The sequence below is a fragment of the Streptomyces sp. NPDC051133 genome (assembly GCF_040682635.1).
Taxonomy (GTDB): Bacteria; Actinomycetota; Actinomycetes; order Streptomycetales; family Streptomycetaceae; genus Streptomyces.
On sequence record NZ_JBFBBK010000001.1, the window covers coordinates 35,875 to 90,849 of the forward strand.

52 protein-coding genes, 1 tRNA gene and 1 pseudogene are annotated in these 54,975 nt (G+C 73.6%); 24 read left to right on the top strand and 30 right to left on the bottom strand.

Annotated elements, in window-relative coordinates:
• Positions 1–89: 89 nt before the first annotated feature.
• The 4 genes from AB0N17_RS00200 to AB0N17_RS00215 form a co-directional block, all read right to left on the bottom strand.
• Positions 90–977: a carbohydrate ABC transporter permease gene (locus AB0N17_RS00200; protein WP_366008766.1), complete on the bottom strand. Its 888-nt coding sequence runs from the start codon at positions 975–977 to the stop codon at positions 90–92.
• On the bottom strand, positions 974–1,954 hold the full coding sequence (locus AB0N17_RS00205; RefSeq protein WP_366008767.1) for a sugar ABC transporter permease: 981 nt from the start codon (positions 1,952–1,954) through the stop codon (positions 974–976). The genes AB0N17_RS00200 and AB0N17_RS00205 overlap by 4 nt, the downstream gene beginning before the upstream one ends.
• A gap of 8 nt (positions 1,955–1,962) precedes the next feature.
• On the bottom strand, positions 1,963–3,276 hold the full coding sequence (locus AB0N17_RS00210; RefSeq protein WP_366008768.1) for an ABC transporter substrate-binding protein: 1,314 nt from the start codon (positions 3,274–3,276) through the stop codon (positions 1,963–1,965).
• A gap of 270 nt (positions 3,277–3,546) precedes the next feature.
• A complete protein-coding gene (locus AB0N17_RS00215; protein ID WP_366008769.1) occupies positions 3,547–4,212 on the bottom strand; it encodes a GntR family transcriptional regulator in 666 nt (221 codons plus the stop codon).
• A 178-nt stretch (positions 4,213–4,390) separates the two neighbouring features.
• On the opposite strand from AB0N17_RS00215, the gene AB0N17_RS00220 reads away from it, so the two are divergent.
• Genes AB0N17_RS00220 through AB0N17_RS00235 form a run of 4 tightly spaced genes read left to right on the top strand, consistent with a single transcriptional unit; the run spans position 4,391 to position 8,307 of the window.
• Positions 4,391–5,410 (top strand): sugar ABC transporter substrate-binding protein, encoded by a 1,020-nt coding sequence (locus AB0N17_RS00220; protein WP_366008771.1) that lies wholly within the window; start codon positions 4,391–4,393, stop codon positions 5,408–5,410.
• On the top strand, positions 5,410–6,486 hold the full coding sequence (locus tag AB0N17_RS00225) for an ABC transporter permease (protein ID WP_366008772.1): 1,077 nt from the start codon (positions 5,410–5,412) through the stop codon (positions 6,484–6,486). The genes AB0N17_RS00220 and AB0N17_RS00225 overlap by 1 nt, the downstream gene beginning before the upstream one ends.
• Before the next feature lie 4 nt (positions 6,487–6,490).
• Positions 6,491–7,396, top strand: a complete 906-nt coding sequence (locus AB0N17_RS00230) for an ATP-binding cassette domain-containing protein (protein ID WP_366008773.1) — start codon at positions 6,491–6,493, stop codon at positions 7,394–7,396.
• Between the two features lie 2 nt (positions 7,397–7,398).
• Entirely contained in the window at positions 7,399–8,307 is a 909-nt protein-coding gene (locus AB0N17_RS00235) for a sugar phosphate isomerase/epimerase (RefSeq protein WP_366008774.1), read from the top strand.
• A gap of 6 nt (positions 8,308–8,313) precedes the next feature.
• Here AB0N17_RS00235 and AB0N17_RS00240 read toward each other — a convergent pair whose 3' ends face one another.
• The gene (locus tag AB0N17_RS00240) at positions 8,314–8,577 is read right to left on the bottom strand and encodes a hypothetical protein (protein WP_366008775.1); all 264 of its coding nucleotides are present in this window, start codon (positions 8,575–8,577) and stop codon (positions 8,314–8,316) included.
• Between the two features lie 35 nt (positions 8,578–8,612).
• On the opposite strand from AB0N17_RS00240, the gene AB0N17_RS00245 reads away from it, so the two are divergent.
• Positions 8,613–8,807 (top strand): hypothetical protein, encoded by a 195-nt coding sequence (locus tag AB0N17_RS00245; RefSeq protein ID WP_366008776.1) that lies wholly within the window; start codon positions 8,613–8,615, stop codon positions 8,805–8,807.
• Between the two features lie 49 nt (positions 8,808–8,856).
• Here AB0N17_RS00245 and AB0N17_RS00250 read toward each other — a convergent pair whose 3' ends face one another.
• The 3 genes from AB0N17_RS00250 to AB0N17_RS00260 are packed head-to-tail and all read right to left on the bottom strand — an operon-like array spanning position 8,857 to position 11,849.
• Entirely contained in the window at positions 8,857–9,861 is a 1,005-nt protein-coding gene (locus AB0N17_RS00250) for a Gfo/Idh/MocA family oxidoreductase (protein ID WP_366008777.1), read from the bottom strand.
• Positions 9,862–9,896: 35 nt separating this feature from the next.
• On the bottom strand, positions 9,897–10,673 hold the full coding sequence (locus AB0N17_RS00255; RefSeq protein WP_366008778.1) for an SDR family oxidoreductase: 777 nt from the start codon (positions 10,671–10,673) through the stop codon (positions 9,897–9,899).
• Between the two features lie 9 nt (positions 10,674–10,682).
• Positions 10,683–11,849, bottom strand: coding sequence for a phytanoyl-CoA dioxygenase family protein (locus AB0N17_RS00260; RefSeq protein ID WP_366008779.1), 1,167 nt, complete (start codon positions 11,847–11,849; stop codon positions 10,683–10,685).
• Between the two features lie 133 nt (positions 11,850–11,982).
• On the opposite strand from AB0N17_RS00260, the gene AB0N17_RS00265 reads away from it, so the two are divergent.
• Positions 11,983–13,005, top strand: a complete 1,023-nt coding sequence (locus AB0N17_RS00265) for a LacI family DNA-binding transcriptional regulator (protein WP_366008780.1) — start codon at positions 11,983–11,985, stop codon at positions 13,003–13,005.
• Here the strand turns inward: AB0N17_RS00265 and AB0N17_RS00270 are convergent.
• Positions 12,977–14,146: a Gfo/Idh/MocA family oxidoreductase gene (locus tag AB0N17_RS00270; RefSeq protein ID WP_366008781.1), complete on the bottom strand. Its 1,170-nt coding sequence runs from the start codon at positions 14,144–14,146 to the stop codon at positions 12,977–12,979. The two genes, AB0N17_RS00265 and AB0N17_RS00270, sit on opposite strands and share 29 nt — an antisense overlap.
• A gap of 111 nt (positions 14,147–14,257) precedes the next feature.
• Here AB0N17_RS00270 and AB0N17_RS00275 point away from each other — a divergent pair, with 111 nt between their 5' ends.
• Positions 14,258–15,268 (top strand): LacI family DNA-binding transcriptional regulator, encoded by a 1,011-nt coding sequence (locus tag AB0N17_RS00275; protein ID WP_366008782.1) that lies wholly within the window; start codon positions 14,258–14,260, stop codon positions 15,266–15,268.
• Here the strand turns inward: AB0N17_RS00275 and AB0N17_RS00280 are convergent.
• Positions 15,258–15,602, bottom strand: a complete 345-nt coding sequence (locus AB0N17_RS00280; protein WP_366008783.1) for a cupin domain-containing protein — start codon at positions 15,600–15,602, stop codon at positions 15,258–15,260. The two genes, AB0N17_RS00275 and AB0N17_RS00280, sit on opposite strands and share 11 nt — an antisense overlap.
• A 132-nt stretch (positions 15,603–15,734) precedes the next feature.
• On the opposite strand from AB0N17_RS00280, the gene AB0N17_RS00285 reads away from it, so the two are divergent.
• Positions 15,735–16,250, top strand: a complete 516-nt coding sequence (locus tag AB0N17_RS00285; RefSeq protein ID WP_366008784.1) for a hypothetical protein — start codon at positions 15,735–15,737, stop codon at positions 16,248–16,250.
• 18 nt (positions 16,251–16,268) lie between these two features.
• Here AB0N17_RS00285 and AB0N17_RS00290 read toward each other — a convergent pair whose 3' ends face one another.
• A complete protein-coding gene (locus tag AB0N17_RS00290; protein ID WP_366008785.1) occupies positions 16,269–16,847 on the bottom strand; it encodes a helix-turn-helix domain-containing protein in 579 nt (192 codons plus the stop codon).
• A 232-nt stretch (positions 16,848–17,079) separates the two neighbouring features.
• Between AB0N17_RS00290 and AB0N17_RS00295 the strand changes: the two genes are divergently transcribed.
• Together AB0N17_RS00295 and AB0N17_RS00300 are read left to right on the top strand one after the other, a co-directional pair.
• Positions 17,080–18,507, top strand: a complete 1,428-nt coding sequence (locus AB0N17_RS00295) for an MFS transporter (protein WP_366008786.1) — start codon at positions 17,080–17,082, stop codon at positions 18,505–18,507.
• A gap of 45 nt (positions 18,508–18,552) precedes the next feature.
• Positions 18,553–18,626 (top strand) — tRNA-Pro (locus tag AB0N17_RS00300).
• 103 nt (positions 18,627–18,729) lie between these two features.
• Here AB0N17_RS00300 and AB0N17_RS00305 read toward each other — a convergent pair.
• From AB0N17_RS00305 to AB0N17_RS00340, 8 genes are all read right to left on the bottom strand, one after another.
• Entirely contained in the window at positions 18,730–20,124 is a 1,395-nt protein-coding gene (locus AB0N17_RS00305) for an amino acid permease (RefSeq protein WP_366008787.1), read from the bottom strand.
• Between the two features lie 208 nt (positions 20,125–20,332).
• Positions 20,333–21,316, bottom strand: coding sequence for an IS481 family transposase (locus AB0N17_RS00310; protein ID WP_366008788.1), 984 nt, complete (start codon positions 21,314–21,316; stop codon positions 20,333–20,335).
• A gap of 103 nt (positions 21,317–21,419) precedes the next feature.
• On the bottom strand, positions 21,420–22,115 hold the full coding sequence (locus AB0N17_RS00315) for a GntR family transcriptional regulator (RefSeq protein WP_366009138.1): 696 nt from the start codon (positions 22,113–22,115) through the stop codon (positions 21,420–21,422).
• A 43-nt stretch (positions 22,116–22,158) separates the two neighbouring features.
• The gene (locus AB0N17_RS00320; RefSeq protein WP_366008790.1) at positions 22,159–23,160 is read right to left on the bottom strand and encodes a proline racemase family protein; all 1,002 of its coding nucleotides are present in this window, start codon (positions 23,158–23,160) and stop codon (positions 22,159–22,161) included.
• Between the two features lie 15 nt (positions 23,161–23,175).
• Positions 23,176–24,072 carry a dihydrodipicolinate synthase family protein gene (locus tag AB0N17_RS00325; RefSeq protein WP_366008791.1) on the bottom strand — a complete coding sequence of 299 codons (897 nt, stop codon included), beginning with the start codon at positions 24,070–24,072 and terminating at the stop codon, positions 23,176–23,178.
• 73 nt (positions 24,073–24,145) lie between these two features.
• Entirely contained in the window at positions 24,146–25,537 is a 1,392-nt protein-coding gene (locus AB0N17_RS00330; RefSeq protein ID WP_366008792.1) for an NAD(P)/FAD-dependent oxidoreductase, read from the bottom strand.
• On the bottom strand, positions 25,530–25,832 hold the full coding sequence (locus AB0N17_RS00335; protein ID WP_366008793.1) for a (2Fe-2S)-binding protein: 303 nt from the start codon (positions 25,830–25,832) through the stop codon (positions 25,530–25,532). Before AB0N17_RS00335 ends, AB0N17_RS00330 begins: the two co-directional genes overlap by 8 nt.
• On the bottom strand, positions 25,829–26,995 hold the full coding sequence (locus AB0N17_RS00340; RefSeq protein WP_366008794.1) for an FAD-binding oxidoreductase: 1,167 nt from the start codon (positions 26,993–26,995) through the stop codon (positions 25,829–25,831). The genes AB0N17_RS00335 and AB0N17_RS00340 overlap by 4 nt, the downstream gene beginning before the upstream one ends.
• Before the next feature lie 174 nt (positions 26,996–27,169).
• Here AB0N17_RS00340 and AB0N17_RS00345 point away from each other — a divergent pair, with 174 nt between their 5' ends.
• The 4 genes and pseudogenes from AB0N17_RS00345 to AB0N17_RS00360 all read left to right on the top strand — a co-directional run bounded on the left by AB0N17_RS00345 (position 27,170) and on the right by AB0N17_RS00360 (position 30,776).
• The gene (locus AB0N17_RS00345; protein ID WP_366008795.1) at positions 27,170–27,313 is read left to right on the top strand and encodes a hypothetical protein; all 144 of its coding nucleotides are present in this window, start codon (positions 27,170–27,172) and stop codon (positions 27,311–27,313) included.
• 107 nt (positions 27,314–27,420) lie between these two features.
• Positions 27,421–28,308 carry a glutathione S-transferase C-terminal domain-containing protein gene (locus AB0N17_RS00350; RefSeq protein WP_366008796.1) on the top strand — a complete coding sequence of 296 codons (888 nt, stop codon included), beginning with the start codon at positions 27,421–27,423 and terminating at the stop codon, positions 28,306–28,308.
• A 15-nt stretch (positions 28,309–28,323) separates the two neighbouring features.
• Positions 28,324–28,808: pseudogene (locus AB0N17_RS00355) on the top strand (F420-dependent methylene-tetrahydromethanopterin reductase); the annotation flags it as partial.
• A 243-nt stretch (positions 28,809–29,051) separates the two neighbouring features.
• On the top strand, positions 29,052–30,776 hold the full coding sequence (locus AB0N17_RS00360) for a LuxR C-terminal-related transcriptional regulator (RefSeq protein WP_366008797.1): 1,725 nt from the start codon (positions 29,052–29,054) through the stop codon (positions 30,774–30,776).
• Between the two features lie 10 nt (positions 30,777–30,786).
• Here the strand turns inward: AB0N17_RS00360 and AB0N17_RS00365 are convergent, their stop codons facing one another.
• Positions 30,787–33,399: a CHAT domain-containing tetratricopeptide repeat protein gene (locus AB0N17_RS00365; RefSeq protein WP_366008799.1), complete on the bottom strand. Its 2,613-nt coding sequence runs from the start codon at positions 33,397–33,399 to the stop codon at positions 30,787–30,789.
• A 76-nt stretch (positions 33,400–33,475) separates the two neighbouring features.
• Here AB0N17_RS00365 and AB0N17_RS00370 point away from each other — a divergent pair, with 76 nt between their 5' ends.
• Genes AB0N17_RS00370 through AB0N17_RS00380 form a run of 3 tightly spaced genes read left to right on the top strand, consistent with a single transcriptional unit; the run spans position 33,476 to position 36,014 of the window.
• A complete protein-coding gene (locus tag AB0N17_RS00370) occupies positions 33,476–34,900 on the top strand; it encodes a S8/S53 family peptidase (protein WP_366008800.1) in 1,425 nt (474 codons plus the stop codon).
• Positions 34,897–35,535 carry a sigma-70 family RNA polymerase sigma factor gene (locus AB0N17_RS00375; RefSeq protein ID WP_366008801.1) on the top strand — a complete coding sequence of 213 codons (639 nt, stop codon included), beginning with the start codon at positions 34,897–34,899 and terminating at the stop codon, positions 35,533–35,535. The genes AB0N17_RS00370 and AB0N17_RS00375 overlap by 4 nt, the downstream gene beginning before the upstream one ends.
• Positions 35,532–36,014: a hypothetical protein gene (locus AB0N17_RS00380; RefSeq protein ID WP_366008802.1), complete on the top strand. Its 483-nt coding sequence runs from the start codon at positions 35,532–35,534 to the stop codon at positions 36,012–36,014. Before AB0N17_RS00375 ends, AB0N17_RS00380 begins: the two co-directional genes overlap by 4 nt.
• A 4-nt stretch (positions 36,015–36,018) precedes the next feature.
• Here AB0N17_RS00380 and AB0N17_RS00385 read toward each other — a convergent pair whose 3' ends face one another.
• From AB0N17_RS00385 to AB0N17_RS00410, 6 genes are all read right to left on the bottom strand, one after another.
• Positions 36,019–37,245: a cytochrome P450 gene (locus AB0N17_RS00385; RefSeq protein ID WP_366008803.1), complete on the bottom strand. Its 1,227-nt coding sequence runs from the start codon at positions 37,243–37,245 to the stop codon at positions 36,019–36,021.
• 59 nt (positions 37,246–37,304) lie between these two features.
• Positions 37,305–38,084: an N-formylglutamate amidohydrolase gene (locus tag AB0N17_RS00390; protein ID WP_366008804.1), complete on the bottom strand. Its 780-nt coding sequence runs from the start codon at positions 38,082–38,084 to the stop codon at positions 37,305–37,307.
• Positions 38,085–38,221: 137 nt separating this feature from the next.
• On the bottom strand, positions 38,222–40,441 hold the full coding sequence (locus tag AB0N17_RS00395) for an NADP-dependent isocitrate dehydrogenase (protein WP_366008805.1): 2,220 nt from the start codon (positions 40,439–40,441) through the stop codon (positions 38,222–38,224).
• 123 nt (positions 40,442–40,564) lie between these two features.
• Positions 40,565–40,960, bottom strand: coding sequence for a DUF4186 domain-containing protein (locus AB0N17_RS00400; protein ID WP_366008806.1), 396 nt, complete (start codon positions 40,958–40,960; stop codon positions 40,565–40,567).
• Between the two features lie 40 nt (positions 40,961–41,000).
• Positions 41,001–41,315, bottom strand: a complete 315-nt coding sequence (locus AB0N17_RS00405; RefSeq protein WP_366008807.1) for an SHOCT domain-containing protein — start codon at positions 41,313–41,315, stop codon at positions 41,001–41,003.
• Positions 41,316–41,361: 46 nt separating this feature from the next.
• A complete protein-coding gene (locus AB0N17_RS00410; protein ID WP_366008808.1) occupies positions 41,362–41,820 on the bottom strand; it encodes a DUF6325 family protein in 459 nt (152 codons plus the stop codon).
• A 190-nt stretch (positions 41,821–42,010) separates the two neighbouring features.
• On the opposite strand from AB0N17_RS00410, the gene AB0N17_RS00415 reads away from it, so the two are divergent.
• The 3 genes from AB0N17_RS00415 to AB0N17_RS00425 all read left to right on the top strand — a co-directional run bounded on the left by AB0N17_RS00415 (position 42,011) and on the right by AB0N17_RS00425 (position 44,601).
• Positions 42,011–43,756, top strand: coding sequence for an MFS transporter (locus AB0N17_RS00415; RefSeq protein ID WP_366008809.1), 1,746 nt, complete (start codon positions 42,011–42,013; stop codon positions 43,754–43,756).
• Positions 43,757–43,773: 17 nt separating this feature from the next.
• The gene (locus tag AB0N17_RS00420) at positions 43,774–44,292 is read left to right on the top strand and encodes a hypothetical protein (protein WP_366008810.1); all 519 of its coding nucleotides are present in this window, start codon (positions 43,774–43,776) and stop codon (positions 44,290–44,292) included.
• Between the two features lie 111 nt (positions 44,293–44,403).
• Positions 44,404–44,601: a hypothetical protein gene (locus AB0N17_RS00425; protein ID WP_366008811.1), complete on the top strand. Its 198-nt coding sequence runs from the start codon at positions 44,404–44,406 to the stop codon at positions 44,599–44,601.
• An 82-nt stretch (positions 44,602–44,683) separates the two neighbouring features.
• On the opposite strand, the gene AB0N17_RS00430 is transcribed toward AB0N17_RS00425, so the two are convergent.
• Positions 44,684–46,090 carry a DUF2252 domain-containing protein gene (locus AB0N17_RS00430; RefSeq protein ID WP_366008812.1) on the bottom strand — a complete coding sequence of 469 codons (1,407 nt, stop codon included), beginning with the start codon at positions 46,088–46,090 and terminating at the stop codon, positions 44,684–44,686.
• A gap of 283 nt (positions 46,091–46,373) precedes the next feature.
• Between AB0N17_RS00430 and AB0N17_RS00435 the strand changes: the two genes are divergently transcribed.
• Positions 46,374–46,844, top strand: a complete 471-nt coding sequence (locus AB0N17_RS00435) for an SHOCT domain-containing protein (RefSeq protein WP_366008813.1) — start codon at positions 46,374–46,376, stop codon at positions 46,842–46,844.
• Between the two features lie 33 nt (positions 46,845–46,877).
• Positions 46,878–47,360 carry a hypothetical protein gene (locus AB0N17_RS00440; protein WP_366008814.1) on the top strand — a complete coding sequence of 161 codons (483 nt, stop codon included), beginning with the start codon at positions 46,878–46,880 and terminating at the stop codon, positions 47,358–47,360.
• A gap of 623 nt (positions 47,361–47,983) precedes the next feature.
• Here AB0N17_RS00440 and AB0N17_RS00445 read toward each other — a convergent pair.
• The 3 genes from AB0N17_RS00445 to AB0N17_RS00455 form a co-directional block, all read right to left on the bottom strand.
• Positions 47,984–49,090 carry a mechanosensitive ion channel family protein gene (locus tag AB0N17_RS00445; RefSeq protein WP_366008815.1) on the bottom strand — a complete coding sequence of 369 codons (1,107 nt, stop codon included), beginning with the start codon at positions 49,088–49,090 and terminating at the stop codon, positions 47,984–47,986.
• Between the two features lie 180 nt (positions 49,091–49,270).
• Positions 49,271–50,803 carry an amino acid permease gene (locus AB0N17_RS00450; RefSeq protein ID WP_366008816.1) on the bottom strand — a complete coding sequence of 511 codons (1,533 nt, stop codon included), beginning with the start codon at positions 50,801–50,803 and terminating at the stop codon, positions 49,271–49,273.
• A 42-nt stretch (positions 50,804–50,845) separates the two neighbouring features.
• A complete protein-coding gene (locus AB0N17_RS00455; protein WP_366008817.1) occupies positions 50,846–51,832 on the bottom strand; it encodes a hypothetical protein in 987 nt (328 codons plus the stop codon).
• A gap of 252 nt (positions 51,833–52,084) precedes the next feature.
• Here AB0N17_RS00455 and AB0N17_RS00460 point away from each other — a divergent pair, with 252 nt between their 5' ends.
• Positions 52,085–53,515 (top strand): FGGY family carbohydrate kinase, encoded by a 1,431-nt coding sequence (locus tag AB0N17_RS00460; protein ID WP_366008818.1) that lies wholly within the window; start codon positions 52,085–52,087, stop codon positions 53,513–53,515.
• Positions 53,512–54,930: an FAD-dependent oxidoreductase gene (locus tag AB0N17_RS00465; protein ID WP_366008819.1), complete on the top strand. Its 1,419-nt coding sequence runs from the start codon at positions 53,512–53,514 to the stop codon at positions 54,928–54,930. The genes AB0N17_RS00460 and AB0N17_RS00465 overlap by 4 nt, the downstream gene beginning before the upstream one ends.
• The last annotated feature ends 45 nt before the right edge of the window (positions 54,931–54,975 follow it).

Sequence of the window (54,975 nt, forward strand, 5' to 3'; positions counted from 1 at the left end):
AGCACGGGCAGTCGGTCGCTGAACTGCGCACTCCCCTGCTTCTGTTGGCGGCGGTTGCCGTGGGCCGGTCGGTTGTCGGGGTGCGCGCCTCAGCCCTTGCTGGAGCCGAGTGTCAGGCCGCTGACGAACTGGCGCTGGAGCGCGAAGTAGACGACCAGGGTCGGGATCGCCGTCAGCAGGGAGCCCGCGGCGACCAGGTTGGGGTCGGTGAAGTACTGGCCGGAGAGGTTGTTCAGCGCCGAGGTGATGGGCATGTTCTCGCCGGTCGAGATCAGGACGAGGGCCCAGAAGAAGTCGTTGTAGATCCAGATGGAGAGAAGGGTGGCCAGGGCCGCCATCGCCGGCTTGCACAGGGGCAGGGTGATCTGCCAGTACAGCCGCCACACCGAGGCGCCATCGACCAGCGCGGCCTCGGTCAGCTCGTGCGGCAGCGAGCGCATGTAGTTGCTCAGCACGAACGCGCAGAACCCGGACTGGAACGCCACATGGATGAGGACCAGGCCGAGCGCGGAGTCGTACAGCTTGCCGCTCTGTGTGATCCCCGGCAGGTTCGTCAGCAGGTACAGCCGGTACAGCGGGGTGATGACGACCTGCTGCGGCAGCAGGTTGCCCGCCGTGAACACCAGCAGCAGGGCGAGGTTGAGCCGGAAGTCGAAGCGGCTGACGTAGAACGCCACGCAGGAGGACAGGAAGAGGGTCAGCAGCACGGCCGGCACCGCGATGATCAGCGTGTTGCCGAAGTAGTGCGTCATGTCGGACTGCTGGAACGCGTTCGTGAAGTTCGCGAAGGTCAGCTTGTCCGGCCACGACACGTATCCCTTGGCGCTGGTCTCGCTGTACGGCCGCAGCGCCGAGAAGACCGCCCACAGCAGCGGGGCCAGCCAGGCCAGCGCCGTGCCCGCGAGGAAGACGTGCAGCAGGACCCGGGCCGGGCGGAGGGGGGCGCGCCGCCGCAGCGGGAGAGTGGTGCCGCTCATGCGCGCCGCTCCTTCCGGAAGGTGGCGATCAGATAGGGGATGATCACCGCCAGGGAGATCACCAGAAGGACGACCGCGATGGCGGAGCCGTAACCGATCCTGCTGGACTCGCCGATGATGTTGTTGGTGACCAGGATCGACAGCAACTCCGTGCCCTGGGCGCCCTTGTTGAAGACGAAGACCAGGTCGAAGGCGCGCAGCGCCTCGATGATGGTGACGACCAGGACGACCGTGTTGGTCGGGCGCAGGGTCGGGAAGATGACGTGCCTGAACGACTGCCACTCGTTCGCGCCGTCCAGCGCGGACGCCTCCCGCAGGGAGGGGTCGACGCTCTTCAGGCCGGCCAGGTACAGGATCATCATGTAACCGGTGTGCCGCCAGGACGCGGCGATGAGGACCGCCCACAGGTTGAGGTGTGGGTCGCCGATCCAGTCGATGTAGTGGCCGGGCTTGTTGGCCCCGATGATGCTGTTGATCAGGCCGGTGTCCGGGTTGTAGACCAGCTGCCAGACGAAGCCGATGCACGCCATCGAGATGACGACCGGCAGGAACAAGGCGGTCTGGTAGACGCGGCTGAAGCGGATCCGCTTGTCCAGCTGCACGGCCAGGAACAGGCCGAACGGCGTCGGGATCAGGATCAGGACGACGAACCAGATCACGTTGTGCTGGACGGCGGGCCAGAACTGCGGGTTGTCGCTGAAGAGTTGCTTGAAGTTCTCCAGGCCCACCCACCTGATCGAGTCGAACCCGATGCCGTCCCAGGTGGTGAAGGCGAGGAAGATCGAGGCGATGGCGGTGACCCACACCAGGAGCACGTGCAGGATCGTCGGCACGCCCGCCATCAGGGCGAGCGTGATGCGGTCGCGGCGGGTCAGCAGGCGGCGCTGCCCCCGGGGCACCCGCTTCTTCGCGGGCGCGGCGCCCGGAGGCGGCACCGCGGCCGCCTCCGGTGACTTCGTCGTCGTATCGGTCGTCATCGGGCCGCTCACGAGGACGCGAAGATCTGCTTCTTCTGGCGGTCGATGGACGACAGCAGGCTGTCCACGCCCTTGGGGTTCTGCAGGAACTTCTGCAGGCCGGGCTGCATCACCGTGGAGGTGAAGTCGGGCCGGGAGTCGCGGTCCATGAACTGGGTGAGGCTCTTGGCGCCGCTGATCATCGTGTACGCCTTCTTCTGCAGCGCCGTGTACGAGGAGGTGTCGGCCTTGCTGGAGGCGGCCACCACGCTGTTGTCGGCCTTGAGGTAGATGGCCTCGGCCTCGGGGGTGCCGAGGAACTCCATGAGTTCGACGACGCCGGCGTGGTTCTTCGGGGACTTGCTCACCATGAACCCGTCGGTGGGCGCCTCGACGGTGTCCTGCCCGTACGCGGAGTTCATCTCCGGGAAGGCGAAGAAGTCGAGGTCGTCCAGGTCGGCCTTGTTCGTGAACTGCTGGCCCACGAAGGAGCCCAGGAGATACATGCCGGCCTTCTTGGACACCAGGGTCTGGGCGGCGTCCTGCCAGGTGCGGCCCATGAAACCGTCCTGGTGGTAGGGGAGGATCTCGGCCCAGTGGTCGAAGACGGCCTTCACCTTGGGGTCGGTCCAGGATTCCTTGCCCGCCATCAAGGACGTGTGGAAGTCATAGCCGTTCAGACGGAAGTTGATCTGGTCGAAGGTGCCCATCGCCGGCCAGGCGTCCTTGTCTCCGAAGGCGATCGGGACCAGGCCGTCCTTCTTCATCTGCTTGCACAGGGCGACGAGTTCGTCCCAGGTGGCGGGGACCTCGTACCTATGCTGCTCGAAGACGCTTCTGCGGTAGAACAGGGCCCAGGGGTACGTGTACAGCGGCACGAAGTAGTACTTGCCGTCCTCGCCCCGGCTGAGCTTCTTCATCGCGTCGGGGAAGTTGCCCCCGATCTTCGCCCACACGTCGTCGATCGGCGAGGCCAGGTTCTTCGCCGCGAAGAACTGCATGCGGTAGCCGGCGAACCAGGTGAACACGTCGTCAGGCGTGCCCTGGAGGTAGGAGTTGATCTGCTCCTGGAAGGTGTTGTGGTCCTTGGTGTTGACATCGACCTTGATGCCGGACTGCTTGGCGAAGGCGGCGTAGATCTCGGCGAACGCTTTCTTCGGCACGGCGTCCGAGGCGTTGGAGCCGAGCGCGACGGTCTTCGGGTCCGACGAGGAACCGCTGCCGCCGCAGGCGGACAGCAGGGGTATGCCGGCACCCGCGAGCAGGGCGGCACCGCCCGCTCCGCGCAGCAGGGAGCGGCGGCTGGGACCCGGGAGGGCAAGACCGGAGGGGGAGAGGCGCATGGCGGCTCCTGAGGAATACAGGGTTCGGCCAAGGGGTGAGTCGATCACCGAAAGGTCCTCGAAACCGCTCAGAAATCAACTCGACCGAACATCGTGGGCGTAATCACAGCCCCATGTCCGCGCATGCGTCAATAGCTCCGGTCGTACTGAGGGGTCTCTTGCCCGAAACGTAATCGTCACCGTTACCTGCGACTTCGGCGAGGTGCGGGACCGGTGGCCCGCGCCGCACTCGCGGCCGGGGCGGGCTGTGTGAACGCGGGGGATTCCGTTTCAGCCTCTGACCAGCAGATGGAAGTCGAAGGCGTACCGGGACGCCCGGTAGACATGGCTGCCGAACTCGACCGGCCGGCCCGTGTCGGCGTAGGTGGTGTGCCGCATGGTGAGCAGGGCCGCACCCTCCTTCTCGTCCAGCAGGGCCGCCTCGGCGGCGGTGGCGCTGCGCGCGCCGACGTACTGGCGGGCGCTGTGCAGGGTGATCCCGGCGGACCGCATCATCCGGTACAGACCCGTCGACTCCAGCCGCCCGGTGGCGAGTTCGAGCAGGGCGGAGGGCAAGTGGTTGCACAGGAACGCCACCGGCTGCCCGTGTGTACGGCGCAGCCGCTCCAGTACGACGACCTCGGCGCCCTCCGCGAGGCCGAGGGCCGCGGCCACGTCGGCGGTCGCCGGGATCCGTTCGCCCCGCAGCACCCGGGTGGTGGGGCCCTGCCCGGCCGACTCCAGGTCGTCGTAGAGGCTGCTCAGCTCCAGCGGCCGTTTCACCTGACTGTGCACCACCTGCGTGCCCACCCCCCGCCGGCGCACCAGCAGCCCCTTGTCGACCAGGGTCTGGATGTAGAGCGGTACCGGGCTCGTGCGGTCCAGGGCGAAGGTGAGGGGGGCGAGCACGCGATCACCTGGTGCCGTCCGCTGCGGGGTGCGGTGTACTGGGCTCATGCCTCCCGGGTGTAGGTCCGGGACGGCGAAGGTGTCCATGATTTGTTCTTACATTCGGACCACCTCGTGAAATGATGTCTTAACAAAGCATTGACAGCGGGCCCGTCAGGGACTTGGATCCCGTCCCAACGCAACAGCGTCCCTTCCCCCGTCGCACGCACAGTGAGGTGCAGGAAAGATGGACCGCTCTTCCCCCTCCCGTTTCCGGAGGCCGGCCCCCCTCGTGGCGGTGGCCGCCGCGGTAGCCCTGACCCTCGCCGGCTGCGCGAGCGCCCACGGCGGCAAGAAGGCCGAGGAGGCGGCACAGAACGCCTCGGCGGGCCGGGCGAACACGCCCCGGATGACGGTCGCGCTGGTCACGCACCAGGCTCCCGGCGACACCTTCTGGGACACCGTCCGGAAGGGGGCCGAGGCCGCGGCGGCCAAGGACAACATCAAGCTCGTCTACTCCGCCGACCCCAACGCGGGCACCCAGGCCAACCTGGTGCAGAACGCGATCGACCAGAAGGTCGACGGCATCGCGGTCACCCTGGCCAAGCCCGACGCCATGAAGAGCGTCATCGGCAAGGCGGAGCAGGCGGGCATACCGGTGGTGGGCCTGAACTCGGGCCTGAGCGACTGGAAGAGGCTCGGCCTGCTGGAGTTCTTCGGGCAGGACGAGAGCGTGGCGGGCGAGGCCTTCGGCAAGAAGCTGAACACCACGGGCGCCAAGAAGATCGCCTGCGTGATCCAGGAGCAGGGCAACGTGGGCCTCACCCAGCGCTGCGACGGCGTGAAGAAGACGTTCAAGGGCACCACTGAGACGCTGTACGTGAACGGCACCGACATGCCGTCCGTGCGCTCGACCATCACGGCCAAGCTGAAGCAGGACAACTCCATCGACACCGTCGTCACCCTCGGCGCGCCCTTCGCCCTCACCGCGGTGCAGTCCGTCGGTGACGCCGGCAGCAAGGCCAAGGTGGCCACCTTCGACCTGAACAAGGATCTGGTGAAGGCCGTCCGGGACGGGTCGATCGAGTTCGCGGTCGACCAGCAGCCCTACCTCCAGGGTTATCTGGCGGTGGACTCCCTGTGGCTCTACAAGTACAACGGCAACTTCAGCGGCGGCGGTGAGCAGCCGGTGCTGACCGGTCCGGCCTTCGTCGACAGGTCCAACGTCGACAGGGTCGCCGCGTTCGCCGCGAAGGGGACCCGGTGATGAGCATGGCCCAGCAGGCCGATCCGGCCGTCGGCAAGCCGCCGGCGTCCGGCCCCTCGGAGCGAGACGGCCGTACCGCCCGGCGCCCGCTGGTGCTGCGGCTGCTGGCCCGGCCGGAGGTGGGGGTCTTCCTCGGCGCCCTCGCCGTACTGATCTTCTTCCTGATCGCCGCGCCCTCGGTCCGCCAGGGCAGCTCGATGGCGACCGTCCTCTACCAGTCCTCGACCATCGGCATCATGGCCCTTCCGGTGGCGCTGCTGATGATCGGCGGCGAGTTCGACCTGTCGGCCGGCGTCGCGGTGATCTCCTCGGCGCTGACCGCGAGCATGCTCAGCTACCAGCTGACGCTGAACGTGTGGACCGGTGTGATCGTCGCCCTGGTCGTCTCCCTCGCCATCGGGTTCCTCAACGGCTGGATGGTGGTCAGGACGGGCCTGCCCAGCTTCCTGATCACGCTGGGGACCTTCCTGATCCTGCAGGGGGTGAACCTGGCCGTGACCAAGTGGGTCACCGGCAACGTCGCCACCGACGACATCAGCGACATGGACGGCTTCGACCAGGCGAAGAAGATCTTCGCCTCCTCCTTCGACGTCGGCGGCGTCCAGGTGAAGATCACCGTCGTGTGGTGGCTGGTCTTCGCCGCCCTCGCCACCTGGGTGCTGCTGCGCACCAAGTACGGCAACTGGATCTTCGCCGTCGGCGGCGACAAGGAGAGCGCGCGGGCCGTCGGTGTCCCGGTGCGGTTCACCAAGATCTCGCTGTTCATGCTGGTCGGCTTCGGCGCCTGGTTCATCGGCATGCACAACCTGTTCTCCTTCAACACGGTGCAGTCCGGCGAGGGCGTCGGCCAGGAGCTGATCTACATCGCCGCGGCCGTCATCGGCGGCTGTCTGCTCACCGGTGGCTACGGCTCGGCGATCGGCCCGGTCTTCGGCGCCTTCATGTTCGGCATGGTGAACCAGGGCATCGTCTACGCGGGCTGGAACCCCGACTGGTTCAAGGCCTTCCTCGGCGTGATGCTCCTCGGCGCCGTCCTGATCAATCTGTGGGTCCAGCGCACGGCGACCCGGAGGTAGAGCGATGACCGACAACACGGCCCACGGCGCCGTCCTCGCCGACACGCCGCCCTCCGGTGACGGCCCCCTGGTGGAACTGCGCGGCGCGGGCAAGTCGTACGGCAACGTCCGCGCCCTGCACGGCGTCGACCTGACGGTCCACGCGGGCCAGGTGACCTGCGTGCTCGGCGACAACGGCGCCGGCAAGTCCACCCTCATCAAGATCGTCTCGGGGCTGCACCGGCACACCGAGGGCGAGTTCCTCGTCGACGGCACCCCGGTGCGCTTCTCCACCCCGCGCGAGGCCCTCGACCGGGGCATCGCCACGGTCTACCAGGACCTGGCCACCGTCCCGCTGATGCCGGTGTGGCGGAACTTCTTCCTCGGCTCGGAGATGACCAGGGGACCCTGGCCGGTCCGCCGCCTGGACATCGCCCGGATGAAAGCCACCGCCGACCGGGAACTGCGCAACATGGGCATCGTCCTGGACGACCTGGAGCAGCCCATCGGCACCCTCTCCGGCGGCCAGCGCCAGTCCGTGGCCATCGCCCGCGCCGTCTACTTCGGCGCCCGGGTCCTCATCCTGGACGAGCCGACCGCCGCGCTCGGCGTCAAGCAGTCCGGCGTGGTGCTCAAGTACATCGCCGCCGCCCGCGAACGAGGCCTCGGCGTCATCTTCATCACCCACAACCCGCACCACGCCTACATGGTCGGCGACCACTTCAGCGTGCTGCGCCTGGGCACCCTGGAACTGTCCGCCTCCCGCAGCGAGGTCAGCCTGGAGGAGCTGACCAACCACATGGCCGGCGGCGCCGAACTGGCCGCGCTCAAGCACGAGCTGGCCCAGGTGCGCGGCGTCGATGTGGAGGAGCTGCCCGAGGAGGGCGACCTCACCGCACCCGTGGCTTCGTCCCCGGAAGGAAACGCCTGATCATGGCCCACCCCACCGCGCTGGACCGTATCCGGGTCGGCTCCGCCCCCGACTCCTGGGGCGTCTGGTTCCCCGACGACCCACGGCAGGTCCCCTGGGAACGCTTCCTCGACGAGGTCGCCGAGGCCGGCTACGACTGGATCGAACTCGGCCCCTACGGCTACCTCCCCACCGACCCGGCGCGGCTGCGGGACGAGGTGGCCCGGCGCGGGCTGCGGGTCTCGGCGGGCACGGTCTTCACCGGCATGCACCGCGGCCCGGCCGTCTGGGAGGAGACCTGGGCCCACGTCGGCCAGGTCGCCGCCCTGACCCGGGCGATGGGGGCGCGGCACCTGGTGGTCATCCCCTCGTTCTGGCGGGACGACAAGACCGCCGAGATCCTGGAGCCGCCGGAGCTGACGGCCGAACAGTGGGCGCACCTGACCAAGGGCATGGAGCGGCTGGGGCACGAGGTGAAGGAGAGCTACGGCCTGGACATCGTCGTCCACCCGCACGCCGACACCCACCTCGACACCGAGGAACACGTCGAACGCTTCCTGGACTCGACCGACTCCGAGCTGGTCAACCTCTGCCTGGACACCGGGCACTACGCCTACTGCGGCGGCGACAGCGTCAAGCTGATCGAGACCTACGGCGAGCGCATCGGCTACCTGCACCTCAAGCAGGTCGACCCGGACGTCCTCGCCGAGGTGGTCGCGGGCGGGGTGCCGTTCGGGCCGGCGGTGCAGCGCGGCGTGATGTGCGAACCGCCGTTCGGTGTGCCCGAGTTGGGGCCCGTCCTCGAGGCGGCGCAGAAACTGGGCGTGGAGCTGTTCGCGATCGTCGAGCAGGACATGTACCCCTGCGAGCCGGACAGTCCCCTGCCGATCGCGGTCCGCACCCGCCGCTTCCTGCGCTCCTGCGGCGCCTAGCGCGGGTCACCGGCCCACCGACGAGGGCGCTCCCACCGCCACGGGCGGGGGGAGCGCCCCCGCGTGCGCGTGCGCGGGGCGTCCGGCCGGCCGGGTCTGCGCGGTCACGGGCGCGTCACCCGGCCGCGGGATGCGGCCCGCCGTGCCGCCGCCCTCGCCGCCGGAGTCACCGGGGGTGATCCCGGCGCCACGGCCCGGTTCCTGCGCAACCGTGAGGGATTCGGACAGGCTGTGGCCGGGAACCAACTGCTGCACGCGGGCGTTGTCCATGATGACGGGGGACCCCGCGCAGACGGGAGGACGAGATGACGCAGCGCACCGAGCCCCGGGAGAGCACGCAGGACACCGCCGAGGCGGCCGCCGCCCGCCGCAGCCGCTTCGGCACGCTGCCCGAGCGGATACGCCCGGAGGACACGGTGGAGACCAGGCCGGCGACCACACCGGACCCGGCCCGGGACACGTACAACCCCGACGAGTGGCTCATCCGTTACTGCGGCTGAGACACAGAAGACGGCGCCGGGCCGCTCGCCCGGCGCCGCCTCGTCGGTCTCACGCCTGCCGTACCTCCGCGAGCGTCACCGGACGGTGCTCGTGCAGGGACAGGGTGCAGGCCTCGGCGATCCAGCCGGCCTCCAGGGCGTCCTCGACCGTGCACGGGGAGGGCCGGGTGCCGGCCACGACCTCCGTGAACGCGGCGAGTTCGGCGCGGTAGGCGTCGGCGAAGCGGTCCATGAAGAAGTCGTGCGGGGTGCCGGCCGGGAAGGTCACGCCGGGTTCGACCGAGCGCAGCGGAAGCCGGTCCTCCAGGCCCACCGCGATCGAGTCGGTGAAGCCGTGCAGCTCCATGCGGACGTCATGACCCCGGGCGTTGTGCCGGGAGTTGGACACCACCGCGATGGTGCCGTCGTCCAGGGTGAGGACCGCGCCGGTGGTGTCGGCGTCACCCGCCTCCCTGATGTAGTCCGCGCCCCGGTTGCCGCCCACCGCGTACACCTCGGTGACCTCACGGCCCGTCACCCAGCGGATGATGTCGAAGTCGTGGACGGAACAGTCCCGGAAGATGCCACCGGACGCGGCGACGTACGCGGCCGGCGGCGGCGCCGGGTCCAGGGTGGTGGAGCGGACCGTGTGCAGCGCCCCCAGCTCACCGGAGCGCACGGCGGCCCGCGCGGCGGCGAAGCCCGCGTCGAAGCGGCGGTTGAAGCCGATCTGGATCGGCACGTCCCGGCCCTGGACGGCCTGGAGCACCCGGACGCCCTCCGCCATCGTGCGGGCGACGGGCTTCTCGCAGAAGACCGGGACCCCGGCCTCGACCCCGGCCAGGATCAGCGCGGGATGGGCGTCCGTGGCCGCCGCGACGACCAGGCCGTCCACCCCGGCGGCCAGCAGCGCCTGGGGCGAGTCCGCGACCTCGGCCCCGAACCGCTCCGCGGCGGCCTTGGCGGCGTCCGCGAACGGGTCGGCGACGACGAGCGACTCGACGGCGTCCAGTGCGGACAGGGTCTCGGCGTGGAAGGCGCCGATGCGGCCGAGGCCGAGGATTCCGATGCGCATGGTGCTCCTAGAGTGCAGAAGGGCTGCGGGGAGGGTCAGTCGAGTCCGCCGAGTACGTTCTGGTCCCAGTCGATCACCGAGCCGGTCACCACCCCCGAGCGGTCGGACAGCAGGAAGACCACGAAGTCCGCGATCTCGTCCGGCCGGCCGAGCCTGCCCATCGGCAGCCGGGCCGCGGCCTGCTCCCGCCAGTCGTCGCCGGCGCCGTGGAAGGCGCGCTGCGTGGCGTCCTCGCCCTCCGTCGCCGTCCAGCCGATGTTCAGGCCGTTGATCCGGATCCGGTCCCAGCGGTGGGCGTGCGCCGCGTTCCGGGTGAGCCCGGCGAGCCCGGCCTTGGCCGCGACGTACGGCGCCAGGAACGGCTGCCCGCCGTGCGCCGACGAGGTGATGACGTTGACAATCGTGCCGGGCGCCTTGCGGGCCACCATGTCGGCGACCGCCGCCTGCATCGCGAAGAACGGCCCCTTGAGGTTGACCGCGATGTGCGCGTCGAACAGCTCCGGCGTGGTGTCCAGCAGGGTGCCCCGCGAGGTCAGCCCCGCCGAGTTCACCAGGCAGTCGATCCGGCCGTACGCGTCCACGACGGCGGCCACCGCCCCCTTCGCCCGCTCGGGGTCCGCGAGGTCGGCGCGGACGTAGCGCGCCTCGCCGCCGGCCGCGGTCAGCTCCGCCACCAGCGCCTCGCCCGGCCCGGGCCGCCGCCCGCTCACCGCCACGACGGCACCCTCCCGCACGGCGGCCCGCGCGACCGCGGCCCCCACGCCCTGGGTGCCGCCGCCCACGAGCACGACCTTGTCGTCCAGAAGTCCCATGACAGCCCCTCAGCTCTCCCGGCGCTCCGCGCCGGCCCGCAACTCCGCCCGGAGCCGGCCGGGCGTCCACCCCTCGTCGAGCGCCCGGCGTACGACGTCCGCCTGCGCGGGCGGGGCCAGACCGTCGACCGGTGGGTCGCTGTCGAGGTTGGTGGGGAAGGGGTAGCCCTCGGCGCTCGCCGCGATCACGTTGTCCAGCCAGGCCCCGGACGCGCCCTCGGCCCTGCGCCGCAGCAGCACCGGGAACACCGCGTTCGCCACCGCCTCCCGGTCCACCGTCTCCATCGCGCGCCCGAAGGCCGAGGACACCTGGAGCAGATTGGCGGTGCGCCGTACGTCCGCCGTGCGGTTGGTGCCGGCGGCGTGGAAGAGCGCCGGGTTGAAGAAGGCCGCGTCGCCCTTGGCCAGCGGGAGCTGCACGTGGTGCGCGTCGAAGTACGCCCGGAACTCCGGGAGCCGCCAGGCCAGATAACCCGGCTCGTACAGCTGGGAGTACGGCAGGTACAGCGTCGGACCCGACTCCACCGGCATGTCGCAGTGGGCGACCGCGCCCTGCAGCGTGAGCACGGGGGAGAGGCGGTGCACGTGCGCGGGATAGGCGGCGGCCGCCGCGTTACCCAGGAAGCCGAGGTGGTAGTCCCGGTGCGGACTCTGCCCGGCGCCGCCCGGGTTGACCACGTTGACCTGCGAGGTGACCTGGTAGCCGGGGCCCAGCCAGGCGGTGGAGACCAGCGCCAGCACCTCGCTCGCGTAGTAGTCGGCGAACGCCGCGGGGTCGTACAGGGCCGTCTTCTCCAGCGCGTTCCACACCCGGTCGTTGGCGCCGGGCGCGGCGAAGTGGTCGCCCGCGGCGGCCCCGGAGGCCCGCTGCTCGGCGATCAGCGCCTCGAACACGGCCGTGACCCGGTCCACCACCGCCAGGTCCGGGAAGGCGCCGCGGACCACGACGATCCCGGGGCCGTCGGCCAGCGCCCGCACCAGTTCGGCCCGCACCGCGTCCCGGTCGGCGGCCGTCCGCAGCCGCTCACCGTCGTACACGAGCACGCCCTCGGTCACCGAGTCGGCATGCGGGTGGCCGGCGAGGCCGGTGGTCCGCGTCACCAGGGCGCGGAACGCGTCGAGGTCGCAGTCCTGCTCGGTCAGCCAGGCGCGGCCTGGCGCGGAGGTGACGGACATCGGAGTCCTTCTCTCGGTCACGGGAGCCACGCACCGTGCGGTCACGACAGCGGCGCAGCCCTGTCATTCTTGTCAGTACAAACCCCTCGAACAACCAGCAGGCAGCCATCAAAAACCCCTCAAGGAGAGCTCCATGGGCCACCCGTTCCCGATCCGGGAGATCGCACGTCAGGCGGGTCTGAGCGAGGCCACCGTGGACCGGGTGCTGAACGGCAGGGGAGGGGTGCGGGAGAGCACCGCCCAGGAGGTGCGCCGGGCCATCGCCGACCTCGACCGGCAGCGCACCCAGGTCCGGCTGGTCGGCCGCACCTTCATGGTCGACATCGTGGTGCAGGCGCCCGAGCGGTTCACCACCGCCGTCCGCACCGCCCTGGAGGCCGAACTGCCCGGCCTGCACCCGGCCGTGGTCCGCTCCCGCTTCCACTTCCGCGAGACCGGCCCGGCGGCGTGGCAGGTCGGGACGCTGGACCGGATCGCCCGGCGCGGTTCGCAGGGCGTGATCCTCAAGGCGCCGGACGTCCCCGAGGTCACCGCGGCCGTCGGCCGGCTCACCGCCGCCGGCATCCCGGTCGTCACCCTCGTCACCGACCTGCCCGCCAGCGGCCGGCTCGGCTACGTCGGCAGCGACAACCGGGCGGCGGGCGCGACCGCCGCCTACCTGACGGGCCAGTGGCTCGGCGACCGCCCCGGCCATGTCCTCACCAGCCTCAGCAGCGGCTTCTTCCGCAACGAGGAGGAGCGCGAGATGGGGTTCAGGAGCGTGATGCGCGCCCGGCATCCCGAGCGCACCCTGGTGGAGATCGCCGAGGGGCAGGGCCTGGACGCCACCCAGTACGACCTCGTCCGCGCCGCCCTGGAACGCGACCCGCAGATCCGGGCCGTCTACTCCATCGGCGGCGGCAACGTCGCCACCCTGCGGGCCTTCGCCGACCTCGGCCGGGAGTGCGCGGTGTTCGTGGCGCACGACCTCGACCACGACAACACCCGCCTGCTGCGTGAACACCGGCTGTCCGCGGTGCTCCACCACGACCTGCGGCACGACCTGCGCGAGGCCGCTCACGCGGTGATGCGCTTCCACGGCGCGCTGCCGCCGGCCGGCCCGCTGCTGCCGTCTGCGGTCCAGGTGGTCACCCCGTACAACATGCCCGCGGGCTGACCCAGGTGCCGCGCTCGGCCGACTCCGTCATCGCGTCCAGCACCGCCGCGCTGTGCACCGCGTCCGCGAGCGTGGCGCCGTACGGCGTGCCCTCGGCGACGGAGCGGACGAACCGGCCGGCCTCGATGACCTTCAGGTCGTCGTAGCCCATGGCGTTGGCCGCGCCCGGCTGGAACGCGGCGAACTCGCCGGCGCCCGGGCCGACGTACACCGTGCTCACCGGCTGGTCCTGGTACGTCGTCCCGCGGCTCACCCCGAGCTCGTTCATCCGGCGGAAGTCCCAGAACACCGCGCCCCGGGTGCCGTGCACCTCGAAGCCGTAGTCGTTCTGCTCCCCGACCGAGACCCGGCAGGCCTCCAAAACCCCCCGGGCGCCGGAGGCGAAGCGCAGCAGGCAGCTGACGTAGTCCTCGTTCTCGACCGGACCCAGGGCGCCGCCGGAGGCCAGGGCGTGGCCGGCGGTGGCGCCGGCCGGGCGGGCCCGCTCGGGGACGAAGATCGCGGTGTCGGCGGTGAGCGAGGCGATGTCACCGAGCAGGAAGCGGGCCAGGTCGGCGCCGTGCGAGGCCAGGTCGCCGAGCACCCCGCTGCCGCCGCGCGCCCGTTCGTACCGCCAGGTCAGCGCGGAGTCGGGGTGGGCCGCGTAGTCGCTGAGGAGGCGGATGCGCACGTGCGTGACCGCGCCGATCTCCCCGGCCGCGATCAGGTCGCGGGCGGCCTCCACGGCGGGCGCGTTGCGGTAGTTGAAGCCCACCGTGCCCTGCACCCCGGCCGCGGCGACCGCGTCCGCCACCGCGCGGGCGTCGGCCGCGGTGAGCCCCACCGGCTTCTCGATCCACAGGTGCTTGCCGGCCTCGGCCATCGCCACCCCGATCCGCCGGTGCAGGAAGTTCGGCGCGGTGATGCTGACCGCCCGCACGCGCGGGTCGGCGGCCACCTCGCGCCAGTCGCGCGTCGCGGAGGCGAAACCGAACCGCTCGGCGGCCTCCTCGGCCCGGCCCGGCACCTCCTCGGCGACCGTGACCAGCCGGGGCCGCAGCGGGAGGTCCGGATAGTGGTGCGGGAGACGGGCGTACGCCTGGGTGTGCACCCGGCCCATCCAGCCGAACCCGACGACGGCCACTCCCAGTTCGTCCACCATGGCAGCCCCTTTTTGGACCGGTCCAATCTCTGTCCGGGCCACCTTTGTGCGGACATGGCCAGCATGTCAACCCTTTGACAGCGCGCCACGCTCCGTGGAACGGTCCAGCCCATGAGACCACCGACGATCCGCGACGTGGCCGAACGGGCCGGGGTGTCGAAGTCGCTGGTCTCGCTGGTGCTGCGCGACTCCGGACGGGTGCGGCCCGAGAAGCGGGACGCGGTGCTGCGGGCCGTGCGCGAGCTGGGCTACCGGCCGAACGCGGCCGCCCGCAGCCTCAGCGAACAGCGCACCCGCACGGTCGGCGTGCTCCTGGACGACCTGCGCAACCCCTGGTTCGTCGAACTGCTGGACGGCCTGAACTCGCTGCTGCACGGCGCCGGACTGCACATGCTCCTCGCCGACGCCCGGCTGAACCGGCGGCTGGGCCATGACCTGGCCGAACCCTTCGTGGACCTCGGCGTCGACGGGCTGGTGGTGGTCGGCACGGTCCCGGACGCGGGCGCGCTCGGCGCCCTCGCACGGCGGATGCCGGTGGTCGTCGCGGGCGCGCACGAGCACCGGGCGCCGGGCGTGGACGTCGTCGCCGGGGACGACGAGCGGGGCGCCCGGCTCGTCACCGGGCATCTCCTCGGCCTCGGCCACCGCCGGATCGCGCACCTCGCGGGGCACGGCGAGGTCGGAGCGCTGCGCCGGCGCGGCTTCGAGGCCGCCATGCGGGCCCGGGGCGCCGAACCGCTCGTCGAGCCCGGCGACCTGACCGAGGAGGGCGGCTACCGGGGGACCGTACGCCTGCTCGGCCGCGGCGAGCGGCCGACGGCGCTCTTCTGCGTCAACGACATGGCCGCGATCGGCGCACTCTCGGCGGCCGCGGAACTGGGCCTGCGGGTGCCGGGCGACCTGTCGGTGGCCGGCTACGACAACACCGGCGTCTCCCGGCTGCGGCACCTCTGGCTGACCACCGTCGACGCCGCCCCGCACGAGATGGGCCGGCGGGCCGCGCGCCGTCTGCTGGACCGCTTCGAGCGGCCGGACGGCGAGGGGCTGGTGCACCTCACCGTGCCGGCGCTTCGGGTGCGGGGCACGACGGGACCGCCGCCGGCCGGCGGCCTCACAGGTTGATCGCGTACGCCTTGCGCAGCGTCTCGTGCACGGTCCAGGTCGTGACGTCGCCCGCGCGGAGCACCGCCATGTCACCCGGCCCCACCGTCAGCACGGGCCCGTCCTCGACCTCGATCGTCGCCGACCCGCTGATCACCACGAACACCTCGTCCGCCTCCGTGTCCGTGACCACGCCCGGCGTGATCTGCCAGATCCCGCGGAGCTGCCGGCCGTCCGGCGACTCCCAGACCACCTTTCCGGTCACCTCCGGGTCCCCGGAGACGATCTGCTCCGGGTCGAGGGGCTCGGGTTCGAGGTCGGCGTCCGGAATGTGGAGCGCGAAGCTGTGCGTCATGGCAGCGACCCTAGCCAGCGTCCGCACCGGCCGGCTGCCGACAGTGTGTGGGGCGTCGGGCCTGGTGGGAGGACACTTCGTCGGCCCCGGACGAAGTGGCGGCGGTGCCGGGGCCGGGTGATCGTGGGGAGCATGGCTGACTCCACGGCGGCCGGCCGGCCGCCGCCCCGGCACCAGGACACGCGTGAGGCCGTCCTGTTCGGCGGGGTGTACGGCGCCGTCCTCGCCAGTTCGATGGTCGCGGCGCTCACCCAGTACGGCCACACCTCCAGGGAGGTCCGCGGCTACGACGCCGCCTGGGTGCTGGTGACCGCGGTCGCCTCCGCGCTCGCCCACGGCTACGCCCACTACATCGCCGAACGCACCCCGCACGGCCGCCGGGATGCCCTGCTCGCCGTGCGGGGCGAGTGGCCGCTCGTCGCCGCCGTGCTGCCCACGGTCCTGCTGCTCGCGGGCGCGTGGTGGGGGTGGTGGCCGGCCAACGGCGTCGAACTGGCCGCGTTCGCCCTCAACATCGCGATCCTGTTCGTGCTGGGCGTCGTCACCGCGCGCGCGTCCGCCCGGAACTGGCCGGTCTCCGCCCTCGTCGGCCTGGGGGACGCGCTGCTCGGGGTGTTCGTGGTGGTGGCGAACGCGCTCATCAAGTAGGGCGCGGCCGCGGGCGGGTCAGCGGCCGGTGCGGACCCCGTCCAGCGCGATCCCGAGGACCCGCTCGCGCTGGGCGTCGTCCTCGAACGCCGTCGCCGTGATCCCGGCGACCATCCGCAGCAGATCGGCGAAGTCCATGTCCGTGCGGGCCACGCCCGCCCGCTGCGCCCGCTCCAGCAGCGGGCCGCCGGCCGCGTACATCGAGTCGCGGCAGGCCTGGAAGATGTCCGACTCGTCGTTCAGGGCCTCGCGCACCGCGCGCTTGGTGACCATGTAGCCGGCGAACCGGTCCAGCCAGGCCGTCAGCGCCTCCCACGGCTCGCGGCCGGCGACGTCGACGGCCGCCGCGCACAGGGCGTTGACGTCGTCGGCGTAGACGCTCTCGAAGAGGTCGCGGCGGGTGGGGAAGTTGCGGTACAGGGTGCCGATGCCGACGCCCGCGCGGCGGGCGATGTCCTCCAGGGAGGCGTCGGCGCCGTGCTCCGCGAACGCCTCACGGGCGGCGGCGAGCAGGGCGTCGTAGTTGCGGGCGGCGTCCTTGCGGTGCGGCCGGCGGGCCGCCACGATCGCGCTGACGGGGAACGGTGTGGCCGTCACTGCTGCCTCCCGGAAGAGCTCGACGAACCGGAGGAAGGCCTCCGTTCGCTTGAACCGGAGGCATCCCTCCGTTACAGTGGAGGGGTACCTCCACTTTAGCAGTGCGGGGGCTGCTCCGCCCTGGCCGTACCCGGCCGGGCGCCCGCCCCCGCACCCCTGTCGCACGGGCCGCGTCGCCCGTCGCCCGACACACCCCGACCCCGCGCATCCCGGATTCCGGAGAGGCTCCGCCATGCCCCGCACGTCCACCCGCCTCACCTTCGCGGTCCTCGCGACCGGTGCGGGCGTGTTCTCGATGCTCCAGTCGCTGATCGCGCCGGCCCTGCCGACCGTCCAGCACGCCCTGCACACCTCCCAGTCGACCGCGACCTGGGTGATGACGGCCTACCTGCTGTCCGCCTCGGTCTTCACCCCGATCCTCGGCCGCCTCGGCGACCTCGCCGGCCGCAAACGCACCCTCGTCGCCGTCCTGCTGACCGTCCTCGCGGGCTGTCTCATCGCCGCGCTGGCCCCGAACATCGGCGTCCTCGTCGTCGCCCGGGTCGTCCAGGGCGTCGGCGGCGCCCTGTTCCCGCTGTCCTTCGGCATCATCCGGGACGAGTTCGCCCCGGCCGAGGTGAGCGGCAGCATCAGCAACCTCTCCGCGGTCATCGCCGCCGGCGGCGGGGTCGGCATGGTGGCCGCCGGCCCGATCGTCTCCGCGCTCGACTACCGCTGGCTGTTCTGGATCCCGGTCGCCGTCGTCGCCGTGACGGTCCTGATCGCCCTGCGCTACGTGCCCGAGTCCCCCAACCGCGCTCAGGGAAGGGTCAGTTGGACCGGTGCCGCACTGCTGTCCGCCTGGCTGGTGGCCCTGCTGCTCCCGCTGAGCCAGGCCGGGCGGTGGGGCTGGGGCTCGCCCGGGGTGCTCGGCCTGTTCGCCGCCGCCGTCGCCCTGTTCGCGCTGTGGCTCACGGCCGAGGCCCGCTCCCGCAATCCGCTGATCGACCTGCGCGTGATGCGGCTGCCCGCGGTGTGGACGACCAACACGGCCGCCCTGCTGTTCGGCGCGGGCATGTACGCGATCTGGTCCTTCCTGCCGGGCTTCGTCCAGACGCCCGCCACGGCCGGTTACGGCTTCGGCGCGAGCGTCACCGCCTCCGGCCTGCTCATGCTGCCGATGCTGCTCGCGATGTTCCTCTCCGGCGTCCTCTCCGGCCGCCTGGAGCCCCGCGTCGGAGCCAAGGCCCTGCTCGCCACGGGCGCCGCGCTCGGCGCGCTGGCCTGCGGCTTCCTCACCCTCTGGCATGACGCCGAGTGGCAGATCGCCGTCGTCGCGGGCCTGTTCGGCCTCGGGATCGGCCTGGCCTACGCCTCGATGGCCACCCTCGTCGTGGCCAGCGTGCCGCCCGAGCAGACCGGCGCCGCGACCGGCATGAACGCCAACATCCGCACCATCGGCGGCTCCATCGGCGCCGCGCTCACCAGCCTCCTGGTCACCGGCCGCCTCCAGCCCTCCGGTCTGCCCCACGCCTCCGGCTACACCCACGGCTGGGCGCTGCTCACCGTCCTGTGCCTGGCCGCGGCCGGCGCCGCCCTGCTGGTCCCGGCCCGCCGCCCCGCCCGCCCGGCCGACCCCGTCACCGCGGGGACGACACGGGCACCCGCACCGGTGCGGTAGGGTTGACCTGCGTGATCACGCGGGACACCCCGCGTGGGACCGCGGCGGGACGTGGCGCAGCTTGGTAGCGCACTTGACTGGGGGTCAAGGGGTCGCAGGTTCAAATCCTGTCGTCCCGACTTTACGAAGTCGCGGATCAGGGGCCGTTCGGGAGCAATCCGGAACGGCCCCTCGGTCATGCCGGGTTCGTGGTGCACGCCCGTCCGCCGTGCGAGCGAGGGCTCATGCCTCCCGGTGCCGCAGGCGCCGGGCCGCCATCACGGCGTAGACGAGGATCCCCACGAACAGGAACAGCACGCCCTGATACACCGCCGCATAGCCGGCGCCCGCCATCAGCCAGACGGAGAACGCCGCCGCCACCGCGGTGATCACCGAGTCCCGCACCAGCCGTCCCCGGTCCACGGCGCGGCCCGAGACGAGGTGGAACAGCTGCGCGGCGGTGGCCAGCAGGTACGGCACGGTCGCGGTGAACGTGGTCACGAGGACCAGGACGTCGAAGACCTTCGCCGAGCCCGACAGGTAGTTGTACACCGTGAGCAGGGAGGACAGGACTACCGTGACGCCGACGCCGACCGTCGGCACACCCCGGCGGCGGCGGGCGAAGGCGGCCGGGAACAGGCCGTCCCGCGCGGCGGCGTACGGGGTCTGGGCGCTGAGCAGCGTCCAGCCGTTGAGGCAGCCGGTCATCGAGACCAGCGCGGCGAGCGCGACGGCCGTACCGCCCCAGCTGCCGCCGAACATCGTGTTCACGGCGTCCGAGAACGGCGCGGTCGAGGTCACCAGCCGGTCGTGCGCGACCGTGCCGAAGACGGACACCGTGCCCAGCAGGTACACCAGCGCGGCGCCGGCCGTGCCGATGACGGTGGCCCGGCCCACGTTGCGGCGGGCGTCGCGCACCTCGCCCGCGCTGACCGCGGCGGACTCGATCCCGAGGTAGGAGAAGAGCAGCAGGGCGGCGGACGCGGACACCGCGCCGATCGCGCCGTGACCGCTGGAGTTGAACGGCCCGAGCCGGGACGGGTCGAAGAAGAACAGTCCGCCCACCGCGACGAGCAGCAGCGGCACGAACTTCAGCACCGTGGACACCAGCTGGACGGCGCCCACGTAGCGGGTGCCGGCGAAGTTGGCGAGGGCGGGCAGCCACTGCAGGGCCAGGGCCGCCAGGCAGGCGGTGCCCTTGTGGCCGGCGACCGGGACCAGCACGTCGAGGTAGCCGACGGCGGCGACCGCGAGCGCGGCGTTCGACACCCAGGTGGTGATCCAGTACGCCCAGGCGGCGAGGAAGCCGGCGAAGTCGCCGAAGGCCTCGCGGGCGTAGACGTAGGGGCCGCCGGTACGGGGGTCACGGGCGGCGAGCCGGCCGAAGACGAGGGCCAGCGCGATGGCGCCGACGGTGAGGACGCCGAAGGCGACCAGGCTGACCGTCCCGTACGGGGCGATGGACGCGGGCAGCAGGAAGATGCCGCCGCCGATGATGTTGCCCATGACCAGCGCGGTGGCGACGGGCAGGCCGAAACGGCGGGCGTGCCTGCTGCCGGCGGGGCGGGGGTCCTCGACGGCAACCGCGACGGGTTCCGGGGCCGGAGCCGGCTGCGGAGCGGTTCCGGTGACGTGCATGGGTGGTGCGCCTCTCATCGAACAGATGTCCCGGGATCGCCGGGGCCCCGCCATGGTCCGGTATGCCCCCGCCCGCCGCAAAATCGCCGTTTCTTGTGCAGCCCGGACGCCCCGATGGTGCAAAAAATGCTCCGGCGCGGCGTCCGCACCGCGAGATGTCCGGCGCCCGGGGCGGATGCCCGCCATGCCCGGAGCGTCATCGCACGGTCTAGGTGTATTGACCCGCAGCGTTGTTGACGCGGCTGATGGGCGGGTGTCCGCCCAGTGCGGTGTGGCAGCGGTGGTGGTTGTAGGTGTGGAGGAAGTCTGCCAGGGCCTGGGTTCGCTCGTCGTTCGTCCGGTAGGGCCGCTGGTAGGCCCATTCGTCGAGCAGGGTGCGGTTGAAGCGTTCGACTTTGCCGTTGGTCTGCGGTCGGTAGGGCCGGATCTTCTTGTGGGTGATGCCGGCCGTGGCCAGCGTCTGGGTGAACAGGTTTGACTTGTAGCAGGAGCCGTTGTCGGTCAGGACCCGTTCGACGGTGATGCCGTGGGCGGCGAAGAAGGCGTTCGCCCGCTGCCAGAAGCCGGCGGCGGTTTCCTTGCGCTCGTCGGTGAGGACCTCGCTGTAGGCGAGGCGGGAGTGGTCGTCGACGGCGGAGTGGATGAACGAGTAGCCGATCACCGGCTTGCAACTGCGGCGTCGGTCGGTGGTGGCGAGTTTGTTGTCCATCGCCTGGCGGCGCTCCATGACTTTGTGGCCGCCGCCGTCGGGAATGTTGCCGAGCTTTTTGATGTCGACGTGGACGAGTTCGCCCGGCCGGGCGCGTTCGTAGCGGCGGACGATCGCTCCGGTGGGCCGGTCCAGCCAGGCCAGGCGGTTGAGGCCGTGGCGGGCCAGGATGCGGTGCACGGTGGAAGCGGGCAGGCCCAGAACCGGTCCGATGCGGGCCGGGCCGAGCTTGCGGTCGGTCCGCAGACGGCAGACTTGGGCCTCGACCGCGGGTGGTGTGCGGTGGGGTGTGGTTCGGGGCTTGCTGGGCCGGTCGTGCAGCCCGGCCTCGCCCTCGGCCCGCCAGCGGCGGATCCACTTGTGGGCGGTGGGCCGCGATATGCCCATCTCAGCCGCCACGTGCGCGACGGGCCGGCCGGACAGCACGCGTTCGACCAGGATCCGTCTGCCGTGAACGGTCAGGCGGGCATTACGGTGGGACACGAAGACCTCCGTGTGCGGTGCAGCTTAGACACCTCCACCACACCGGAGGTCTTCGCCATGATCAAGACCCCGGCCCTGTTAACAACGCTCGTGATTAATACATCTAGGTCGCCGGGGTGCCGTCGGCCCACAGGCTGCGTACGTGGCCCAGGTGCCGGGTCATGATCTCGTGGACGGCCTTCCCGTCGCGCTCCAGCAGGGCGTCGAGCAGTTCCAGGTGCTCCTGCGCCGAGGCGAGCAGCCGGCCCGCCTCCACCAGGGCGGTCAGGCCGTAGAGGCGGGAGCGGCCCCGCAGGTCGGCGACCACCTCGACCAGGTGCGCGTTGCCCGCCAGGGCGAGCAGGCCGAGGTGGAATCGGGTGTCGGCCTCGACGTAGGCGATCAGGTCGCCCGCCGCCGCGGCGGTGACGATCTCCCGGGCCGCCGGGCGCAGCGCCTCCAGCGACACCCGGTCGGCCGTGCGGGCCAGCTCCACCACCGTCGGGATCTCGATGAGCGCGCGGATGTGCGTGTACTCGTCCAGCTGCCGGTCGGAGACGGCGGTGACCCGGAAGCCCTTGTTGGGCACCGTGTCGACCAGCCCCTCCTTGGCCAGGTCCAGCATCGCCTCCCGCACCGGCGTCGCCGAGACGCCGAAGCGGGACGCGAGGGAGGGCGCCGAGTACACCTCGCCCGGGCGCAGCTCGCCGGCGATCAGCGCGGCGCGCAGCGCGTCGGCGACCCGCTCGCGGTAGCTGCTGCGGCGGCCACCGAGGCGGGGGAGGGCGGGCATCTGCGCGCCCTGCGTGTTCTGTGCCATGTCACGCGTCACCGGGGGAGTCTAGAGGACGGCTTGAGTGAGGCTAGAGGACGAATCCTTCCGGGAAGGGGTCGGTGGGGTCGAGGAGGTACTGGGCGGTGCCGGTGATCCACGCCCGGCCGGTGAAGCTCGGCAGGACCGCGGTGCGGCCCGCGACCCGCGTCGTGCCCAGCAGCCGTCCGGTGAACCGGGTGCCGATGAACGACTCGTTCACGAACTCGGTGTGCAGCGGGAGTTCGCCCCGCGCGTGCAGCTGGGCCATGCGCGCGCTCGTACCCGTACCGCACGGGGAGCGGTCGAACCAGCCCGGGTGGATGGCCATCGCGTGCCGGGAGTGCCGGGCGGTGGCGCCCGGCGCGTACAGGTGGACGTGGTGGCAGCCGTGGATGGACGGGTCCTCGGGGTGCACCGGCTCCGCCTCGGCGTTGATCGCCTCCATCAGGGACAGGCCGGCCGCGAGGATGTCGTCCTTGCGGGCGCGGTCGAAGGGCAGACCGAAGGCGTCGAGGGGGAGGATCGCGTAGAAGTTGCCGCCGTAGGCGAGGTCGTAGGTGACGGTGCGGCCGCCGGGCAGGGTGATCGTACGGTCCAGGGCGACGGCGAACGACGGCACGTTCCGCAGCGTCACGCCGCGCGCGGCGCCGTTCTCCACCGCCACCTCGGCGACCACCACCCCGGCCGGGGTGTCGAGCCGGATCGTGGTCACCGGCTCCGTCACCTCCACCATGCCCGTCTCCACCAGCACGGTGGCCACCCCGATCGTGCCGTGCCCGCACATCGGGAGGTAGCCGGAGACCTCGATGTAGAGCACGCCCCAGTCGCAGTCGGGGCGGGTCGGGGGCTGCAGGACCGCCCCGCTCATCGCGGAGTGGCCGCGCGGCTCGTTCATCAGCAACTGCTTGATGTGGTCGCGGTGTTCGCGGAAGTACAGTCGCCGCTCGTTCATCGTCGCACCGGGCACGGTGCCGATCCCGCCGGTGATCACGCGGGTCGGCATGCCCTCGGTGTGCGAGTCGACGGCGTGCAGGACGAGAGTGCTGCGCATGGACCGGCCTCCTTGTCAGACGAGCCCTGCGGCGACGGCCTTCTCGGTGGCCGCCCGGACCGCGGCCTCCTGCTCGGGCGGCAGCGGGAGGCGGGGCGGGCGCACCGGGCCGCCATACCGGCCGACGACGTCCATCGACAGCTTGATCGCCTGCACGAACTCCACCCGCGAGTCCCAGCGCAGCAGCGGGTGCAGCTGCCGGTAGAGGGGGAGCGCGGTGGTCAGCTCCCCGGCCACGGCGGCACGGTACAGCTCCACGCAGGCCCGCGGGAGCGCGTTGGGGTAGCCGGCCACCCAGCCCTTGGCGCCCGCCACGGCCAGCTCCAGCAGCACATCGTCCGCACCGATCAACAGATCCAGTTCCGGGGCGAGTTCGGCGATGCGGTAGGCGCGGCGGACGTCACCGGAGAACTCCTTCACGCCGTGGATGTGGCCCTCGCCGTGCAGCCGGGCGAGGAGTTCGGGCACCAGGTCGACCTTGGTGTCGACCGGGTTGTTGTACGCCACCACCGGCAGGCCGGTCCGGGCGACCTCCGCGTAGTGGGCGAGCACGGACCGCTCGTCGGCCCGGTAGGCGTTGGGCGGCAGCAGCATCACCGACGCGCACCCGGCCTCGGCGGCCTGCTCGGCCCAGCGGCGGGCCTCGGCGGAGCCGTACGCGGCGACGCCCGGCATCACCCGGTCGCCGCCGATCGCGGCCACGGCGGTCTCCACCACCCGGGCGCGCTCCGCCGGGGTGAGTACCTGGTACTCGCCGAGCGAGCCGTTCGGTACGACGCCGTCGCAGCCGTGTCCGACCAGCCAGGCGCAGTGCTCGGCGTAGCGGTCGTGGTCGATGGAGAGGTCCTCGCGCAGGGGGAGCGCGGTGGCCACGAGGATGCCACGCCAGGGTCGGTGCGGGGTCTGCGTCATGTGTCGTCTCCCATTTCGTAGGGTGTGACATACCACCGGGGTCCGGATGCCGTTCCTCGGCGGGCCGGAGGTTTTAGTCCGGCTCGGGCAGTGCGGCCAGGACGCCGAGCGGTACCGGCCGCGCGAGGGGCCGGCGTCCCGGCGTGAGCGGGCAGCCGGTCAGGCCCGCCACCCCGGGCGCGCACATCCGGCCCTGGCACCAGCCCATCCCGGCCCGGGTGAGCAGCTTCACGGCGCGCAGGTCCGTGGCACCGAGCGGGCCCGCGGCCGTGCGGACCTCGCCGGCGGTGACCTCCTCGCAGCGGCACACCACCGTCTCGTCCGGAACCCGGTCCGCCCAGCCCGACGGCCGGGTGTACACCGTGTCGAGCGCCGTGGCGAACGCCCGCAGTCGCGCCCTGGTGCGGGCCGCCGCGGCCCAGCGGCGCGGGTCGGGGACGCTGCCGTGCAGCCGGGCGGCGATCGAGCGCCCCGCGATGTGGCCCTCGGCGAGGGCGAGGGCCGCGCCGCCGATGCCGGTCGTCTCCCCGGCGGCCCAGACGCCGGTCACGTCGGTGCGCTGCTCGGCGTCGACCCGTACGTCCGTGCCGGACAGGGTGCAGCCCAGGGTCTCGGCGAGGTCGGTCTGCGGCAGCATGCCGTGGCCGACGGCGAGGGTGTCGCAGGGAATACGGCGGGCGCTGCCGGGCCGGGCCCGTCCGTCCCGGTCCAGGGCGGCGACGGTGACCGCCTCCAGCCGGTCCCCGCCGTGCGCCTCGACCACGGTGTGCCGGGCCAGGACGCGCACCCGGTGCCGCAGCAGCCGCCCCGCGTACCCGGCGCCTTCGGCGAGCTTGCCGGGCTCCGCGGCCAGGGCGGGCGTCCGGCGCAGCAGAGCCGTGGGCTCGGCGGACTCCACCAGCGCGGCCACGCGGGCCCCGGCCGCGGCGAGCCCGGTGGCCACCGGCAGCAGCAGCGGTCCGGTGCCCGCGACCACGGCCGTCCGGCCGGGCAGCACCAGTCCGCCCTTGAGCATGGCCTGCGCACCGCCCGCCGTGAGAACCCCGGGCAGCGTCCAGCCCGGGAACGGGAGCACGTACTCGTGGCCGCCGGTGGCGAGCAGCACGGCGTCGGCGCGGACGGTGACACCCTCCTCCTGGGCGGGGCCGCGCAGGGCGTGGACCCGCAGGCCGGCCGATCGCGCCTCCACGGACCAGACATGATGATCCGTCAGATGGCTGATCGTCCCGGCCTCGACGTGCCGGGCGAGTCCGTCCCGCAGCCGTTGCCAGGTGCGCCACTGGTGGTGCAGCGCCCGGGGCCGGCGGGCGCCGAGGGCGGCGGCGGGCTGCCGGTAGTACTGGCCGCCCGCCCGGTCGGCCGCGTCGACGAGGGTCACCCGGACGCCCCGTGCGGCCGCCGCCAGTGCCCCGGCGAGTCCCGCCGGACCCGCCCCGACGACGGCGAGGTGCGGTCGCTCAGCCATCCTCGTGCCCCGTCCCTTCCTGTGTGCGGATCACGTCGCCCGGGGTGACCGGCACCAGGCAGGCCCGCTGGTTCGGGCGGTCGTTGACGGTCACCAGGCAGTCGAAGCACACGCCGATCCCGCAGAACACCCCGCGGGGCCGGCCCCCGCCGCGGGTGCTGCGCCAGGCCGTCACGCCCGCGGCCCACAGCGTCGCCGCGACCGTCTGCCCGGGCAGCGCCCGCACGGGCCGCCCGTCGAAGGTGACGGTGAACGCGCCGCCCGGCCGGGCCCGCACCAACTCCAGGGGATTCACCGGCCGTCGCCTCCGTCCGTGCCGGGGTCGAACCGCTCCGGCCGGAACGGTGTGAGGTCCAGTTCCGCCGTCTTCCCGGTGAGAGTCCGGGCGATCAACTGCCCGGTGCCCGTAGCGAGTCCGATGCCGGCGCCCTCGTGCCCGCAGGCGTGGAACAGCCCGGGCGCCCGGGGATCGGGGCCGATTGCGGGGAGGTGGTCGGGCAGGTACGGCCGGAAGCCCGCGTACGTGCGCAGCGCGCGCACTCCCCGCAGGAAGGGGAACAGCCCGATCGCCCCGGCGGCCAGCGCCCGCAGCGCGGGAAGCGACAACGAGCGGTCGAAACCGACCCGTTCCCGGCTCGCGCCGATCAGCACCGGCCCGGCCGCCGTGCCCTCCACCACCGGCGAGGTGCGCAACGAGGCCGAGTCGCTGGCCACGTCGGCCACGTAGTCGGCCGCGTACACCTTGTGCCGGACCATGCGGGGCAGCGGCTCGGTGACGAGGACGAAGCCGCGCCGGGGGAGCACCGGCAGCCGGACGCCCGCGAGCGCCGCGAGGTCGCCGCCCCAGGTTCCGGCCGCGTTGACCACCGCCGGCGCGTGGATGTCCCCCCGGTCGGTACGGACCCCGAGCACCGCGCCGTCCGGCCCGCGCAGCACCCCGGTCACCGTGCGGCCCGTGTGCAGCCGGGCGCCGGACGCGCGGAGCAGGTGGGCGGCGGCCAGCGCCGGCATGACCTGGGCGTCCTGCGGATAGTGCATCCCGCCCGCCATGCCGGGCGACAAGTGCGGCTCAAGGCAGGAGAGTTCGTCGGAGGTGACCGGCTCGGCCACGACCCCTGCGGCCCGCTGGCCGCCGGCGAAGTCCCGCAGCGCGCCGAGGGTGCCGGGGTCCGAGGCGACCACGAGGCCGCCCTTGGCCTCGTACTCGATCGCCGCGCCCAGCTCCTGCGCCAGCCCTGCCCACAACCGGGCGGAGAGCAGGGCGAGATCGAGTTCCGGGCCGGGTTCCTTGTCGGAGACGAGCAGGTTGCCCTCGCCCGCGCCGGTGGTGCCGCCGGCCACCGGGCCCCGGTCCACCACACGCACGTCGAGGCCGGACCGCGCGGCGTACAGGGCACAGGCCGCACCCGTCATCCCGGCTCCGACGACCACGACATCGCAGGTCAGTCGCATCGCCACGCCAGTACTATGTCACATGTTCCTGCTTCTGAGGAGAGCGCTGCACGGTCGGCCGCGTCGTCGTCGCCCACCCGCGTCCGTCGTCCGGAGTCCCAGGCGTGGACGCCCCCTTGACGCCGCACGGGCCCGGATCGACACTCCTGGGAGCAAAGCCTAGTGAACAGGTAGGGAACCATGGTGCGCCTGGAGACGGCCCCCGGCCGAGCGGTCCGGACGCCGCCCCGCGTACCCCTGCTCACCTTCCGCCGCCACATCGACCTGCTGCGCGTCTGCAGCGCGCTCGGCCTTCCGCGCCGGGTGCCGGGCGCCGAGTACTGAGCACCGCGCACCGAGCCGGGCTCCGCGCACCGAGCGCCGAGCCCCGCCCGCCGGCCGGCGATGCCAGCCGGCGCGCCCAGCCGCACGTCCACGACCCGGGGAGACGCATGTCCACCACTCCGCTCGCCGCCGTCCCGTCCGTCCACCGCGGCGCACCCGTCTTCCGGGGCCGGCTCGGCCGGGACGCACGCAGCGGCCACCACGCCGTGCCCCACCGCTACCGGCTCCATCTGTCGACCGCGTCTCCCGACGGGCTGCGTCTCGCCGTCGGGCACAGCATCCTCGGCCTCGGCGACAGCTGTCCGGTCACCTTCCTGCCCGCCGTACCCGACTGTCCCGGCGGCGGCCACACGGCGCTGCGCCCGCTGTACGAGGCGAGCGCGCACCACTACACCGGACCCGCCCTCGCGCCCGTGCTCAGCGACGACTGGTCCGGACGCATCGTCAGCACCCACGCCCCCGACATCCTGCGCGACCTGGACCGCTTCCCGCGCGCCGGCGGTGCCGGCCTCCACCCCAGGGGCGCGCAGTCCGTGATCGAAGCCGTCGAGCGCATGTGCGCCGAGGGTGTCGAGGAGCCCGCCCAGCGCGCCGGACGGGCCGGTGCCGACCCGGCCGAGCGGGCCGCCGCACTGGAGGTGCTCCTCGACACCCTGGGCCGGCTGGAACGGGCGCTGAGCGGCGAGGACCACCTGGTCGACGGCCGGCTCACCGCCGCCGACGTCGCCCTGTGGGTGACCCTGGTGCAGCTCGACACCGTGCACCGCTGCCACCTCGACGCCTCCGCCGTGCAGCGCATCGCCGGCCACCGCGCCCTGTGGGCCTGCGCGCGCCGTCTCACCGCGCACCCCGCCTTCGGCCCGCACCTCGACCTCGACGGCATCGCCCGCCGCCACGACGGCCGGTGCCAGGGCCTGGAGGCGGCCGGAGCCGCCGTCCAGATCCTGGACTGGGCGAGCCTCGTCCCGGACACTCCGGACGCTTCCCGCAGGTGAGAGCCGGGCGGCAACGGCCGCCGGCCCGACCAGCTGCTCATCCTGCCCGCCGCGACCTTCGTCCTCGGCGACACCGACGCCGAGGCCGCCGAGCTCGCCCGCGAGGTGCGCCGGCAGCAGGTCAGCGGCGCCACCGCCCTCAAACACCTGGAGTTCGTCCGGACCGCGACCTGTCGGCCTACGACCCGGAGGGCCCGCTGCCCGACGTCGACCCGCTGGTCGGCGAGGAGCACATCTCCCGGGGCCGCGCCCAGGTGCGGATGTACCGGGACCCGGTCGCCATCGCCCGCGAGTGGCGGCAGCTCGCCGAGGCCAACAAGTGGTCGATCCGGGACCTGGTCATCACCCCCGGCGGCCTCGACGCCTTCGCCGACAAGGTCGTCCCCCTGCTCCAGGAACAGGGCGTCCTCCGCACGGACTACGAGGGCACGACCCCGCGCGACCACCTGGGCCTCGCCCACCCCGACGCCGCCGCCGCGCCCGAGCGGGCCGCGTCCTGAGACCCGTCGCCCTCCCCCCGGGACCCGCACCCGCCGGCCCGTGAGCACCGGCGTGGTCGCGGACGCCACCTCCCCCGTAGGTGACGTCCGCGACCGCTCCACCGGCGCCGGACCGATGGTCCCGCCCTCCGCCGAGGCGTCGGGTCGTGCGGCCAGAGTGCCCCTCCGCCGCTGCCGGGCGCCTGAGTCGAGGGCTACTCAAGTCGCCCTGTATCAAACCTGAGTACCCGCGCTCCGGATGATGTGAGGACTTACGAACAGGACGCGACGACCCTGGAGCCGCCCTGGCCGTTCACCGGCCGGGAGGACGAACTGGAGCTGGTGCGCGGCGCGCTGACCGCCGGGCGGCACGGCATCGTGGTGACCGGGCCGGCGGGCCACGGCAAGACCCGGCTGATCACCGAGGCGGTGCGGGGCACCGACCACGCCCGGGTGACCGGCACGCCCGAGGCCCGCGACCTGCCCTTCGCGGCGTTCGCACACCTGCTGCGCGACGGCGTCTCGGCGCACCGCGCGGTGCAGATCCTGTCCGCCTTCCGGCTGCTCGTCGTGGACGACGCCCACCTGCTGGACGAGGCCTCCGCCGCCGTGGTCCACCAGCTCGCCGTGCAGGGACGCACCCGGCTGGTCGTGGCCGCGGTGGACGCGCTCCCCACGCCCGGCGCGGTGTCCCGGCTGTGGACCGGGGAGCTGCTGCCCCGGCTTCCCCTCGCGCCGCTGCCCCGCGAGGACACCGCCCGGCTGCTCGCCCCGGCCGGCCTGGAGCCGCTCACCGTGCGCCGGCTGCACCACGTCTGCCAGGGCGACCTGCGGCTGCTGCGCGACCTGGTGGCGGCGCTCGGCGGCTGTGGACGGCTGGTCCCGGTGCCCGGCACCGGGGAGCGGGCCTGGCGGGGCGCGCTGCCGGTCACCCCGGCCGTGCGCGACCGGCTCGCCCCCCTGCTGCGGCGGCCCGCCCCCGGCGAGCGCGACACCCTGGAGCGGCTCGCGTTCGCCGAGCCGTCACCGCTGCCGCTGGACGGCCTCGACCTCGACGTCCTCGAACGCCTGGAGGCGGACGGGCTGATCGCCGTCGACGACCGGGACGGCGCCGTCACCCTCGCCCACCCCCTGTACGGCCCGGCCCTGCGCGCCACGGCCGGCCGGGTGCGCGCCCGCCGGCTGACCCGGGGGGCCGACGCGCACGGCCCGGCCGTGGACGCCGAACAGCGCCTGCTCCTGCGGCGGATCGAGGAGCTGGACGTCCGGGCGGTGCCGACGCCGGTGGGGGAGTGGCTGGTGGCTGAGGGCGCCGCGCTGCCGGCCGGGTACGCCGCCGTCCGCGCCCGGTACGCGCGCCTGCGGGGCGAGCTGCGGGACGCGGAGGCCTGGGCACGGGAAGGGCTGCGGCAGACGCCGCAGGACGCGCACTGCCGTGACGAACTCCGACTGGCCGTCGGGGAGTCGGCGCCGGCCGGGGGCGACGACGTCTACGCCCGCTACGACGCCGTACGCCTCGGCGCGCCCCAGCGGTGCGCCGGGCGGCTGCCGGCGGGCAGCGTGCTCGCACGGCACGCGGACGCGCTCGCCCGGGCGGACGGGGCCGCGCTGGACCGGGCCGCGCGGGACCTGGAGGAGCGCGGCTTCCTGCTGTTCGCGGCCGAGGCCCACGCGCAGGCCGTACGGGCCCATCGCGACCCGCGCGCCGCACGCCGTTCCCGGACCCGCGCGGTCGCGCTCGCCCGCCGCTGCCAGGGCGCGCGGACACCGGTGCTGGCCGGGCTCGTCCTCGGCGAACTCACCGCGCGCCAGCGGCAGATCGTCACGCTCGCGGCGGCCGGGCTGAGCAACCGGGAGATCGCCGAGAAGCTGACGCTGTCGGTGCGGACGGTCGGCAATCACCTGTACAGCGCGTACACGCGGCTCGGTACGGGAGACCGGGGGGCGCTGCCCTGGCTGGTGGAGCTGCCGGAGTGCGAGCCGGCGTGAGCCGCGTGCCTCAGGCCGCGCCGAACGCCGCGAACGCCCAGCCCGTCGCCTGGTGCACCGTGTCGCCGGGCAGCGCGGCACGGGCGTCGCGCAGGGCCTCGGCCAGGGACAGGCCGGTGTCGAGGCCCTTGTGCAGGGCGAGCATCAGCGGGACGACGGCCGCGTCGTTGACCGGGGCGCTGCTCGCCACCACCCCGGCCGTGCCCAGCGGCAGCAACGCCGTGACCAGGCCGAGGAGTTCGTCGGCGCCGACCGAGGCCAGACGGGCGGTGTCGCAGCTGGACAGGATGATCCGGTACGGGCTGCGGGCCAGGCGCTCGAAATCGTGCACGATCAGCGGTCCGTCGGTCATGCGCAGGGCGGAGAACAGCGGGCTGTCGGCGCGGAACGTGCCGTGCGCCGCGAGGTGCGCGAGGCCCGCGCCGTCGAGCTCCGCCAGCACCCGCGGCACCTGCGCGTCCTCGCCCTCCAGGACCGTCGCCGTGCCGTAGCGGTCCGCCAGCTGAGGCACCTCCGCGCCGCCCGTCGCCAGGCCGGGGCCGCGCACCAGCACGGCCCGGCCGTCCGGCGGCGGCTCGGTCTCCCGGGCGCGCAGCCAACTGCCCGCCGACGGCGACACGCTGAGCACCCGGTCGCGCAGCGCGGGCAGCAGCGCCCACGGCACCCGGTGCAGTGCCCCCGGCGGCACGATCACCACCGGACCCGGGCCGAGCTGCGCCGCGGCCCCGCCCAGCAGCAGTTCCTGCAGCCGCCGGCCCGCCGCCTCCACCAGCGGCAGCCGCGCCTCCGCCCCGGGGTGCGCGAGCCGGCGCAGCGCCGCCTGGACGTACTCGGCCTCGGCCACCGCCTCCACGAGCGGCCCGCCCGTGAACCGCCGCACCTTCCCCCGCCCGCACAGCAGGACGTGCACCCGGCCGTCGACCACGGCCAGTTCCACCAGCCGCCCGTCGCCGAGCCGGTCCAGCAGCCGGCCCGTGTCGAACCGGTCCCCCTCGTGCGGTGCCGCGCCGCGCATGTGGTGGGTGCGGGAGCGGATCTCCCTCTCCAGCCGCCGCTGTTCGCGCTCCAGCACGGGCACCGGGCGGCCCTCCCGGCGGGCGTCCTGCGCGCGGGCCGCTATCTCCCGGTAGGCGGTCAGGGTGCTCAGCAGCGCCGGGTCGGCGGGCGGCCGGGTCGGCGGCGCGGACAGCACGGTCGCCCGCCACCGCTCGCTCCACACCAGCAGCCGCCGCGGACCGCCCTGGGCGAGGCTCGCCTGCTGGGCCATCGCCGCCAGTTCGGCGCCCTGCGCGGTCGCGTGGGCGCGCAGCTCCGAGGCGCCCAGCGTCATCCGGTGGTCGTCCAGGACGTCGAGGCCGCGCCGGCAGGCCTCCAGCACGCCCCGCCGGGACCCGGCCGCCCGCGCCCGCAGCGCCTGCGCCACCCACCCCGAGACCCGGGGGACGGGCGGCCCGCCGTGCCGGCTGCGCGCCGCCACCGCCAGATGCCGTTCGGCGTCCGCCGTCCGGCCCAGGGCGAGCGCGATCCGGCCCGCGAGCAGCGACGCCTCCGGCGCGGCCGGTGAGCCGAAGGCGGTCAGCCGCTCGGCGACCGCCGCCGCGTCCGCGACCATCCGCCCGGACCGGCGACCGGCCGCCACCCGCGCCTCGATCAGCACCAGCCGGGCATGGGTCTCCCACCAGCCGCGCCGCTGCGCCGCGAACAGCCGCACGGCGACCGCGGCGCGGGCGATCGCCGTGGGCGCGTCCCCGGCCGACCGGGCGGCCCGCGCGGCGGCGAGCAGCAGCTCGGCCTTCCGGGTGGACTGCCCGCCGATCCGGTCCAGCAGCGCGATCGCCGCGTCCGCCTCGGCCAGCGCCTCCGGGGCGAGCCCCGCCGCCCTGAGCACCTCGCAGCGCCGCAGGGACAGCATGTACGTCGGGGTGCCGAGCTTCGCGTACCGCTCCTCGGCCTCGTCCAGCAGCCGCAGCGCCACCGGGATGTCCCCGGACCGGAACGCGGCCAGGCCCCGGCTCTCCACCACGTCGGCCTTGTCGTGCTCCTGGCCGGTGGTCTCCCACAGCCGCTCCGCCGCCGTGAAGTCCGCGACCGCACGGTCCACCGCGCCGAGCGCCAGATGCACCGTCGCCCGCAGGGTCAGCGCCCGCGCGGTCCAGATGTCGTCGGCGAGCTGTCTGAGCACCGGCAGCGCCCGCCGTACGTCCTCCAGCGCCTCCGGGTGACGCCCCAGCACCCACCACACGTAGGCCCGCCGGAACAGCACCCGGGCCCGCGTGTGCCCGCTGCCGCGCGCGACCCCCCGCTCGAACGACGCGAGCCCCTGCCGCGTGCGCCCCGCGTGCACCAGTGCGACCCCCAGGGTCGCGAGCACGTCCGCCTCCCGGTCGGCCGAGTCGGCGCGCGCGGCGAGGGACCGGGCCCGGCGCAGATGCCGCAGCGCGATCCTGAGGTCGCCGAAGTCCCGCTGCCAGATGCCGAGCACCTGGTGGGCGACGCTGGCGTGCAGCGGCGGCGGACCGGCCCGCAGGACCTGTTCCGCGCGCGCCCGGGCCTCGCCCGGGTCGGCGAACACCATGGGCAGCAGTTCGAGAACCGACTCGCTTCCCGCTGTCACGCCTCGCATGGTAGTGGCCTGCTGTATCAGACGGTGGCCCCGCGGCTCTCACTGCCGAACACCGTCTCCAGGGGGAGGACACGCCATGGCACCACAGCGATTCCACGAGCAGTTCGACCACATCCAGCGTTCCCTGCCCGAGGTCCCCCTGACGATGGGACCGCGGGAGGACACTCAACTCCTCTACGAGAGGGGCGTCGTCCTCGCCCGCGACGGCGAGGAGGCCCGGGTCGTCGAGGACGCCGTACGCGCCCACTTCACCGCCACCGCCGGCCTCCTCCCGGACCACGTGGGGCGGGTGAGCCCGCCGGCCCACCGCACCGGCGTCACCCGCATCCGGATCGCCGACCCGGCCGGGGGCGAGGACGCCGTCCCGCACGCCCTGCGCGCCCTGCGGGAGGCCGAGGGACGCGCGGGGCGCCGGCTGGTCGGACGCAACCACGTGGTGCACATCGCGGTCAACGCCTGCCCCGGCGACGAACCGGTACCCGTCCCGCGCACGCAGAGCCCCAACCCCGCCCCGGCGGACGGCGGTCACGACCCGGACACCGCGGTCGGCGTCCTCGTGATCGACACCGGCCTGGTGCACGACCACCGCTCCTACCCCCTGCTCGCCCACACCACGGGCGACGTCCAGCGCGCCGAGACCGACGGGGACGGCGTGCTCCACCAGTACGTCGGCCACGGCACGTTCATCGCCGGGATCCTCGCGGCCGTCGCCCCCGGCACCGACGTCACCGTCCGGGGCACCCTGAACGACGCGGGCGCCGTCCTGGAGTCCGAGTTCGGCGCCAGACTCTTCGAGGCCGTCGACCGGAGCGGCTGGCCCGACATCATCAGCCTCTCCGCCGGCACGCCCAGCGACGACCCGGACGGCCTGATCGGCCTGGACGCGTTCATGCGCGAACTCGGCGAGCAGCGCACCCTGCTGGTCGCCGCCGCCGGCAACAACGCCAGCGACGTGCCCTTCTGGCCCGCCGCCTACGCCGCCCTGCCCGCCCACGCGGACAGCGTGCTCTCGGTCGGGGCGCTCCGCGCGGACGGCGACGGCGAGGCCTGCTTCAGCAACCACGGCCCCTGGGTGGGGGTCTACGCCCCCGGCGAGCGTCTCACCAGCGCCCTCACCGGCTTCGGCACCCCCGTGCCGTACGTGTACCAGCACTCCACCTACGACACCTGCCGGTACGGCTTCGCCTACCCCTGCACCTGCCAGTACCCGCGCCACACCGGGCTGCTGAGCGAGGGCCGGGAGAGCACCGGTGCCAAGCCGGACCAGGTGATGTTCGACGGCCTCGCGCAGTGGAGCGGCACCTCCTTCGCCACCCCGGTCGTCGCGGGCCTCGTCGCCGCCCGCATGAGGGCGCACGGGGAGCGCGATCCGCGCGCCGCGCGCGCCGGGCTGCTGGCGGCCACCACCGACCGCGCCGAGGTGCGCGGGGCGCTTGTCCCGGTGCTCCGCCCGCCCACCTGGCGCCCGGTCCCGCTCCCGACCCCCGCGGTGCCCGCATGAGGGCCGGAACGCTCCGCTCCACGGCGTACGATGACCTGCCGTACACGAGGGGTGGAGCCGTGGACCGTACAGAGGTCGGCGCGTTGGTCCAGTCCGCCGTCGACGGGGACGCCGCGGCCTGGAAAGCGCTGGTGGAGGGCATGAGCCCGCTGGTGTGGTCGGTCGTGCGCGCCCACCGGCTCTCCGACGCCGACGGGCACGAGGTCTACCAGACGGTGTGGTTCCGCTTCGCCCAGCACCTGGGCCGGATCCGGGAACCCGACAAGGCCGGCGCCTGGCTGGCCAGCACCGCCCGGCACGAGTGCCTGAAGGTGCTCAAGAGCCTGACCCGGCTGACCCTGACCGACGATCCGCGCGTGCTCGACCGGGCCAGTGAGGAACGGACGCCGGAGGAGAGGCTGATCGACTCGCAGGACGAGGCGGACCGGGCCGAGCGGGCCCGCCGTCTGTGGCAGGAGCTGGACGGACTGGGGGAGCGCTGCAGGCAGTTGCTGCGTGTGCTGGTCTCCTCCCCGCCGCCCAGCTACCTGGAGATCTCGGCCGCGCTCGGTATCGCGGTCGGCAGCATCGGCCCGCTGCGCCAGCGCTGTCTGCGCCGGCTGCGGGCCCGGATGGACACGCGGGGTGCGGCATGAGCGGCGACGGTTCCCGGCCCGGGCCGGACGCCCCGGACCTCGGCGGGCCCGAAGAGGCGCTGCTGGAGGAGGAGTTGCGGCGGGCGGCCGGTGTCCTGGACCCCGTCCCCGCCGAACTGCTCCAGGTGGCGCTGGAGGCCTACGCGCTGCACGACCTCGACGCCGCGCTCGCCGAGCTGACCTTCGACTCGCTCGTGGACGCGCTCCCGGTGCGGGGCGTCACGGACGCGCCGCGCATGCTGACGTTCCGCGCGGGCGAGGTCACCGTCGACGTCGAGGTCACCGAGGACGGGCTGATGGGGCAGGTGCTGCCGCCGCAGTCGGCGCGGATCGAGGTGCTCGCCGGCCCGCGGACCGCGCGCCCGGTCGCCGTCGACTCCCTCGGCCGGTTCACCAGTGACACCCCGCCGGCCGGTCCGTTCGCGCTCAGGCTGCTCACCGGTGCGGAGGTGATCGTCACCGAGTGGCTGCGGGCCTGACGGCTCACCAGGTCACGGGCAGCGTCCGCGGCCCGCGGATCATCGTCCTGTGCCGCCACCGCACCTGCTCCGGCGGCACCGCGAGCCGCAGCCCCGGCAGCCGGTCCAGCAACGTGCCGACCAGCAGCTCGAGCTGCAGCCGGGCCGCGACCGCGCCGGTGCAGTGGTGCGGGCCGTGGCCGAACGCCAGGTGCGGGTTGGGGTCCCGGGCCGGGTCGATGGCGTCCGGGTCGGGAAAGACGTCAGGGTCGCGGTTGGCGGCGAGGTAGGAGACGTACACCGGCTCGCCCGCCGCGATCCGGCGGCCGGCGACCTCCACGTCCTCGAGCGCGATCCGGGCGAGCCCGACCGTGCTGCGGTGCGGGATGTGACGCAGCAGCTCATCCAGGACCGGGCCGCGCTCCTCAGGACGCGCCCGCAGACGCTCCATCAGCTCCGGCCGGGTCAGCGCCAGGAACAGCATCTGCCCGCAGTTGTGCGTGACCGCCTCGCCGCCGGTCTGCAGCGGGCCGGCGAGCCCGACGGCCTCCTCCTCGCTGATCTCCCCGCGCGCCACGGCGCTGCCGAGCAGCGCGTAGACGTCGTCGTCGGTGCTGGTGGCGCGGGCCCGGACGATCGACCGGATCCAGCCGTACAGACCGGTCTTGGCGCGGTCGGCGGCCTCGGCCCCGTGGGTGGAGATGATCTCCCGGGTCCAGGCGTGCACCTGCTGCCGGTCGGCGGCCGGCACCCCCATCACCTCGCTGACGACGGCGAGCGGGAACGGCTCCAGCACCCGCTCGACCAGGTCGGCGGGCGGGCCGTCCCGGACGACCCCGTCCACCAGCTCGTCGAGGATCCGCTGCGCCCGGGGCCGCAGCCGTTTCATCGCACCCACCGTGAAGGCGCCGGCGACCGGCCCCCGCAGCCGGTGGTGGTCCGGCTGGTCGGCCCAGGCGAGCGAACCCGGACGCGGCGCGAAGCCCGGGGCGAGCCGGGTGACCTGACGGCGGGTCACCTCCGCGCGGCTGAACCGCGGATCGTCGGTGATCAGCCGTACGTCCTCGTAGCGGGTGGCCAGCCACGCCCAGCCCTCGCCGAACGGCAACCGGATCCGGGTCAGCGGGCCTTCGCGCATCAGCTCGGCGAGCACCGGGTCGAAGCCCGTCCCGTCCAGGTCGAGCGCGGGCCAGTCCCGGACGGGTGGCGGCGGCTCCTGGCCGGTGGGCGTGCTGCTCTGCGCGGCTCTCATGCCCTCCACCCTGGTACGCCGCACCGCCCCTGTCCTGCGCAAGTGCTCCGGCCGGAGGGCTACAGGGAGTCGACGAGCGCGGCCAGCGCGGAGGCGAGCCGGTCGAGCCCCGGGCCGGCGGGGCCGCCCGGCTCGGCCATGTAGGTGTCCCGCCGTATCTCCACCATCAGGGCGTGGACCCGGGCGTCCGTGCCGTAGAACTCCAGCGGCACGTACGTCCCGGCGAACGGGCTGTCCAGCCCCGTCTCCCCGCAGACCGCGAACGCCTCGCGGGCCGCCTCGGTCAGCTTCGGCGGGGTGTGGAAGGCGTCCGTGCCCAGGCACACCGGCGGGCGCGGCCCGCCTCCGTGCAGCTCGTAGGGCAGCGGCGCGGTCGGGTAGGAGTGCACGTCGATCACCACGGCCCGCCCGGTCGCGGCCAGCCGTCCGGCGACCGCCTCGGTCATGGCGGCGGCGTACGGCCGGAAGTACCGCTCCAGCAGCGGCTCCGGGTCGGTGCCGGCGGGCCGCAGCTCGTCCCGGTGCGTGGTCCGCGTGTACACGGCCCCCATCCCGACGGCCGCCATCTCCTCCCGCTCGTCCGGGAACCGCTCGGGGTCCACGACCAGCCGGGACAGCCGGTTGACGAACCGCCACGGGGTCACCCCGGCCAGCGCGGCGGCCCGCCCGGCCAGCTCCGCGGTGTGCGCGTCCGTGATGTGGTCCAGCTCCCGCTCCAGCGCCTCGTCGTCCAGCCCGATCCCGGCGCGCACGTCCGCGGGTATGTTCCGCGCGGAGTGCGGCACGTGCAGCAGCACGGACGAGCCGGGGTCACCGGCCAGGACGTCGAAGGAGGACACGGGCGGCTCCGGGGGTGTCGTCGGTGGTCCGGTGCGCGACCGAGGGGTCGGACCGGACGTGATACGACTCCGCCCCGGCCGGGGAAGCCGGCCGGGGCGGAGGGGTGTTCATGGGGGCGGCTCGGGTGCCGCGGGTGCTAGCTCAGGGACGCCAGGGCCTCGTTCCAGGTGGCCGACGGGCGCATGACCGCGTCCGCCTTGGCCTTGTCGACCTGGTAGTAGCCACCGATGTCGGCGGGCTTGCCCTGGATGGCGATCAGCTCGTCCACGATCTGCTGCTCGTTCGCCGCGAGGGTCTCGGCGAGCGGCGCGAAGGCCTTGGCCAGGTCGGCGTCGTCGGTCTGCTGCGCCAGCTCCTGCGCCCAGTACAGGGACAGGTAGAAGTGGCTGCCGCGGTTGTCGATGCCGCCGACGCGACGGGTCGGGGACTTGTCCTCGTTGAGGAAGGTCGCCGTGGCGCGGTCGAGGGTGTCGGCGAGGACCTTGGCGCGGGTGTTGCCGGTGGCCGTCGCGTACTGCTCGAAGGACGGGACGAGCGCGAAGAACTCACCGAGGGAGTCCCAGCGCAGGTAGTTCTCCTTGACCAGCTGCTGGACGTGCTTGGGCGCGGAGCCGCCGGCGCCCGTCTCGAACAGGCCGCCGCCCGCCATCAGCGGGACGACCGACAGCATCTTGGCGCTGGTGCCCAGCTCCAGGATCGGGAAGAGGTCGGTCAGGTAGTCGCGCAGCACGTTGCCGGTCACCGAGATGGTGTTCTCGCCGCGGCGGATGCGCTCCACCGACAGCTTGGTGGCCTCGACCGGGGACAGGATCTTGATGTCCAGGCCCTCGGTGTCGTGCTCCGGCAGGTACTGGCGGACCTTGGCGATGAGCTGCGCGTCGTGGGCGCGGTTCTCGTCCAGCCAGAACACCGCCGGGTCGCCGGTGGCGCGGGCGCGGGTGACGGCCAGCTTGACCCAGTCGCGGATCGGGTCGTCCTTGGTCTGGCAGGCGCGGAAGATGTCACCGGCGGCGACCGGCTGCTCGATCAGCACGGTGCCCGCGGCGTCGACGACACGGACCGTGCCGGCCGTGGCCAGCTCGAAGGTCTTGTCGTGGGAGCCGTACTCCTCGGCCTTCTGCGCCATCAGGCCGACGTTCGGCACCGAGCCCATGGTGGACGGGTCGTAGGCGCCGTGGGCGCGGCAGTCCTCGATGACGGCCTGGTAGACACCGGCGTAGGAGGAGTCCGGGATCACGGCGAGCGCGTCGTGCTCCTGGCCGTCCGGGCCCCACATGTGGCCGGAGGTACGGATCATCGCCGGCATGGAGGCGTCGATGATGACGTCCGACGGCACGTGCAGGTTGGTGATGCCCTTGTCGGAGTCGACCATGGCGAGGGCCGGGCCCTCGGCGATCTCCGCGTCGAAGGAGGCCTTGATCTCGGCGCCCTCGGGCAGGTTCTCCAGGCCCTTGAGGATGCCGCCGAGGCCGTCGTTCGGGGTCAGGCCGGCCGCCTTGAGGGTCTGGCCGTACCGCGCGAACGTCTTCGGGAAGAAGGCGCGCACCACGTGACCGAAGATGATCGGGTCGGAGACCTTCATCATCGTGGCCTTCAGGTGCACGGAGAACAGGACGCCGTCCTGCTTGGCGCGGGCGACCTGCGCGGCGAGGAACTGCTCCAGCTCGGCGACGTGCATCACGGAGGCGTCGACGACCTCGCCCTCGCGGACCGGCACGGACTCCTTCAGGACGGTGGTGGTGCCGTCCTCGCCGACCAGCTCGATCTTCAGCGTGCCGGCCTCGGCGATCACCACGGACTTCTCGGTGGAGCGGAAGTCGTTCTCGCCCATGGTCACCACGTTGGTCCTGGACTCGCCGCTCCAGGCGCCCATGCGGTGCGGGTGGGTCTTGGCGTAGTTCTTCACCGACGCGGGGGCGCGGCGGTCGGAGTTGCCCTCGCGCAGGACCGGGTTTACCGCGGAGCCCTTGATCTTGTCGTAGCGGGCGCGGATCTCGCGCTCCTCGTCGGTCTTCGGGTCGTCCGGGTAGTCCGGCAGCGCGTAGCCCTTGCCCTGGAGCTCGGCGACGGCGGCCTTGAGCTGCGGGATGGACGCCGAGATGTTCGGCAGCTTGATGATGTTGGCCGCGGGGGTCTTGGCCAGCTCGCCCAGCTCGCCCAGCGCGTCGGCGATGCGCTGGTCCTCGTTCAGGTACTCAGGGAAGACGGCGATGATGCGCCCGGCCAGCGAGATGTCCCGGGTCGTCACGGGCACACCGGCCTGCGAGGCGTACGCCTGGATCACCGGCAGGAACGAATGCGTCGCCAGGGCCGGGGCCTCGTCTGTGTAGGTGTAGATGATGGTCGAGTCAGTCACCGGGTGCTCCGCTCCACGTCTGCAACATTGCTCGACATCAAGATATCTCGTGACGGGGGCCGGCTCGACAGGGGTCCCGGCCGGACGGGGCGGCGCGCCGCCGCGACCGGTTCCGGCCGGGCCCTACGGCGCGTCCGTCATCTCGCGCTCGATCCAGCGGCAGATCACGTCCACCACGTACACGTGCTCGGCGCGGGTCAGCTCCCGCCCCTTCGGGATCCCGTGCCACCGCTGCAGACACCCGCGGCAGCAGGTGGCGGTCGCGTGCTGGGCGACGAAGACCGGGTGCCCGCGGTACGGCGTCTGCTTGCCGTCCTTGTACGGCTCGGCCGGGGCCAGCCGCTTGGCGATCAGGTCGTAGGCGTGCCACCGGAGGGTCGCCGGACCCTTCAGCCCGGCCGTCGCCCGGTCCCGGCCGCGCAGGTGGAACCGGGCCCGGAACGGCTGGCGGCCGATGGCGTCCAGGCGCCGGTCGAGGGAGCGGCGGTCGGGCGAGCGGGGGTCGGGCGATGCGGTCATACCGCTTCGAGCGTAGACCGTGGCGCGACACGACCGGGGCTCAGCCCAGGAGCGCGCGCTTCTGATTCTGGAACTCCTCGTCCGTCAGGACGCCCTGCGCCTTCAGGTCGGCCAGCTGCTTGAGCTGATCGATCTTCTGGGTCATGGGGTCGGCGGCCGCGGCCGGCGGCGCGGCGGGAGGCGGCGGCGGCGCGGCGGGCGCGGGTGGCGCCTGCTGGGCGTACTGCGCCCGTTCCTGTTCGTAGTCCTGCTGGGCCCACCGGCCGGCCTGCCGCCGCGAGACGCGGTTGGACACGGCGGTGGCGGTTCCGGCGACGACGGCGGTGCGTGCGACGCCCCGAAGCAGTCCTGGCATGTTCGGTCATCTCCCATCGGGTCCGTGCGCGGTGCGCGGTGCCGGTTCAGGCCACCGCCGAGCCGCCGGGCGGCACCGTCTCCTCCGTGGCGTCCAGCGCCGCCACCAGGGCCTGCACCGGGATGCGGCCGTTCGCGACGAGCTGTGCCCCGCTGCGCCGGAGCGCGGCGGCCAGGGGAGCGGCCCACAGGTTCTCGTACACGAGCACCGCGGCCGCGTTGCCCGGCTCCAGCGCGTTGGCCGCCTCCTCCAGGTCGCTCTGATCGAGCACGCCGGCCGAGGCCCCCTCGAAGACCGACAGATCCATCTCGTCGCCGAGGTCCCGCAGCTCCAGTCCGACGACCGAGCCGTCGGTCTCCTTGCGGACGAAGGCGAGGTCGATGATGCGGACGATGCCGCGGTCGACGAGATCGACCAGCAGCGGGAACGCCTCGCCCGTCATGCGGTTGCCGGGGAACTCGATGACCAGGTAGTCGACCGGGCCCATCTCTTCGACGCTGTCCATGGATTCTCCTCACGAGACGCGTGGGAGCCGTACCAGGCCCGCCCGGCGCCCCCCGGCAGCGGCCCGCGGCCGACGCTCGTCGCCCCCCGTTGCCCTACCAGTGCACCATGCGGCGCGAGGGCCCGCACACGTAACGGGCGGCGCACCGGGCGGGGGGAAGGACCCGCGCCCGCGGGTTCCCCCGTGACGGGTGAGGCGCGGACGGCGGACCCGGCGCTTGCATGAGGGGGGCGGCCGGAGACACCGGGAGGCCGCCGTCGACGGGGCCGTGCGAGGGCCCGGGAACACGGGGGAGGTGGTGGACACCGTGGGACGCTGGCGAGCCCTGATGGTCCTGGGGACGGCCCAGTTCCTGATGGTCCTGGACACGTCGGTCATGAACGTCTCCATCAGCCGGCTGGTGGAGGACTTCGACACCGAGGTCACCGCCATCCAGGCCGTCATCACGCTGTACGCGCTGGTCATGGCCGCATTCATGATCATCGGTGGCCGGCTGGGCGACATCCACGGCCGCCGCCGGCTGTTCCTGCTCGGCCTGATCGTCTACGGCACCGGTTCGGCCCTCACCGCCGTGGCGCCCACCCTGTGGGTGCTCGCTCTGGGCTGGTCGGTGATCGAGGGACTCGGCGCCGCGATGGTGCTGCCCGCCATGGCGGCCCTGGTCGCCGAGACCTACCGCGGCAGGGACCGGGCCGTCGCCTACGGGGTGATCGGCGGACTGGCGGGGGCCGGCATCGCGGTGGGTCCGCTGCTCGGCGGCTGGGTCACGACCTATCTGACCTGGCGGCTCGTCTTCGCGGGCGAGGTCGTGGTCGTCGCCGTCGTCCTGATGTGCCACCGGGTGATCAAGGAGGCCGCGCGGACCGGGCCGCCGCCCAGGCTGGACGGCGTCGGCGCGGTCCTCTCGGCGGCCGGGCTGGGGCTGGGCGTACTCGGGGTGCTGCAGAGCAGTTCCTGGGGCTGGGTGCAGCCACGCAATGCGCCCTTCACCGTGCTCGGCTTCGCCCCCACCCTCTTCGTCGTCGCCGCCGGCGTGGCCGTACTGGCCCTCTTCGCGCGCTGGACCCGCCGGCGTGAGGCCGCGGGCGCGGACCCCCTGGTGCACCTGTCCCTGCTGCGCCGGCCGCCCCTGCGCTCCGGTCTGCTCACCCTGCTGAGCCAGAACCTGATCCTGCTCGGGCTGTTCTTCACCATCCCCCTGTACCTGCAGGTCGTCCAGGGCTTCGACGCCTTCGAGACCGGGCTCAGGCTGCTGCCGGTGTCCGCCACGATGCTCGTCACCTCCCTCGGCGCCGCCCGGCTCGGCCGCAGCATGGGGCCGCGCCGGGTCGTCCGGCTGGGCCTGCTGACGCTGGCCGCGGCCATCGTGTGGCTGCTGGCCACCATCGATCCGGCGATCGACGACGCGCAGTTCGCCGGGGCGATGGCGGTGCTCGGCATCGGCATGGGGCTGCTCGCCTCCCAGCTGGGCAACGTCGTGCAGTCCGGCGCGGGCGAGGCCGAACGCAGCGAGGCCGGCGGCCTGCAGTTCACCGCGCAGAACCTCGGCTCGGCGCTGGGCACCGCGCTCATCGGTTCGATACTCATCGGCGCGCTGGCCCACGCGTTCACCTCGGAAGTGGAGGCCCACCCCCAGCTGTCGTCCCGGACCCGGCAGCAGACCGGTGTCCGCCTGCAGGCCGGGATCACCTTCGTGCCCACCGACCAGGTGCGCGCGGCCGCCCGGAGCGCCGGACTGCCGCCCGCCGAGGTCGACGCCCTCACGGACGCGTACGCCTCGGCACAGCTCGACGGCCTGAGGGCGGCGATCCTGGCCGCCGGCGGGATCACGCTCGCGACCTTCCTGGTCACCCCGCACCTGCCGTCCCTCCCGCGCCGCCGCCCGCAGCCGTCGCAGGACGGCGAGCCGGCCGACGTGGCCGGCGCCGTGGACTGAGCGGAAAGGCCACCGGGATGCCCTCGACCGGCCGCGCCCCCGTCCGGGAACGCCGCACCGAACACGACGCTCACGCCGACTACACGGGTGCGGTGTACGGGTCGATGCTCGCGGCGTCGGTGGTGATCGGCGCGGGCGCCCTGGGGAAGTTCCCCCGGCTGGAACTGGTGCTGCTGCTGTCGCTCACCGGCCTCGTCTTCTGGATCGGACACGTCCATGCCCAGCTGTTCGGGGCCCGCCTCGCGCAACGGTCACTGGACCGGCCGACCGTGCTGCGCGTGTGCCGCGAGGAGTGGCCGATCGTCGAGGCGGCCGTCCCGCCGGCCCTCGCCGTCGCCGTCAGCCCGCTGCTCGGGCTGGACGTCGCCGGGGCGATCTGGCTGGCGGTCGCCGTCGCCGTGACCGGCCAGGTGGGCTGGTCCGCGGTCGGCGCACGGCGGGCGGGAGCGTCGTGGCCCCTGGTCGCGGGCACCGCCGCGGTCAATCTGCTGCTGGGGCTGGCCATCATCGCGTTCAAGATCGCTCTGACGCACTGAGTTCCGGGGGCCCGGCTCACCTGCGCCGGGTGAGGCCCGGTGCGGCGGGGCGGAGCAGGATCGCAGGGAATACCGGAAGACCGCAGCACGCACGCGGCGGGAGAACAGCCCATGCGCTACGAGATCCGCATCGACGGCCACATGCCGGAGACCGTGACCCGGGCCTTCCCGGAGCTGGACCACGTGAAGATGTCCGGCCAGACGGTGCTGTTCGGCTTCGTCATCGACGAGGCGCACCTCTACGGGCTGCTGAACCGCTGCCGGTCCCTGGGCCTGCGCATCGTGGAGATGCGGCAGTCGCCGGTGTGACGGGGGCTCACCGGTCAGGGGCTCACCGGTCGAGGGCTCACCGGTCGGGGACTCACGGGTCAGGGGCTCACCTGTCGGGAGCTCACCGGCCGGCCGTCGCGATCCGTCCCGAGCGCGCCGCCTCCCCCAGCGCCTCGTAGTCCCGCTCGTTGCGGTCCGCGTAGGCCTGCGCGAATCGGGTCAGCGCGCGGTCGAACCGGGTCCCGCCCCCGAGGTAGGCGGAGATGGCGACGGGATCGCCGGACCGTGCGTGGGCCCGGGCCAGGGACGCCCCGCACACCTGTCCGAACAGCCTCAGCAGACCCGGGTCCCACCTCTCCGGCCGGAAGACGCCCTTCCAGTCCCACAGCTGCCGTACGTAGAAATCCCGGCTCCGCCCGTCGAGGCCCACGACCCGCGTCCACCCCAGGAAGATGTCGCCTGCCGACTGCATGAGCCGCTGCCCGGTCACCACCCTGTGGCCCTGGTTGTCGTACCGTTCGCCGTCCGTGTGCGCCGCGAGCACCGACTCCTGTGCCTCCTTGGCCTGCAGCAGCAGCGGGTCGTCGTCGTCCCGGCCGAGCAGCAGCAGGAGCCAGCACCGGGTGCCGACGCTGCCGACCCCCACCACCTTCCGGGCCAGGTCCGCCACCCGGTAGTGGCGCAGCAGGTGCCGCCGCTCCGCGGGCAGCGTGCGCGCGTAGCTCTCCAGCAGCGCCTGCAGTTCCCTGTCCTCCGCGCGCGGGGATCCGCCCCGCAGCTCGCGCAGCGGGGTGATCAGCGGCGGGTCCGCGGCGATCCGCCGGCCCTCGGGCGTGCGCCGGGTGAGCTCGGCGAAGGCCCGCATGTGCGTCCGGGTACGGGCGTGCGCGGTCGCCGCTGCCGTACGGCGCCTGTCCGCCTCGTCCATCGAGGAGGCGAGCAGGTCGCGCAGCCGGTCGGCGTCGTCCCGTGCGTACCAGATGTCCAGCGTGCGCATGCCCGCGAACCGACGCATCCGCTCCCGGTAGGCCCGTACGCAGGAGCGCACCGCGTCGTTCTGCTCCGCCTCCGTGAAGCCGCCCGCCCGCCCCGCGATGACCAGGCTGGCCGCCAGCCGCTTGACGTCCCATTCGAACGGGCCCGGGAACGTCTCGTCGAAGTCGTTGATGTCGAAGACCAGATGCCGTTCCGGCGAGGCCAGCAGCCGGAAGTTCAGCAGATGCGCGTCGCCGCACAGCTGGACCCGGAGCCCGGTGTCGGGCAGCGGGCCCAGGTCCGCCGCCATGACCGCGGCCGCACCGCGGTAGAAGCGGAAGGGGGACTCCAGCATGCGGCCGTAGCGGATCGGCACCAGTTCGGGCACCCGGTCGGCCGACTGCCGTTCCAGCACGCCGATCACGTCCGGCCGGTCCGGCGCGGCCTCGAACGTGCCGTGGGCCGAGCGCGGGACGCGCCCGCGGGCGCGCCTGCCGGCGGCCGCCCGCTCGGCCAGGGACGACGATACGGTGACGGCACCCGACGCGGTCATGACGCACCCTCCTGGTCCTGCGGCCTGCCCCCGCCGCCGGGCCCGGCCCGAGCGGGGACCCGCGCGCAGGCCGTCCGCCTGCGATTACAGCACAGCCCCGCGCGGGGGCCGGGGGATCACCCGCGCCGGGTGACCCGGCGCGGCGGCGCCGGGCCGTCGTGTCCGGCGGCCCCCACATTCACCCGCCTCGGGTGAGGGCACCCCTGCCGCGTCGTGTGCATGGTGAGAACGGCGGAGACCGGCTCGGCGCATCCGACGGCCCGCCACCTGACGGAGGTGTGACATGAGCGCGCAGACCTACCTCGCGTACGACTACCCCGTGCTGGGTGTGTTCTGGTCCATGCTGGTGTTCTTCCTGTGGATCATGTGGTTCGTCCTGCTGTTCCGTGTCATCGTCGACATCTTCCGCGACGACGAGATGGGCGGCTGGGGCAAGGCCGGCTGGACGCTCTTCGTGATCCTTCTGCCGTTCCTGGGCGTCCTCGTCTACCTGATCGCCCGCGGCAAGGACATGGGGAAGCGGGACATGGCGCAGGCGCGGGCCCAGCAGGAGGCCTTCGACTCCTACATCCGGCAGACCGCGCAGACCGCTCCGGCCAGGACCACCAGCGCCGACGAACTCGCCAAGCTGTCCGGTATGCGCTCGCGCGGCGAGATCACGGACGACGAGTTCCGCCGGGCGAAGGAACTGGTCCTCAGCGAGACCGGTGCGGCCGGGCGCTCCGCCGACGTGCCCACCTCCACCGGCCGCTGAACCGCCTCCACCGACACGAATCGAGGTCCTCCCATGGCCACGACGCACACCACCGGCGCCCGCACGCACGGCGCCAAGCAGGCGTGGGCGGGCGGCCTGACGTCCTTCGCGGGCGTCATGCTGCTGCTCGCGGGGCTGCTCAGCGTGTTCCGGGGCATCATGGCGATCGCCCAGGACGCCGTCTTCGTCACGACGCCCAACTACGTGTTCAAGTTCGACCTGACGACCTGGGGATGGATCCACCTGGTGCTCGGCGCGCTCGCGGTGATCGTCAGCTTCGGGCTGTTCGGGCCGTCGATGTGGGCGCGCGTCGCCGGCGTGGGCATCGCCGGGCTGGTGATCCTCGCCAACTTCCTCTCGCTGCCGTACTACCCGGTGTGGTCGGTCGTGATGATCGCCCTGTCCGGGTTCATCATCTGGGCCCTCTGCGTGGTCCAGGGAGGCGAGGCCGCCCAGAGCCCGCCGGGACCGGCGGCGTCCACGTCACCCGGTGGCGCGCCCCGCGCCTCGGCCTGACCGCCCCCGGGCCGACAGCGCCGCCGGCTTCCGCAGCCCCCGCACCACCCACGGGCCCCGCGCCGCCCCCGGCCGGGGTCCGCACACGACCGCCCCTTGGCGCGGCCCGGAGGCCGACCCGCACGCCCGGCCCCGTGGCGGTGTCCCTCTGCGGGTCGACGGTGACGGTGTCATCGCTCGCTCCGCCCTCGCCGCGGGGCGGGCGGCGGCTGTCGTGCCTGTCGGACACGGCTGCCTCACCGGCGCCCCGACCGCCCCTTGGCGCGGCCCGGAGGCCGACCCGCACGCCCGGCCCCGTGCCGGTGTGCCCCTGCGGGTCGACGGCGGCGGTGTCATCGCTCGCTCCGCCCTCGCCGCGGGGCGGGCGGCGGCCGTCGTCCCTGTCGGACATGGCGAGGGCTCGGCGGACCGGAGGACGAGAGGTGCGGCTCGGGACGTCCGGAGGACGGAAGCTCCCGCCGCGCCGGCCGGGACGCGGGACACCCGGGACCGGCTCGGCCGGCCCGGTCGGCGGGGAGGTAAGTCCTCGGGCCCGCTTCCCGGCCGGCCGCCTCGGGTGGGCGGGGCGGCACGCCGGGGCGGTGTGCCGGCCGGACGCCCGCCCCCGGGCCGGGATCGGGCGGTCAGTGGCCGTGCCGGTCGGCCGGTGCGGTCGCCGGCGTCGTGTCCTCGGCGCTCCGCTGCTGCGGGATCACCACCGCTCCTGCCTGCTGCAGCGTCACCGTGCGGGCGGGGGACGGGATGCTGATGCCCTCCTGGCGGTAGCGGCGGTGCAGGCGCTTGATGAACTCGTGCTTGATCCGGTACTGGTCGCTGAACTCGCCCACCCCGAGGATCACCGTGAACCCGATCCGGGAGTCGCCGAAGGTGTGGAAGCGGATGGCGGGCTCGTGGTCCGGGACGGCGCCCTCGACCTCCCGCATCACCTCCGTGACGACCTCGGCCGTCACCCGCTCCACGTGCTCCAGGTCCGCGTCGTAGCCCACCCCGACCTGCACCAGCACCGTCAAACGCTGCTCGGGGTGCGTGTAGTTGGTCATGTTGGCCTTGGCGAGCTGGCCGTTGGGGATGACCACCAGGTTGTTGGACAGCTGGCGGACCGTCGTCTGCCGCCAGTTGATGTCCACCACATAGCCCTCCTCGCCGCTGCCCAGACGGATGTAGTCGCCGGGCTGCACGGTCTTGGAGGCGAGGATGTGGATGCCCGCGAAGAGGTTGGCGAGCGTGTCCTGCAGGGCGAGCGCCACCGCGAGGCCGCCGACGCCCAGGGCGGTGAGCAGGGGCGCTATGGAGATGCCGAGCGTCTGCAGCACCACCAGGAAGCCGAGCGCCAGGACCAGCACCCGGGTGATGTTGACGAAGATGGTCGCCGAGCCGGCCACGCCCGAGCGGGACTGGGTGACCGTGCGGACCAGGCCCGCGATCACCCGGGCCGCGGACAGCGTCACCACGCCGATCAGCCACACCTCCAGGGTCTGGTCGGTGTGGTGCTGCACCGTACGGGTCAGCGGCAGGGCGACGGCCGCCGACGCCGCGCCGCCCGCGATCGCCGCCCACGGCACGACGGAGCGCAGCGCGTCCACGATGACGTCGTCGCCGCTCCAGCGGGTCCGCTTGGCGTGCTTCGCGAGCCAGCGCAGCACGGTGCGGGAGAGGAAGGCGAGCACCAGGCCCGCCGCCACGGCGATTCCGGCGAGTACGAGGTCGTCCAGGGTCAGCGCGCGGTTCACCGGTGACCTCCGAAGGGATGGATGCCTCGACGGATGTGCGGTCGTGTCACGTTGTCACCTGCTCGATGTGCGGGATGTACGAGCGCGCCGGCCCCGGAACTCCGGTGACCGGCGCGTGCGTTCATCCTGCCGTATCCGGGGCGGCCGTTCGTACCCGGACCGGCGCCGCGGGCACCCCGCTCAGACGATGCCCTCGGCGAGTTCGGCCTGGTCACGGTCGCTGCCGTAGGCGGCCGTGGTCGGGGTGCCGTACGACCGGCGGGCGACGTACCACCAGACGCTCGCGAGGATCAGCACCACGGCGAGCGCCACCGACGCGTAGTTCATCGTGTCGACGGTGACCGGCGAGGCCTGCGGCAGGCAGAACAGGACCGTCACACAGGCCACCCACACGACCGCGATCCAGCCGACCGGCCTGCTCCACCGGCCCAGGTGCCACGGCCCGGGCCGGAACCGGTCGCCGGCGCGCAGCCGCAGTAGCACAGGGATGGCGTAGGCGGGGGTGATGCCGATGACGTTGATGGCGGTCACCGCGTTGTACGCCGTCGCCGAGTACAGCGACGGCAGGGCGAGCAGGCAGGCCACGGCGACGGCCAGCCAGACCGCGGCGACCGGCGTCTGGGTGCGCCCGCTCACCTTGCGCCACAGGTGCGAGCCGGGCAGCGCGCCGTCCCGGCTGAACGCGAACACCATCCGGCTGGCCGCGGCGACCTCGGCGTTGCCGCAGAACAGCTGGGCGATGATCACCACGAGGAGCAGCGCGCTCGCCCCGTCGGTGCCGAGGCCGTCGAGCAGGATCTGGGCGGGCGGCACACCAGTGGCGGTGGTGCGGGTGGCGTCGTAGTCCTGGATGGCGAAGGTCAGTCCGGCCAGCAGCACGAAGCCCGCGAGCCAGGAGACCCAGATGGAGCGGACGATGCCGCGGGCCGCGGAGACCGACGCCTGCGAGGTCTCCTCGGACAGGTGGGCGGAGGCGTCGTAGCCGGAGAAGGTGTACTGCGCGAGGAGCAGGCCGACGGCCGCCACGTACAGCGGATTGTGCCAGCCGGTCTCGTTGACGAACTTCGTGAAGACGAAGGACGCCGACCGGTGGTGGTCGGGGACGATCGCGAGCGCGCCGACGATGAGCGCGACGCCCGCCAGGTGCCACCACACGCTGACCGAGTTGAGCAGGCTGACCAGGCGCACGCCGAACAGGTTCAGCACCGCGTGCAGCAGCAGGATGGCGCAGAAGATCAGCATCGTCCTGCCCGGCGTCGGCGTGAAGCCCCACTGCAGGTTGGCGAAGGCGCCGGTGAACAGGGCGGCGCCGTAGTCGATGCCGGCGATCGCGCCGAGCAGGCCGAGCAGGTTCAGCCAGCCCGTGTACCAGCCCCAGCGCCGGCCGCCGAGCCGGTCCGCCATGTAGTACAGGGCGCCGGAGGTCGGATACGCGCTGGTGACCTCGGCGAGCGCGAGACCGACGCACAGCACGAACAGGCCGACCCCGGCCCAGCCCCACAGCATCACGGCGGGCCCGCCGGTGTTCAGGCCGAAGCCGTACAGGGTCATGCAGCCGGACAGGATCGAGATCACCGAGAAGCTGATCGCGAAGTTGCCGAAGCCGCCCATGCGGCGGGCCAGCACCGGCCGGTAGCCGAGTTCGCGCAGCCGCTGCTCCTCGTCCTGCGGTGGCAGGCCGGGGGAGGGCGTGGGTTCGGGGGTGCGGGACATGCGGGACCTCCGGGGACCAAGGGGGGTGAGAACGGGGGACGTTCAGGAGCGTGAGCCGTCGGCGGCGGCCCGGCACCGGTCGCGGGCCTGCAGGAAGACCTCCACACCCCGGTCGCGGTCCGGGGTGCGGTACATCCAGGGCGGGGGCGTGTAGTACGGCCCGATCGCGTCGAACACCCGGGCCGCGTCCGGGAACCGCAGCGAGCCCCACAGGGCGTGCGCCAGGTGGTTGAGGTCCGGCAGCGCCCGCTCGGCGGGTGCGGTGTGCTCGAACCAGGAGAGCAGCGCCCGGTGCGCCTCCCGGGTGGCGTCCTCCGCCACCCAGTGCAGGTCCAGCGCCGCGTCGTGCCCGCTGGCGCGCCGGTAGCGCTCCACGCGGACGTACAGCGGCAGCAGGTGCAGCGCCGAGCCGGGCGGGGCCTGCGCGGCGGCCCACTGGGCGTACGCGGAGGCCTCCGCGAGCCGGCCCGAGCCGCCGCGCACGTACAGGAACTGCAGCATCCGGTGGTGGGCCTCGCGGCTGTGGGGGTCGCGCTTGCCCGCCTCGGCCAGCAGCCCCCAGGGGCCCGGTGGCAGCATCGGCTCGGGCGCGGCGGCCCGGTGCTCCTCCCAGCTCTGTCCGGGGTCCAGTTGGGCCAGCGCCAGCAGGCACACCCAGGGCACCGGGTCGTGCGGGGCGGTCCGGGAGGCGGACTGGGCCGCGTCCCAGGCCTCGATCCACAACTCGTGGGTGCGGCGGTGCCGTTCGCGCTGGGCCCGCAGCGCACGCTCGACACAGACCCGGGCGTGCATCACCGCCGCGTGGACGCTGCCCGGCTCCTCCGCGAGCCAGGCCCGCACCACGTCGGTGCCGGCCGCCGCCGCCGCGAGCACCTGGGTGCGCTGGGTCCACCGCCACCCCTCGACGGTGTCCGCGAGCAGGGCGCGCATGGCCATCCAGCGGCCGGTGCGCAGGTCCTGGAGCGCGGCGCGCAGGGCGTGGTCGGGGCCGGCGGGGTCGTAGGAGGGGCGTGCTCCGTCTCTGGCCATCAGCCGTCCGCTCCGGGCCACGGGCACACGGGCGAGCCGGCGGAATGAGGTAGCAACAGCCCTCCTGTGGGCGGGGTTTGGCGTGTCCACGCGGTCGGCGGTCACTATAGAGGGGGAGCTTCCGCCCTCACCATTGTTGCCAACTGAACTACTTAGTCAGGCAAGTTGAGGGCCGGTCCAGTCCTTGACGCCGGGCACGGCACGGCGGCAGGCTGGCGCGGTGATCTTCGGGGCGGAGCGGGGGAGTGGGCGATGACGGGTCCGGTGCTCGCCGTCGACCAGGGCACGTCCGGCACCAAGGCCCTGGTCGTCTGCCCGGAGCGCGGCGTCCTCGGCTCCGGCTTCGCCGAGGTGCGCCCCCGCTACCCGGCCGGCGGGCTGGTCGAGGTGGACCCCGCCGAGCTGTACGACTCGGTCGTCGACGCCGGCCGGCAGGCGCTCGCCGACGCCGGTGAGGACGTCGTGGCGCTGGGCCTCGCCAACCAGGGCGAGACCGTCCTCGCCTGGGACCCGGCCACCGGCCGCCCACTGACCGACGCCCTGGTGTGGCAGGACCGGCGCGCCGCGACCGTGTGCGCCGAACTCGCCGAGCACGCCGAGGAATTGCGGCAGCTGACCGGGCTGCCCCTCGACCCGTACTTCGCGGCGCCCAAACAGGCCTGGATCCGCCGCCGGCTCACCCGCGAGGGCGTCGTCACCACCTCCGACGCCTGGCTGGTGCACCGCCTCACCGGCGCCTTCGTCACCGACGCCGCCACCGCCGGCCGCACCCAGCTGCTCGACCTGGACCGCACCACCTGGTCCCCGCGCGCCCTCGACCTGTACGGCCTGGCCGGTGAACGCCTCCCCGAGGTGACCGACACCGCCGGGCCGGTCGGCACCACCACGGCGTTCGGCCCCGAGATCCCGCTCACCGGCCTGATCGTCGACCAGCAGGCCGCCCTCCTCGCCCAGCGCGTCACCGGACCCGGCGCCGCCAAGTGCACCTACGGCACCGGTGCGTTCCTGCTCGCGCACACCGGCGACCGCCCCCGGCGCGGCACCTCGGGCCTGGTCAGCTGTGTCGCGTGGCGGCTCGCCGGACGCACCAGCTACTGCCTCGACGGACAGGTCTACACGGCCGCCTCCGCCGTCCGCTGGCTCACCGGCATGGGCGTCATCTCCTCCGCCGCCGACCTCGACCCGGTCGGCGGGAGCGTCCCCGACAGCGGCGGCGTCACCTTCGTGCCCGCCCTCGCCGGGCTCGCCGCCCCCTGGTGGCGCGGCGACCTGCGCGGCTCCCTCACCGGACTCGGACTCGACACCACCCCCGGACACCTGGTGCGCGCCCTGTGCGAGGGCATCGCCGCCCAGGTCGCCGAGCTCGCCGAGGCGGCCGCCGGCGACCTCGGCGGCCCGCTGCACACACTCCGCGTCGACGGCGGCCTCACCCGCTCGGCGCTCCTCATGCAGACCCAGGCCGACCTGCTGCAACGCCCCGTCGAGGTGTCCGCCCTGCCCGACGCCACCGCGCTCGGCGCCGCCGCCCTCGCCCGGCTCGGCGCGGACCCCGCCCTGAGCGTGGACGACGCCCTGCCCGGCTTCGAGCCCGCCGCCGTGTACGAGCCCCGCATCCCGGCCGACCGGGCCGCCGAACGCCGCGCCGGATTCCGCGCCGCCGTCGCCGCCCTGCTCGGCTCATGACGGTCACGGCTCAGGGGCCGCTGCCCACGGCCCCGTACGACGTCGCGATCGTCGGCGCCGGCGTCGTCGGCTGCGCCCTCGCCCGCGAACTCGCCCGCCGGCCCCGCCTGCGCGTCGCCCTCGTCGAGGCCCAGGACGACGTCGGCCAGGGCACCTCCAAGGCCAACACCGCGATCCTGCACACCGGGTTCGACGCCACCCCCGGCACGCTGGAGGCCCGCCTGGTCCGCGAGGGGTACGAGCGGCTCGGCGCCTACGCGGCCGAGTCCGGCATCCCCGTCGAGCGGACCGGCGCCCTGCTGGTCGCCTGGGACGAGGACCAACTGGCCGCCCTGCCGCGGCTGGCCGGGAAGGCGGAGCGCAACGCCTGCCACGACACCCGGCTGATCGGCCCCGACGACCTGTACGCCCGTGAACCGCACCTCGGCCCGGGCGCGCTCGGTGCCCTGCACGTCCCCGGCGAGAGCATCGTCTGCCCCTGGACGACCACCCTCGCCTACGCCACCCAGGCCGTCCGCGCAGGCGTCGACCTGCATCTGAACACCGCCGTGCGACGGCTGGAGCGGGCGGACGGGCACCGCCTGCTCACCTCGCGCGGCCTCCTGCGCGCCCGCCACCTGGTCAACGCGGCCGGACTGCACGCCGACACCCTCGACCGCCTGCTCGGCCACGAGGACTTCACCGTCACCCCGCGCCGCGGCCAGCTCCTCGTGTACGACACGTTCGCCCGGCCGCTCGTCCGGCACATCCTGCTGCCCGTGCCGACCGCCCTCGGCAAGGGCGTCCTCGTCGCGCCCACCGTCTACGGCAACGTCCTGCTCGGACCCACCGCCGAGGACCTCCCCGACAAGCGGGCCACCGAGTCCACCGCCGACGGGCTGGCCCTGCTGCGGGACAAGGGCCGCCGCATCCTGCCCGCCCTGCTCGACGAGGAGGTCACTGCCGTCTACGCCGGGCTGCGCGCGGCCACCGGGCACGAGGACTACCGCATCGCCGCCCACCCCGAGCAGGCGTACGTCACCGTCGGCGGCATCCGCTCCACCGGACTGACCGCGTCCCTGGCCATCGCCGCCCACGTCACCGGCCTGCTGGCCGGCACCGGCCTCGACCTCGGACCGGTCCGCGAGCTCGAACCGGTGCGCATGCCCGGCCTCGGCGCGGCCTTCCCGCGCCCCTGTCAGCAACCCGAACGCGTCGCCGCCGACCCGGAGTACGGCACCCTCGTCTGCCACTGCGACGGCGAGATCCGCGACGCCCTCGCCGGCCCGGTCCCGCCCCGCTCCCTGGAGGGCCTGCGCCGCCGGACCCGGGCCCGGGCGGGCCGCTGCCAGGGGTTCTACTGCGGCGCGGCGGTGCGGGAGCTGTTCGAGCGGGGGCGGGGCGCCGGGCGCGAAGGGGCGGGCCGTGAGGGGTGAGGGCATGCGGGGAACGGGCTTCGGTGCCGGCGCCGGTGCCGGTGC

Coding starts and splice junctions, on each gene's coding strand:
- AB0N17_RS00200 (WP_366008766.1), bottom strand. CDS start 977: ATGAGCGGCACCACTCTCCCGCTGCGGCGGCGCGCCCCCCTCCGCCCG.
- AB0N17_RS00205 (WP_366008767.1), bottom strand. CDS start 1,954: ATGACGACCGATACGACGACGAAGTCACCGGAGGCGGCCGCGGTGCCG.
- AB0N17_RS00210 (WP_366008768.1), bottom strand. CDS start 3,276: ATGCGCCTCTCCCCCTCCGGTCTTGCCCTCCCGGGTCCCAGCCGCCGC.
- AB0N17_RS00215 (WP_366008769.1), bottom strand. CDS start 4,212: ATGAGCCCAGTACACCGCACCCCGCAGCGGACGGCACCAGGTGATCGC.
- AB0N17_RS00220 (WP_366008771.1), top strand. CDS start 4,391: ATGGACCGCTCTTCCCCCTCCCGTTTCCGGAGGCCGGCCCCCCTCGTG.
- AB0N17_RS00225 (WP_366008772.1), top strand. CDS start 5,410: ATGAGCATGGCCCAGCAGGCCGATCCGGCCGTCGGCAAGCCGCCGGCG.
- AB0N17_RS00230 (WP_366008773.1), top strand. CDS start 6,491: ATGACCGACAACACGGCCCACGGCGCCGTCCTCGCCGACACGCCGCCC.
- AB0N17_RS00235 (WP_366008774.1), top strand. CDS start 7,399: ATGGCCCACCCCACCGCGCTGGACCGTATCCGGGTCGGCTCCGCCCCC.
- AB0N17_RS00240 (WP_366008775.1), bottom strand. CDS start 8,577: ATGGACAACGCCCGCGTGCAGCAGTTGGTTCCCGGCCACAGCCTGTCC.
- AB0N17_RS00245 (WP_366008776.1), top strand. CDS start 8,613: ATGACGCAGCGCACCGAGCCCCGGGAGAGCACGCAGGACACCGCCGAG.
- AB0N17_RS00250 (WP_366008777.1), bottom strand. CDS start 9,861: ATGCGCATCGGAATCCTCGGCCTCGGCCGCATCGGCGCCTTCCACGCC.
- AB0N17_RS00255 (WP_366008778.1), bottom strand. CDS start 10,673: ATGGGACTTCTGGACGACAAGGTCGTGCTCGTGGGCGGCGGCACCCAG.
- AB0N17_RS00260 (WP_366008779.1), bottom strand. CDS start 11,849: ATGTCCGTCACCTCCGCGCCAGGCCGCGCCTGGCTGACCGAGCAGGAC.
- AB0N17_RS00265 (WP_366008780.1), top strand. CDS start 11,983: ATGGGCCACCCGTTCCCGATCCGGGAGATCGCACGTCAGGCGGGTCTG.
- AB0N17_RS00270 (WP_366008781.1), bottom strand. CDS start 14,146: ATGGTGGACGAACTGGGAGTGGCCGTCGTCGGGTTCGGCTGGATGGGC.
- AB0N17_RS00275 (WP_366008782.1), top strand. CDS start 14,258: ATGAGACCACCGACGATCCGCGACGTGGCCGAACGGGCCGGGGTGTCG.
- AB0N17_RS00280 (WP_366008783.1), bottom strand. CDS start 15,602: ATGACGCACAGCTTCGCGCTCCACATTCCGGACGCCGACCTCGAACCC.
- AB0N17_RS00285 (WP_366008784.1), top strand. CDS start 15,735: ATGGCTGACTCCACGGCGGCCGGCCGGCCGCCGCCCCGGCACCAGGAC.
- AB0N17_RS00295 (WP_366008786.1), top strand. CDS start 17,080: ATGCCCCGCACGTCCACCCGCCTCACCTTCGCGGTCCTCGCGACCGGT.
- AB0N17_RS00305 (WP_366008787.1), bottom strand. CDS start 20,124: ATGCACGTCACCGGAACCGCTCCGCAGCCGGCTCCGGCCCCGGAACCC.
- AB0N17_RS00315 (WP_366009138.1), bottom strand. CDS start 22,115: ATGGCACAGAACACGCAGGGCGCGCAGATGCCCGCCCTCCCCCGCCTC.
- AB0N17_RS00320 (WP_366008790.1), bottom strand. CDS start 23,160: ATGCGCAGCACTCTCGTCCTGCACGCCGTCGACTCGCACACCGAGGGC.
- AB0N17_RS00325 (WP_366008791.1), bottom strand. CDS start 24,072: ATGACGCAGACCCCGCACCGACCCTGGCGTGGCATCCTCGTGGCCACC.
- AB0N17_RS00330 (WP_366008792.1), bottom strand. CDS start 25,537: ATGGCTGAGCGACCGCACCTCGCCGTCGTCGGGGCGGGTCCGGCGGGA.
- AB0N17_RS00345 (WP_366008795.1), top strand. CDS start 27,170: ATGGTGCGCCTGGAGACGGCCCCCGGCCGAGCGGTCCGGACGCCGCCC.
- AB0N17_RS00350 (WP_366008796.1), top strand. CDS start 27,421: ATGTCCACCACTCCGCTCGCCGCCGTCCCGTCCGTCCACCGCGGCGCA.
- AB0N17_RS00365 (WP_366008799.1), bottom strand. CDS start 33,399: ATGCGAGGCGTGACAGCGGGAAGCGAGTCGGTTCTCGAACTGCTGCCC.
- AB0N17_RS00370 (WP_366008800.1), top strand. CDS start 33,476: ATGGCACCACAGCGATTCCACGAGCAGTTCGACCACATCCAGCGTTCC.
- AB0N17_RS00375 (WP_366008801.1), top strand. CDS start 34,897: ATGAGGGCCGGAACGCTCCGCTCCACGGCGTACGATGACCTGCCGTAC.
- AB0N17_RS00380 (WP_366008802.1), top strand. CDS start 35,532: ATGAGCGGCGACGGTTCCCGGCCCGGGCCGGACGCCCCGGACCTCGGC.
- AB0N17_RS00385 (WP_366008803.1), bottom strand. CDS start 37,245: ATGAGAGCCGCGCAGAGCAGCACGCCCACCGGCCAGGAGCCGCCGCCA.
- AB0N17_RS00400 (WP_366008806.1), bottom strand. CDS start 40,960: ATGACCGCATCGCCCGACCCCCGCTCGCCCGACCGCCGCTCCCTCGAC.
- AB0N17_RS00405 (WP_366008807.1), bottom strand. CDS start 41,315: ATGCCAGGACTGCTTCGGGGCGTCGCACGCACCGCCGTCGTCGCCGGA.
- AB0N17_RS00410 (WP_366008808.1), bottom strand. CDS start 41,820: ATGGACAGCGTCGAAGAGATGGGCCCGGTCGACTACCTGGTCATCGAG.
- AB0N17_RS00420 (WP_366008810.1), top strand. CDS start 43,774: ATGCCCTCGACCGGCCGCGCCCCCGTCCGGGAACGCCGCACCGAACAC.
- AB0N17_RS00425 (WP_366008811.1), top strand. CDS start 44,404: ATGCGCTACGAGATCCGCATCGACGGCCACATGCCGGAGACCGTGACC.
- AB0N17_RS00430 (WP_366008812.1), bottom strand. CDS start 46,090: ATGACCGCGTCGGGTGCCGTCACCGTATCGTCGTCCCTGGCCGAGCGG.
- AB0N17_RS00435 (WP_366008813.1), top strand. CDS start 46,374: ATGAGCGCGCAGACCTACCTCGCGTACGACTACCCCGTGCTGGGTGTG.
- AB0N17_RS00440 (WP_366008814.1), top strand. CDS start 46,878: ATGGCCACGACGCACACCACCGGCGCCCGCACGCACGGCGCCAAGCAG.
- AB0N17_RS00450 (WP_366008816.1), bottom strand. CDS start 50,803: ATGTCCCGCACCCCCGAACCCACGCCCTCCCCCGGCCTGCCACCGCAG.
- AB0N17_RS00455 (WP_366008817.1), bottom strand. CDS start 51,832: ATGGCCAGAGACGGAGCACGCCCCTCCTACGACCCCGCCGGCCCCGAC.
- AB0N17_RS00460 (WP_366008818.1), top strand. CDS start 52,085: ATGACGGGTCCGGTGCTCGCCGTCGACCAGGGCACGTCCGGCACCAAG.
- AB0N17_RS00465 (WP_366008819.1), top strand. CDS start 53,512: ATGACGGTCACGGCTCAGGGGCCGCTGCCCACGGCCCCGTACGACGTC.